General features: G+C 71.2%; 46 protein-coding genes. 26 read left to right on the top strand and 20 right to left on the bottom strand.

The features are described 5' to 3' along the window. Positions 1-982 (top strand): MBL fold metallo-hydrolase (locus CA983_RS03680; RefSeq protein ID WP_086599430.1); only part of this gene is annotated, 982 nt, incomplete at its 5' end. Between the two features lie 80 nt (positions 983-1,062). Here CA983_RS03680 and CA983_RS03675 read toward each other — a convergent pair. Next, positions 1,063-1,686 carry a DedA family protein gene (locus CA983_RS03675; RefSeq protein ID WP_425276411.1) on the bottom strand — a complete coding sequence of 208 codons (624 nt, stop codon included), beginning with the start codon at positions 1,684-1,686 and terminating at the stop codon, positions 1,063-1,065. 35 nt (positions 1,687-1,721) lie between these two features. Beyond that, on the bottom strand, positions 1,722-2,495 hold the full coding sequence (locus CA983_RS03670; RefSeq protein ID WP_086599426.1) for an MBL fold metallo-hydrolase: 774 nt from the start codon (positions 2,493-2,495) through the stop codon (positions 1,722-1,724). Between the two features lie 83 nt (positions 2,496-2,578). Between CA983_RS03670 and CA983_RS03665 the strand changes: the two genes are divergently transcribed. The 6 genes from CA983_RS03665 (at position 2,579) to dnaK (ending at position 9,949) form a co-directional block, all read left to right on the top strand. Further along, positions 2,579-2,980 carry a hypothetical protein gene (locus CA983_RS03665; RefSeq protein WP_086599425.1) on the top strand — a complete coding sequence of 134 codons (402 nt, stop codon included), beginning with the start codon at positions 2,579-2,581 and terminating at the stop codon, positions 2,978-2,980. Positions 2,981-3,113: 133 nt separating this feature from the next. Then, positions 3,114-5,150 carry a phage holin family protein gene (locus CA983_RS03660; RefSeq protein ID WP_086599428.1) on the top strand — a complete coding sequence of 679 codons (2,037 nt, stop codon included), beginning with the start codon at positions 3,114-3,116 and terminating at the stop codon, positions 5,148-5,150. Positions 5,151-5,345: 195 nt separating this feature from the next. Further along, complete coding sequence (locus CA983_RS03655) at positions 5,346-5,774, top strand: OsmC family peroxiredoxin (protein ID WP_086599424.1); 429 nt, start codon at positions 5,346-5,348, stop codon at positions 5,772-5,774. A 123-nt stretch (positions 5,775-5,897) separates the two neighbouring features. Then, a complete protein-coding gene (locus CA983_RS03650; RefSeq protein WP_086599423.1) occupies positions 5,898-7,283 on the top strand; it encodes a hypothetical protein in 1,386 nt (461 codons plus the stop codon). Continuing rightward, complete coding sequence (locus CA983_RS03645) at positions 7,280-8,020, top strand: glycerophosphodiester phosphodiesterase family protein (protein ID WP_086599422.1); 741 nt, start codon at positions 7,280-7,282, stop codon at positions 8,018-8,020. The genes CA983_RS03650 and CA983_RS03645 overlap by 4 nt, the downstream gene beginning before the upstream one ends. 60 nt (positions 8,021-8,080) lie before the next feature. Beyond that, positions 8,081-9,949 (top strand): molecular chaperone DnaK, encoded by a 1,869-nt coding sequence (dnaK, locus tag CA983_RS03640; protein WP_086599421.1) that lies wholly within the window; start codon positions 8,081-8,083, stop codon positions 9,947-9,949. On the opposite strand, the gene CA983_RS03635 is transcribed toward dnaK, so the two are convergent. Together CA983_RS03635 and CA983_RS03630 are read right to left on the bottom strand one after the other, a co-directional pair. Then, positions 9,946-10,428, bottom strand: coding sequence for a nitrate reductase molybdenum cofactor assembly chaperone (locus CA983_RS03635; RefSeq protein ID WP_086599420.1), 483 nt, complete (start codon positions 10,426-10,428; stop codon positions 9,946-9,948). The genes dnaK and CA983_RS03635 overlap by 4 nt on opposite strands. Before the next feature lie 119 nt (positions 10,429-10,547). Further along, positions 10,548-11,411, bottom strand: coding sequence for a helix-turn-helix domain-containing protein (locus tag CA983_RS03630; protein ID WP_086599419.1), 864 nt, complete (start codon positions 11,409-11,411; stop codon positions 10,548-10,550). A gap of 241 nt (positions 11,412-11,652) precedes the next feature. On the opposite strand from CA983_RS03630, the gene CA983_RS03625 reads away from it, so the two are divergent. Beyond that, positions 11,653-12,078, top strand: a complete 426-nt coding sequence (locus CA983_RS03625) for a hypothetical protein (protein ID WP_086599418.1) — start codon at positions 11,653-11,655, stop codon at positions 12,076-12,078. Here the strand turns inward: CA983_RS03625 and CA983_RS03620 are convergent. Then, positions 12,060-12,866, bottom strand: a complete 807-nt coding sequence (locus tag CA983_RS03620; RefSeq protein WP_086599417.1) for a helix-turn-helix domain-containing protein — start codon at positions 12,864-12,866, stop codon at positions 12,060-12,062. The genes CA983_RS03625 and CA983_RS03620 overlap by 19 nt on opposite strands. A gap of 128 nt (positions 12,867-12,994) precedes the next feature. Here CA983_RS03620 and CA983_RS03615 point away from each other — a divergent pair, with 128 nt between their 5' ends. Both CA983_RS03615 and CA983_RS03610 read left to right on the top strand, forming a co-directional pair. Further along, a complete protein-coding gene (locus CA983_RS03615; RefSeq protein WP_020272365.1) occupies positions 12,995-13,300 on the top strand; it encodes a 4a-hydroxytetrahydrobiopterin dehydratase in 306 nt (101 codons plus the stop codon). Positions 13,301-13,304: 4 nt separating this feature from the next. Continuing rightward, complete coding sequence (locus CA983_RS03610) at positions 13,305-14,045, top strand: class I SAM-dependent methyltransferase (RefSeq protein ID WP_086599416.1); 741 nt, start codon at positions 13,305-13,307, stop codon at positions 14,043-14,045. Here CA983_RS03610 and CA983_RS03605 read toward each other — a convergent pair. Then, on the bottom strand, positions 14,017-14,550 hold the full coding sequence (locus tag CA983_RS03605; protein ID WP_086599415.1) for a hypothetical protein: 534 nt from the start codon (positions 14,548-14,550) through the stop codon (positions 14,017-14,019). The genes CA983_RS03610 and CA983_RS03605 overlap by 29 nt on opposite strands. Further along, positions 14,547-15,026, bottom strand: a complete 480-nt coding sequence (locus CA983_RS03600) for a hypothetical protein (RefSeq protein WP_086599414.1) — start codon at positions 15,024-15,026, stop codon at positions 14,547-14,549. Before CA983_RS03600 ends, CA983_RS03605 begins: the two co-directional genes overlap by 4 nt. Before the next feature lie 39 nt (positions 15,027-15,065). Between CA983_RS03600 and CA983_RS03595 the strand changes: the two genes are divergently transcribed. Then, positions 15,066-16,034 (top strand): helix-turn-helix transcriptional regulator, encoded by a 969-nt coding sequence (locus CA983_RS03595; RefSeq protein ID WP_086599413.1) that lies wholly within the window; start codon positions 15,066-15,068, stop codon positions 16,032-16,034. 94 nt (positions 16,035-16,128) lie between these two features. On the opposite strand, the gene CA983_RS03590 is transcribed toward CA983_RS03595, so the two are convergent. Beyond that, a complete protein-coding gene (locus CA983_RS03590) occupies positions 16,129-18,777 on the bottom strand; it encodes a cellulose binding domain-containing protein (protein ID WP_086599412.1) in 2,649 nt (882 codons plus the stop codon). Positions 18,778-18,929: 152 nt separating this feature from the next. Continuing rightward, on the bottom strand, positions 18,930-21,848 hold the full coding sequence (locus CA983_RS03585; protein ID WP_086599411.1) for a glycoside hydrolase family 48 protein: 2,919 nt from the start codon (positions 21,846-21,848) through the stop codon (positions 18,930-18,932). Positions 21,849-22,249: 401 nt separating this feature from the next. Between CA983_RS03585 and CA983_RS03580 the strand changes: the two genes are divergently transcribed. Both CA983_RS03580 and CA983_RS03575 read left to right on the top strand, forming a co-directional pair. Then, positions 22,250-23,971 carry a glycoside hydrolase family 6 protein gene (locus CA983_RS03580; RefSeq protein WP_086599410.1) on the top strand — a complete coding sequence of 574 codons (1,722 nt, stop codon included), beginning with the start codon at positions 22,250-22,252 and terminating at the stop codon, positions 23,969-23,971. 138 nt (positions 23,972-24,109) lie between these two features. Further along, positions 24,110-25,021: a class I SAM-dependent methyltransferase gene (locus tag CA983_RS03575; protein WP_086599409.1), complete on the top strand. Its 912-nt coding sequence runs from the start codon at positions 24,110-24,112 to the stop codon at positions 25,019-25,021. Between the two features lie 110 nt (positions 25,022-25,131). Here the strand turns inward: CA983_RS03575 and CA983_RS03570 are convergent, their stop codons facing one another. The 3 genes from CA983_RS03570 to CA983_RS03560 form a co-directional block, all read right to left on the bottom strand. Then, positions 25,132-26,007: an aldo/keto reductase gene (locus CA983_RS03570; protein WP_086599408.1), complete on the bottom strand. Its 876-nt coding sequence runs from the start codon at positions 26,005-26,007 to the stop codon at positions 25,132-25,134. Between the two features lie 74 nt (positions 26,008-26,081). Then, positions 26,082-27,908, bottom strand: a complete 1,827-nt coding sequence (locus CA983_RS03565; RefSeq protein ID WP_086599407.1) for an AMP-dependent synthetase/ligase — start codon at positions 27,906-27,908, stop codon at positions 26,082-26,084. A 225-nt stretch (positions 27,909-28,133) separates the two neighbouring features. Then, positions 28,134-29,066, bottom strand: coding sequence for a LysR substrate-binding domain-containing protein (locus CA983_RS03560; protein WP_086599406.1), 933 nt, complete (start codon positions 29,064-29,066; stop codon positions 28,134-28,136). A gap of 174 nt (positions 29,067-29,240) precedes the next feature. Between CA983_RS03560 and CA983_RS03555 the strand changes: the two genes are divergently transcribed. Then, positions 29,241-30,254, top strand: a complete 1,014-nt coding sequence (locus tag CA983_RS03555; protein ID WP_167407318.1) for a bile acid:sodium symporter family protein — start codon at positions 29,241-29,243, stop codon at positions 30,252-30,254. Here CA983_RS03555 and CA983_RS03550 read toward each other — a convergent pair. From CA983_RS03550 to CA983_RS03540, 3 genes are all read right to left on the bottom strand, one after another. Next, on the bottom strand, positions 30,190-31,428 hold the full coding sequence (locus CA983_RS03550; RefSeq protein ID WP_086599404.1) for a DUF4185 domain-containing protein: 1,239 nt from the start codon (positions 31,426-31,428) through the stop codon (positions 30,190-30,192). The genes CA983_RS03555 and CA983_RS03550 overlap by 65 nt on opposite strands. 11 nt (positions 31,429-31,439) lie before the next feature. Then, the gene (locus CA983_RS03545) at positions 31,440-33,311 is read right to left on the bottom strand and encodes an exo-alpha-sialidase (protein WP_086599403.1); all 1,872 of its coding nucleotides are present in this window, start codon (positions 33,309-33,311) and stop codon (positions 31,440-31,442) included. Positions 33,312-33,466: 155 nt separating this feature from the next. Further along, positions 33,467-34,384 (bottom strand): quinone oxidoreductase family protein, encoded by a 918-nt coding sequence (locus CA983_RS03540; protein ID WP_086599402.1) that lies wholly within the window; start codon positions 34,382-34,384, stop codon positions 33,467-33,469. A gap of 103 nt (positions 34,385-34,487) precedes the next feature. Between CA983_RS03540 and CA983_RS03535 the strand changes: the two genes are divergently transcribed. Further along, positions 34,488-34,931 carry a MarR family winged helix-turn-helix transcriptional regulator gene (locus tag CA983_RS03535; RefSeq protein ID WP_086599401.1) on the top strand — a complete coding sequence of 148 codons (444 nt, stop codon included), beginning with the start codon at positions 34,488-34,490 and terminating at the stop codon, positions 34,929-34,931. A gap of 88 nt (positions 34,932-35,019) precedes the next feature. Here the strand turns inward: CA983_RS03535 and fdhD are convergent, their stop codons facing one another. Genes fdhD through CA983_RS03510 form a run of 5 tightly spaced genes read right to left on the bottom strand, consistent with a single transcriptional unit; the run spans position 35,020 to position 41,455 of the window. Continuing rightward, positions 35,020-35,868 (bottom strand): formate dehydrogenase accessory sulfurtransferase FdhD, encoded by an 849-nt coding sequence (gene fdhD / locus CA983_RS03530; protein WP_086599400.1) that lies wholly within the window; start codon positions 35,866-35,868, stop codon positions 35,020-35,022. 7 nt (positions 35,869-35,875) lie between these two features. Continuing rightward, positions 35,876-36,736: a 2Fe-2S iron-sulfur cluster-binding protein gene (locus tag CA983_RS03525; RefSeq protein ID WP_086599399.1), complete on the bottom strand. Its 861-nt coding sequence runs from the start codon at positions 36,734-36,736 to the stop codon at positions 35,876-35,878. Further along, positions 36,733-38,556 (bottom strand): NADH-ubiquinone oxidoreductase-F iron-sulfur binding region domain-containing protein, encoded by a 1,824-nt coding sequence (locus tag CA983_RS03520; protein ID WP_086599398.1) that lies wholly within the window; start codon positions 38,554-38,556, stop codon positions 36,733-36,735. The genes CA983_RS03525 and CA983_RS03520 overlap by 4 nt, the downstream gene beginning before the upstream one ends. Positions 38,557-38,561: 5 nt before the next feature. Next, complete coding sequence (locus CA983_RS03515; protein WP_086599397.1) at positions 38,562-40,487, bottom strand: molybdopterin oxidoreductase family protein; 1,926 nt, start codon at positions 40,485-40,487, stop codon at positions 38,562-38,564. Next, positions 40,484-41,455: a 2-dehydropantoate 2-reductase gene (locus CA983_RS03510; protein WP_086599396.1), complete on the bottom strand. Its 972-nt coding sequence runs from the start codon at positions 41,453-41,455 to the stop codon at positions 40,484-40,486. Before CA983_RS03510 ends, CA983_RS03515 begins: the two co-directional genes overlap by 4 nt. Positions 41,456-41,678: 223 nt before the next feature. On the opposite strand from CA983_RS03510, the gene CA983_RS03505 reads away from it, so the two are divergent. The 11 genes from CA983_RS03505 (at position 41,679) to CA983_RS03460 (ending at position 56,412) form a co-directional block, all read left to right on the top strand. Then, the gene (locus tag CA983_RS03505) at positions 41,679-43,010 is read left to right on the top strand and encodes an OFA family MFS transporter (protein WP_086599395.1); all 1,332 of its coding nucleotides are present in this window, start codon (positions 41,679-41,681) and stop codon (positions 43,008-43,010) included. Further along, a complete protein-coding gene (locus CA983_RS46595) occupies positions 42,979-43,119 on the top strand; it encodes an MFS transporter small subunit (RefSeq protein ID WP_010045941.1) in 141 nt (46 codons plus the stop codon). Before CA983_RS03505 ends, CA983_RS46595 begins: the two co-directional genes overlap by 32 nt. Positions 43,120-43,271: 152 nt before the next feature. Further along, positions 43,272-44,210: a beta-ketoacyl-ACP synthase III gene (locus tag CA983_RS03500; RefSeq protein ID WP_086599394.1), complete on the top strand. Its 939-nt coding sequence runs from the start codon at positions 43,272-43,274 to the stop codon at positions 44,208-44,210. Between the two features lie 148 nt (positions 44,211-44,358). Beyond that, entirely contained in the window at positions 44,359-45,036 is a 678-nt protein-coding gene (locus CA983_RS03495; protein WP_086599393.1) for a GntR family transcriptional regulator, read from the top strand. Between the two features lie 213 nt (positions 45,037-45,249). Beyond that, entirely contained in the window at positions 45,250-46,431 is a 1,182-nt protein-coding gene (locus CA983_RS03490; protein WP_086599392.1) for an ROK family transcriptional regulator, read from the top strand. A gap of 113 nt (positions 46,432-46,544) precedes the next feature. Further along, a complete protein-coding gene (locus CA983_RS03485; RefSeq protein WP_086599391.1) occupies positions 46,545-48,062 on the top strand; it encodes a sugar ABC transporter ATP-binding protein in 1,518 nt (505 codons plus the stop codon). Further along, positions 48,059-49,078, top strand: a complete 1,020-nt coding sequence (locus tag CA983_RS03480) for an ABC transporter permease (protein ID WP_086599390.1) — start codon at positions 48,059-48,061, stop codon at positions 49,076-49,078. The genes CA983_RS03485 and CA983_RS03480 overlap by 4 nt, the downstream gene beginning before the upstream one ends. A 17-nt stretch (positions 49,079-49,095) precedes the next feature. Next, complete coding sequence (locus tag CA983_RS03475; RefSeq protein ID WP_086599389.1) at positions 49,096-50,142, top strand: substrate-binding domain-containing protein; 1,047 nt, start codon at positions 49,096-49,098, stop codon at positions 50,140-50,142. A gap of 59 nt (positions 50,143-50,201) precedes the next feature. Then, the gene (locus tag CA983_RS03470; RefSeq protein ID WP_086599427.1) at positions 50,202-51,413 is read left to right on the top strand and encodes a Gfo/Idh/MocA family protein; all 1,212 of its coding nucleotides are present in this window, start codon (positions 50,202-50,204) and stop codon (positions 51,411-51,413) included. A gap of 14 nt (positions 51,414-51,427) precedes the next feature. Next, entirely contained in the window at positions 51,428-52,426 is a 999-nt protein-coding gene (locus CA983_RS03465; protein ID WP_086599388.1) for a sugar phosphate isomerase/epimerase family protein, read from the top strand. A 263-nt stretch (positions 52,427-52,689) separates the two neighbouring features. Further along, positions 52,690-56,412 carry a ThuA domain-containing protein gene (locus CA983_RS03460; RefSeq protein WP_086599387.1) on the top strand — a complete coding sequence of 1,241 codons (3,723 nt, stop codon included), beginning with the start codon at positions 52,690-52,692 and terminating at the stop codon, positions 56,410-56,412. Positions 56,413-56,467 lie beyond the last annotated feature (55 nt).

Here is a 56,467-nt window from a genome sequence, read left to right as displayed (position 1 = left end):
CCCGTACCCGCCACCGGCCGAACCGAGACCACTGGCCGAACGCCGGGTGTGGCCGCGCACCTTCCACGACCGGCTGACCGCCCCGCTCCCCGGCCTGAGGGCCATGGCCCGCTTCGCCCGCGAGGGCGCCGTGAGACCAGACCCGGAAGGCCTCGCCGACATCCCCCGGCTCCCTTACGCACCCGGCCCGCTGCCCCGCGTCGACGCCCGCACGATCGCCGTGACCTGGGCGGGCCACGCCAGTTGGGTCCTGCGGATCGGCGGACTGACCGTCCTCACCGACCCGGTCTGGTCCCGCCGGATCCTCGGCACCCCGGCCCGCGTCACCCCCGTGGGCGTCCCCTGGGAGGAACTGCCGCGCGTCGACGCCGTCGTCATCAGCCACAACCACTACGACCACCTGGACGCCCCCACGCTGCGCAGGCTCCCGCGCGACACCCCCGTGTTCGTCCCGGCCGGCCTCGCCCGCTGGTTCCACCGCCGCCGCTTCACCCGCGTCACGGAGCTCGACTGGTGGGAGGCGGCCGAACTCGACGGCGTCCGCTTCGACTTCGTCCCCTCCCACCACTGGTCCAAGCGCACCCTCACCGACACCTGCCGCAGCCTGTGGGGCGGCTGGGTCCTGACCGACCGGGACGGGCAGCGCCTCTACTTCGCGGGCGACACCGGCTACGGCCACTGGTTCTCCCGCATCGGCCGCCGCTACCCGGGCATCGACCTCGCCCTCCTCCCCATCGGCGCCTACGACCCCCGCTGGTGGCTCAGCGACGTCCACTGCGACCCGGAGGAGGCGGTCCGAGCCGCCCAGGACCTCGGCGCCCGGCGGATGGCTCCCATGCACTGGGGCACCTTCGTGCTCTCCGCCGAACCGGTCCTGGAACCGCTCACCCGCGTCCGCGCGGCCTGGGAAAAGGCGGGCCTGCCCCGCGAGGATCTGTGGGACCTGCCCGTCGGTGGCTCACGAGTACTGCAGCCGGCCTAGGGGCGCGGGGCTGTGCCGATATGCGGCTCCGCCGCGTGGGCGCGCCCAGCCCCATGGGCCCCGCACCCCGCGAGGAGACATCACCTGTCCGATCGCACCCGCTTCCAGACACTCGGCGCCGCGCTGATCAGCACGGTCAGGGCGATCGCCGCGACGACGCCCTCCCACGGCTCGGCGAACAGCGACCCGCCCAGAATCCCGATCAACTGGTACGTCACCGCCCAGGCCAGGCAGGCCGGCAGGTTCCCGCGCCAGAAGCGTCGCATCGGCCACTTCGCCATCAGGCAGGCCAGCATCACCGGGATACGGCCCGCCGGCACCAGCCGGGACAGCACCAGCACCGCCACACCGTGCTCGGCGAGCTTCGTCTGCGCCTGCTCCAGCCGGTCCTCGGGGGCCCGCGCCCGGAGCGCCGCCAGCCAGCGGGAGCCGTTCTTCGACTTCATCCCGCGCCGCCCCAGCCAGTACAGCGCCGCGTCCCCGAGGAACGCCGCCAGCGACGCCGTCACGAACACCATCGCCAGCGAGAACGGCGCCGTCTGGTGGACGGCGACCACGGCCGCCGAACTCACCAGCGCGCCCGTCGGGATCACCGGTACCAGCGCCCCGATCAGCACCAGCAGGAAGAGCGAGGGATAGCCGATCGCCTGCTGTGTGGACTCCGGTACGACGGACGCCGGGGTGACGGCCGACGCCGCGAGCAGAGGTATCACGGCCTGCGCCACGGGCGCGGTCGGGATCACCGCGCGACCTCCAGGCGCACGCTCTCCCCGTGCCCGAGCCGGTGCACCGCCACGCCGGGCGCGTGCCGCGCCGCGAGCCGCACGAACTCGTCACCCGGCGCGTAGAACTCGTGGGGGCGCACGGCGTCCATCCCGATCGGCCAGTACGTGCCGTAGTGCACCGGCACCGCACTGCGCGGCGCCAGCCGCGCCAGCGCCTGCGCCGCCCGGCCCGCGTCCAGATGCCCCTCGCCCAGGTACGGCCCCCAGCCGCCCACCGGCAACAGCGTCACCTCGACCGGCCCGACCTCCTCGGCCATGTCCTCGAACAGCCCGGTGTCCCCGGCGAAGTAGGTCCGGGCCTCGCCCGCGATGACGTAGCCGAGCGCGGGGGAGCGGTGCGGTCCGAGCGGCAGCCGGCGTCCGTCGTGCCGCGCGGGCACGGCCCGTACGACGATGTCGCCGACCGGCGTCTCGTCCCCGGGCGCCACCTCGCTGACCCGCAGGTGAGCGAGCCGGCGCAGGCCCGGCACCGCCCGGCGCGCGCCCCGGGGCACGAGCAGGCGCGTGCCCGGAGCGAGCCGCATCAGCGACGGCACATGCAGGTGGTCGGCGTGCAGATGCGAGACCAGCGCGACATCCGCCTGGCGGGCGCCGGGAGGCGGCAGGTCCCCGCGCCGGCGGCGCAGGTGCGCGAGCCGGCGCGCGAACAGCGGATCGGTGAGCACGCGTACGTTCGAGTCCTCGACCGTGCAAGTGGCGTGACCCCACCAGGTGATCTCCACCGGCACTTCTTTGCCCCCTTCGCGCGACTCCCCGAAGCCTACGTGCAGGAGTAGGGTCGGCGACGAAAACCGGAGGTGAGGGGGACGCCATGGTGCCGGTCCGGGTCACGGCGATCGCGAGTCTGACGCCGCTGGAGGAGCTCGACGACGATCCGTTCCTGGTCGACTCCCGCAGCCAGCACGCGATGTGCGCCCGCTGGGCCGCAGAGCGGGGCTATGTGATCAGCCGGGAGTTACTGGTCCGGGGGCTGCGCCCCGACCACTGCGCGCTGTGGGACGGCGTCCGCCCCGGCCTCGACCTGTTCGTGGCACCCAGCCGGAGAGTGCTGGAGAGCGCGCTCGCTTCCGTCGAGGAGTTCACCGCGGAGTGCGCGCGGCGCGGGGTGCGCGTCGAGACGGTCGGGCATGCGGAGCCGGCGTACGACGCGGCGATGAAGGCGTGCGTGCACCGCAGGCTGTCGATGCCGACCGCCGGCTACGACGGGCGCTGACGCGACGGTCCGGGGGACACCAGGCGTCCGCGGAGCGTTGTGGCACTGTGGGTGAGGGTCCGTGGTCGCGACGGGCCGGGACGTGAGGTGGCGGGGCGTGCGGGGCGTGCGGTGGCGGCGGGTCGCCAGTCAGATGGGGCGGAGCGTCGCCGTGTGGGCGGTCTCCACCCTCACCCTGCTCGTGCTCGCCGGGATCCTGCCGGACTTCCGGCTCCGCTCGGCCGACGGTGACAGCGCGACCGACATCGCCGTCAAGGCGGCCTTCGGCGCCGGCGCCTTCGGTGTCCTGTCGGCCGTGGTCTGGCCGCTGCTCGTCCGGCTCCTGCTCCTCGTACCGGCGCTCGTGCTCGGGACGCTGGTGTTCTTCCTCAACGGCGCGCTGCTGCTGCTCGCCCTGCGCCTCGACCCCGGGGAGCGCGGCACCGCCGCACCGGAGACCGCCGTCGTGGTCGCCGCCGTGATGTCCGCCGTGGCGTCCGCCACCGGCGCCGCCCTGGCCGTGCGCGACGACGACGCCTACCGCCGCAGGCTGTACCGCCTCTCGGACCGCCGCCGCAGGTCCGGACCGCCCTGCCCGTCCAGCCCCGGCACGGTCTTCCTGCAACTCGACGGCGTCGGCCACGACGTCCTGCTGGACGCGGTCGGCAAGGGCCTGATGCCCACCGTCGCCCGTCGGCTCGGCATCGGCGACGGCGCTCGCGCCACCCACCGGCTCACCCCCTGGCGCACCGACTGGTCGAGCCAGACCGGCGCCAGCCAGCTCGGCATCCTGCACGGCAGCAACCACGACGTCCCCGCGTTCCGCTGGTACGAGAAGGACACCCGCGAGGTGGTCGTGTGCAACCGCCCGACCAGCGCCGCCGAACTCCAGCGCCGCGCCGTCGGATACGCGGGGCACGGCGGCCTGCTCGCCGTCGACGGCGCCAGCCGCGGCAACCTGTTCAGCGGCGGCGCCGGACAACAGGCCCTCGTGCTGTCCATCGCCGCCCGCCGCCGCAGCCGGGAGAACCGCTCCCGGGCGGGCTACTTCGCCTACTTCTCCGACCCGGCCAACGCCGTGCGCACGGCCCTGTCCTTCGTCGCCGAGGTGGGCCGGGAGATCGGCCAGTCCACCCGGGCCCGCCTCGGCAAGCAACGCCCGCGCGTCTCCCGCGGCGGCCTCTACCCGCTCGTGCGGGCCTTCGCGACCGTCGTCGAGCGGGACGTCGTCGTCGCCGCCGTGACGGGCGACATGCTCGCCGGCCGCACCGCCGTCTACGCCGACCTCGTGGCCTACGACGAGGTCGCCCACCACTCCGGCCCGGCGAGCCGCGACGCGCGGAAGGTCCTCGAACGCCTCGACCGCTCCCTCGCCCTGATCGAGAACGTCGCCGAGCACGCCCCGCGCCCGTACCGGATCGTCGTGCTGTCCGACCACGGCCAGAGCCCCGGCGAGACCTTCCGCTCGCGCTACGGCCTCACCCTCGGCGACCTGGTGCGGGCCGGCTGCGGACTGCCCGTGCCGCGCCGCGCGGAGCGCACCCGCAGCGGGGCGGAGGCCCGCGCCGCCGTGCGCGCCGCCCTGCGCATCCCGGTCGAGGAGAGCGGCGAGCGGCACCGCCCCACGCGCCGCTCGGAACCGATCGTGCTGGCCTCCGGCAACCTCGGCCTGGTCTCCTTCCCGGACGTCTCGCACCGCATGAGCAAGGAGGAGATCGACGCCCGCCACCCCGCGCTGCTGCCGACCCTCGCCAACCACCCCGGCATCGGCTTCCTGCTGGTGCGCAGCGAGGAGCACGGCGGGGTCGTCCTCGGCGCGTACGGCGCCGAGATACCGCTGGCCGACCTCGATGACAACCCGGGCCCGCTCGCCCCGTTCGGCCCGGGCGCCGCCGACGCGGTACGCCGTACGCACTCCTTCCCGCACACCGCCGACATCATGGTCAACTCCTTCCACGACCCGGCCGACGGCGAAGTCCTCGCCTTCGAGGAGCAGATCGGCTCCCACGGCGGCCTCGGCGGCGAACAGGGCAAGCCCTTCCTGCTGTCACCGCTCGGCTTCTCCCCGCCGGTCGACGAGGGGGAGGAACTCGTCGGCGCCGAACACGTCCACCGCGTGCTGCGCCGCTGGATGCGCGAGTCGGACGGCCCCCAGGTGCCGCTGGAGAGCAGCGGGGAACGCGCCGCCTGAACGGACCCGGAGGCCGGCGAGATCCACGTCGGTCCGCTGCGCCACGGCGCGAGCACGCGTACCTGATCCCGCAGGGAGCGCGGCTGCCGTTCGGCGCCAGAGGGCCGGTCCTCCGCGTGAGTTGAACCGGAGTGTGATCGGATGGTGCCCAGGAACCCGGTCACGGCTTCCGGATACTCATCGAAAGGATGCGACATGGCAGCCACGCGCTCCGCACACACCGTTTGGGAAGGCAGCCTCTTCAAGGGCAACGGCGTCGTCACCTTCGACTCCTCCGGCATCCTCGCCGAGCAGCCGGTCAGCTGGGCGGCCCGTACCGAGGAGCCGGGCGGGAAGACCAGCCCGGAGGAGCTGATCGCCGCCGCCCACTCCAGCTGCTTCTCGATGGCCTTCTCCAACATCCTCGACAAGGCCGGCACCCCGCCGACCAAGCTGGTGACCTCCGCCGACGTCACCTTCCAGCCCGGCGAGGGCATCACCGGCATCCACCTCACCGTCGAGGGCACCGTCCCCGGCATCGACGAGGAGGCCTTCCTCGCCGCCGCCGAGGAGGCCAAGGTCGGCTGCCCGGTCAGCCAGGCCCTCAAGGCCACCCCGATCACCCTGACCGCCAAGCTCGCCTGAACAGCCCCATCCCCGTCGCGCGGGCCCGCCCACCAGGGGCGGCCCGCGCGACGTCGTCGGTTCGCGATCCGCGCCCGGGGTATGAACCAGACGCTCTGACGCCGACGGGCCGGAAGGAACGCGATGCTGCCGGGAACGTCCACGAGCGCGACGGTGCTCGACTCCGCCACCCGTGACCGGACCCGCGTCCTGCTGCTGTTCAGCCTCTCCGGCCGGCTGCGCCCCCGGGACACCGCCCTCGGCGCGCTCGTCGACCGCTACGACTACGGCCGCTTCGCCTCCCACCTGATGACCAGCCAGGACGTGCTCCCCGTTCCGGTGCTGGACGAGCAGGTCGCGCCACGCCGGCTGCGGCTGCCGCACGGCGACCACGGCCTCGGCCTCGCGTCCCTGCGGATCCTCGTCGTCACCACCCCGCGCGGCGACGCCACCCTCGTCCTGGACTGCGCCTTCGCGGGCGAGACCACGGCCGGCGACCTCGCCGCCTGGCTGGCCACCACCTGCTTCGACCGGGAGCGGATCGAACTCGACGACCGCCCGCTCCTGACCGTGCTGACCGGGCACCTCGGCGGCCGGCCGCTCGCTCTCGGCCAGAACGTGCACCAACTCGTCTTCCCCGGCGGCCGGTTACAGCGCGAGCTGCTCAGCGCCGACGAGGCCCGCAAGGCGATCCTGCTGAACGAGATCGTCTACCGCGGGCGGATGCCCTGGAACCCCGCCACGCCCTACGACGTGAGCCTGGCGCCGCACGTCAGGAACCACGGCGTCACCCTGTCCGCCCTCGGCCGGGGCGTCTCCGTCCAGGCGGGCTGGGCCCCGCACGTCGAGAACGGCCTGATGCTCGTCGCCATCGGCATGATCTCCGCCCTGGCCGTGCTCCAGCGCACCCGCCTCGCGGCCTTCGCGACGATGAAGGCCAACGAGCAGGCCCTGACCGACTCGCCCACCGAGATCCGCGCCCTGATCACCCGCCTGTCCGCGGGCGTCAACGAACTCCAGCTGGACCTCGCCTTCGGCGTCGAGGCCTACGTCGACAGCCTGCTGATCCCCGAGATGATCATGGAGGCGTTCCAGACCTCGCTGGGCGACGCGCTCGGCATCCGCGACAGCCTGGAGAACTCGGCCCGCATGGTCGAACGCCTGACCTCGGTGATCAGCGCCCGCTCCGCCGCCCTGGACGCCGAACTCGCCGAGCGCGACGACCGCCGGGACCGCACCGTCTCCGGCCTGGTCGCCGCCGCCACACTGATCGCCCTGCCGCCCACCCTGCTGCTGGCCTTCTTCGGCGTGAACGGCACGAACGTCGACGAGCACCGCTCCATCCTCGACCTGCGCGCCTACGGCACGGCCTACGCGCTGGCCTGGCTCCCCTTCGCGACCCTGGTCCTGATCGGCTACGTCCTGCTCAGACGGATCAGCACCCGCTCCGGCTCGCTGCTGCCGGCGTCCGACGACGACGCCGTACCCGTCCCGCCGCCACGCTCGCCCTCCGGGAGCCGACGACCATGACGCCACGCCCCGCCGTCTCCGCCCACCGGGGTGGCTCCGAGCGCGCCGGACCCGCCACCTGGCAGGCGTACGAGGACGCACTGGAGTCCGGCGCGGAGTACGTCGAGTTCGACATCCGCCGCACGAAGGACGGCGTCCTCGTCGTCTACCACGACCCCCGGGCCGGGCACACCGGGCCGCCGCTGGCCGCGCTCACGCACGCCGAGCTGTGCGAGCGGGCCGGGTACGAGGTGCCGGTCGTGGACGAGGTCATGGCGCTGATCGCCGGGAAGGTCGTGGCGCACCTGGACCTGAAGGAGGTGGGCTACGAGCGGGAGGTGATCGACCGGGCGGTGGCCCTGCTCGGCGTGGACGGGCTCGTCGTGACGACGCTGGAGGACCGTTCCGTGGCCGCCGTCGCGCAGGCCTTCCCCGGGGTGCGCACCGCGCTGTCCCTGGGGCGCGACCGCAGGGAGCTGGCCCTGGCCCGGCTGCCCGGGACCCGGCTGAGCGAGCTGTTCCCGGCCCGCCGCATCCGGGCCTGCGGGGCCCACGGCGTCGCCGTGCACCAGCGGCTGGCCAGGACCACCGTGCTGCGCGAGGCGACCCGGCACGGCCTGTTCACCATGGTGTGGACCGTCAACGACGACACCCTGATGCGGGCTTTCCTCGCCCACCCGCGCGTGGACGTCCTCGTCACCGACCGGCCCCGGCGGGCCGTGGCGCTCCGCGGGCCCCTCACCCCCTCGCGCCATTGACAACAGCGCACTCAAGTTTTGTGCTGGAAAGTGAGAGCGCCCTGGCGGAAGGGGACAGCGATGGGACGTGCGGTCGGAATCGACCTCGGAACCACGAACTCGGTGGTCGCCGTGCTGGAAGGCGGCGAGCCCACCGTCATCGCCAACGCGGAAGGAGCCAGGACCACACCCTCGGTCGTGGCGTTCGCCAAGAACGGAGAGGTGCTGGTCGGGGAGGTGGCCAAGCGGCAGGCCGTGACGAACGTGGATCGCACCGCCCGCTCGGTCAAGCGCCACATGGGTGACGCGCACTGGCGCTTCCCCGAGCACGGCGACATCGACGGCACCCGCTACCGGGCGCAGGAGCTGTCCGCGCGCGTGCTCCAGAAACTGAAGCGGGACGCGGAGTCCTACCTCGGGGAGGACGTCACGGACGCGGTGATCACCGTCCCGGCGTACTTCGACGACTCCCAGCGGCAGGCCACGAAGGAGGCCGGGGAGATCGCGGGCCTGAAGGTGCTGCGGATCATCAACGAGCCGACGGCGGCGGCGCTGGCCTACGGGCTGGACAAGGAGAACGACCAGACGGTGCTGGTCTTCGACCTGGGCGGCGGCACCTTCGACGTGTCGCTGCTGGAGATGGGCGAGGGCGTCATCGAGGTGAAGGCCACCAACGGCGACACCCACCTGGGCGGCGACGACTGGGACCAGCGGGTCGTCGAGTACCTGGTCAAGCGCTTCAAGGGCCAGTACGGCGTCGACCTGGCGGGCGACAAGATGGCCGTGCAGCGGCTGCGCGAGGGCGCCGAGAAGGCCAAGATCGAGCTGTCCAGCTCCACCGAGACGACGATCAACCTGCCCTACATCACGGCCTCCGCCGAGGGGCCGCTGCACCTCGACGAGAAGCTGACCCGGGCCCAGTTCCAGGAGCTCACCGCCGACCTGCTCGATCGCTGCAAGGCGCCCTTCCACCAGGCGGTCAAGGACGCAGGGGTGAAGCTCTCCGCGATCAACCACGTCATCCTCGTCGGCGGTTCCACGCGTATGCCCGCCGTCACCGAACTGGTCAAGGAACTGACCGGAAAGGACCCGCACAAGGGCGTCAACCCCGACGAGGTCGTGGCGCTCGGCGCCGCGCTCCAGGCGGGTGTCCTCCGCGGCGACGTCAAGGACGTGCTGCTGCTCGACGTCACCCCGCTGTCCCTGGGCATCGAGACCAAGGGCGGCATCATGACCAAGCTCATCGAGCGCAACACCACGATTCCCACCCGGCGTTCGGAGATCTTCACCACCGCCGCCGACAACCAGCCCTCGGTCGGCATCCAGGTCTACCAGGGCGAGCGGGAGATCGCCGCGTACAACAAGAAGCTCGGCGTCTTCGACCTGACGGGCCTGCCGCCGGCGCCGCGCGGCGTGCCGCAGATCGAGGTGGCCTTCGACATCGACGCCAACGGCATCATGCACGTCTCCGCCAAGGACCTGGCGACCGGCCGCGAGCAGAAGATGACCGTCACCGGCGGCTCGGCCCTGCCCAAGGACGACATCGACCGCATGATGCGCGAGGCCGAGCAGTACGCCGAGGAGGACCGCCGGCGGCGCGAGGCCGCCGAGACCCGCAACCAGGCCGAGCAACTCGTCTACCAGACCGAGAAGTTCCTCCGCGACAACGGTGACAAGATCCCGGCCGACACCAAGAGCGAGGTCGAGTCGGCCATCACCGAAGTGAAGGGACAGCTCGAACAGCAGGCGGACACCGCCGCCCTGCGCGCCGGCGTCGAGAAACTCGCCTCGGTCAGCCAGAAGATGGGCCAGGCGATGTACGCCCAGGCCCAGCAGACACCCACCGAGGAATCCTCCGGCACGCCGCGCGAAGAAGAAGAGGGCGTCGTCGACGCGGAGATCGTGGACGAGGAGAAGGACCAGGGAGACCGGAAGGGCGGGGCGGCCTAGCCTCCCCCGGGAGCGGCCTGGCTCTCCGCGGGCGGCAGCGTCGCGTACACGGCGTCGACGACGGACGCGTACGGAGTGCCGGAGTCGGCCAGCCCGGAGCGCAGTCGCTCCAGTCCGGCCCGGTGCTCCGTCAGCAGGACGGTGTTGCCGGTGCGGGCCGTGAACTCCAATACCGCGGGCAGGAAGTCGGGCAGCTCCTCGCCGGCGAGCTCCAGGCCGTGGGAGCTGTAGAGCTCCTGGAAGCGGGCCGGTGAGAACCCGCGCCAGCGGCTCAGGTACAGACTGTGGCCGTTCGTGCTCTCGAAGACCTGGAGGTAGTGGGCGGCCAGCTCCCGCGGCTCGGTGACGGCCGCGTGGTCGGCGAACTCCCGTAGCTGCGGGGCGGCCTCGCGCAGCAGCGGCAGCCGGGCGTGGAAGTCGTCGCCGGGATACGTCAGGCACAGCGCGGCCGCCTGGTACAGCAGCTCGAAGCCGGGCATCTGACCTCCTTGGCGTGCGCTCTTCGCCGCGCCCCGTGCACACGACGCTACGGGCGGGCGGGGGAGCGCACCCGCCGGCGACGCCCGTACGGGTCACGGCCTGCGCACGAGGGCCTTGCTCAGTAGGTCTCGCGGTACTCCCGCAGGAGCTTTCCCGTGCGCTGCGTGGAGGCCGCGCCCGCCGTCATGTGGTCGAGGACCTCCAGATGCGCGGAGACCTCCTTGCGGGAGTCGAGGTAGAGCGCGCCGGTCAGGTACTCGGTGAAGACCATGTCGGGCAGTTCGGGCTCGGCGAAGCGGAACAGGGAGAACGGCGCGTACGTCCCCGGGTGCGGGCCGTCCTTGAACTCGGCGACCTGGAGCGTGACGCGGTCCCGCTCGGCGTACTCCAGCAGCTTGTCCAGCTGGTCCCGCATCACCTGGCCGTCGACGCTCACCGGGCGCCGCAGCACCGTCTCGTCCATGATCACCCACAGGTGCGGCGGGTTGGGGCGCTCCAGCAGCCGCTGCCGCTCCATGCGCAGCGACACATGCCGCTCCACGGCCTCCGGCCCGAAGTTCCCGATGGTGCCGGCCTGCAGGACCGCACGCGCGTACCCCTCGGTCTGCAACAGCCCCGGCACGAAGTGCGGCTCGTAGGACCGGATGATCCGGGCGGCGCCCTCCAGGCTCACGTACAGGCTGAACCACTCCGGCAGCACGTCGTGGAACCGCTGCCACCAGCCCGGCCGGTTCGCCTCCTCGGCGAGCTCGACGAACGCGGTCACCTCGTCCTCGGGCACGCCGTAGGCGGTCAGCAGGATCTGTACGTACGGGATCTTGAGCGCGACGTCGGCGGTCTCCATCCGCCGGACCGTCGCGGGGGCGACGCGCAGCACCCGGGCGGCTTCGTCACGACTGAGGCCCGCGGCCTCGCGCAGCTCCTGCAACCTCTTGCCCAGCACCACCTGGCCCACGGTCGGTGCGGCCCGCCGTTCACTCACGCCACGCCTCCCCAACGTGCCCAAGCCTGCGATCAGTCTGTCACGTACCGCCGACAGTCTCACAGGGCCGCGGGCGTGGAGATCGAGAGAAGGGACGTGTCACCGGGGCATTACCCCGCGGGTAATCGACCGGGCGCGCCCGGGACGGGATCGTGAACGCACCGGTTCCCGGGCCGGCGCACTCCGGCCCGGGAACCGGGTACCGGCCCGCGCACCACGACCCGACGGAGGGTGATGCACCATGTCCGCATCCCAGCTCGCCACGCTCGCCCGGACCAGTGCGCCGCAGTCGATGATGCGCCGCTTCCTCGCCCTGGACGCGGCGGTGACCGGCTCCAACGCGCTCGCCTACCTCGCGTTCTCCGGCCCGCTCGGCCGTTTCCTCGGCGTGGACTCCACGCTGCTGCTCGCACTGGGCGCGTTCCTCACCGCCTACGCGGCGGGCGTGGGCCTGCTGGCCGCCCGCCGGCAGCCGCCGGCGCTCGGCGTGCGGGCCGTCGTCGAGGCCAACCTCGCCTGGACGGCGGTGAGCCTCGTGGCCCTGGCGCTGTGGCTGACGCCGAGCACGGCGGGCGCCGTGTGGACGGTGCTCCAGTCCCTGGTCGTGGCCGCCTTCGCCGCCCTTCAGTACACGGCACTGAGGGCCCGTCAGGGCAGGAGCGACTGAAGGTACTTGACCGTCGCCGGGTCGGCCGGGAGGAGCGTCTCGATGGCAAGCTCGGCGACGGTCACGTCCATCGGTGTGTTGAACGTGGAGATCGAGGAGATGAACGACAGCGTCCGCCCCTCGTGCTCGATCCGCAGCGGCAGCGCGAAGTACGGCACCGCCTCCGCGGGCTCCTCCGCCGGATCCGCGTCGGGCACCGGATACGCCGCCACTTCCTCGTACAGGGCCCGCAGCGGCTCGGAGCGGTGCAGCGCGATCTGCCGCTCCATCTGCTCCAGCAGGTGCCCGCGCCAGGCGCGCAGGTTGCGGATGCGCGGCGCCAGGCCCTGCGGGTGCAGGGCGAGCCGCATCGCGTTCAGCGGCGGTTCGAGCAGGGTCTCGCAGACGCCGTCGATCAGCGTCATGATCCCCCGGTTGGCCGCCACGACGTTGTACCGCGCGTCCACCACCAGTGCCGGGTACGGCTCGTAGCCCCCGATCAGCCGTTCGATGCCCTCGCGCAGCGCGCCCAGCGCCGGGTCGTCCAGCGGCGTCTCGGGGTAGCGCGGGGCGTAACCGGCCGCCAGCAGCAGCGCGTTGCGCTCCCGCACCGGGACGTCCAGGTGCTCGGCCAGCCGCAGCACCATCTCCTCGCTGGGCCGGGAGCGGCCCGTCTCGACGAAGCTGATGTGCCGGGCCGAGGAGTCCGCGCGCAGGGCCAGCTCCAGCTGGCTGACCCGGCGCCGCTCCCGCCAGGCCCGCAGCAGCGGCCCCACGCCCTGGTCGGTCGTGGACGGATGAGTGGTCATGCCGGGACCGTAGTCGAGAACCGGTCGCGCCGGACAGGCACACCGCTGCGACCAGGGCCCCGGACGTCCCGCTGTGGCAGGCTGAGAAGCGAGAAGAGGACACCGGAGCCAGGGAAGGAGCGCTGCCCATGCCCGTCGAACCGCTGTCGCAGAAGGAGGTCGAGGACCGGCTGGCCGAGTTGCCGGGCTGGTCGCTCGACGGGGACCGCCTCACCCGCTCCTACCGGCTCGGCTCTCACTTCGCGGCGACGGCGATGGTCGTGCACATCGCCCAGGTCCAGGAGGAGCTCGACCACCACTCCGACCTCACGCTCGGCTACAACACGGTGTCCCTGTCCGTGCACACGCACAGCGCGGGCGGCGCCGTCACCGAGAAGGACTTCGAGCTCGCCCGCAGGGTGGAGGACCTGGCCCCCGGGCACGGGGCACACTGACCGCGTGCTCGACTACGACAAGGAAGCGGAGCGGTACGACGCCTCGCGCGGCGGCGAGCCCAGGGCGGCCGCCGCCGCGAGCGCGGTGCTGAGCCTCGTGCCGCCGGACGCGCGCAGCCTGCTCGACGTCGCCTGCGGCACCGGCATCGTGACCCGCCGGCTCGCGGCCGCGCGCGAGGGCATGCGGGTGACCGGCGTGGACCTCTCCCCGGCGATGGCCCGGCAGGCCACCGCACGGCTGCCCGGTGCCGTGGTGCTCGCCGACAGCCGCCGGCTGCCCTTCCGGGACGGCGAGTTCGACGCCGTGTGCAGCGTGTGGCTGCTGCACCTGGCCGCCGGGCCCGCCGACGTCCGGACCATCGTCGGCGAATGCGCCCGGGTGCTGCGGCCCGGCGGCGTCTACGTCACCACGGTCGACAAGGCCGCCTCCCACAACGTGGGCAGTGACATCGATGTCGTCCTGTCCTCCCGTCCGCCCAGCCCGGTCCGGGACGCGGCGGCGGACGTCGAGTCCCACGCCGCCGGGCACGGCCTGGTCCCGGCCGGGCAGGCCCGCTTCCGCGGCCACGGTCAGGGCCGCAGCCCGCGCCGAACGGTCGCCGATCTGCGCCGCGGCTGGTTCGTCACCCTGCCGCCCGGCCACCCCCTCGCCGACGGCTTCGCCACCCGGCTGGCGGAACTCCCCGACCAGGACAGACCCCGCCCCGACCCGTTCTTCACGCTCCGGGCGTTCCGGAAGCCGTGAGGGAGTCTCGAGCCCGGGTGAACTCCATGATCCAGTTGGTCAGCCAGGTCTCTCCGCCGTCCGTGGAGAACGCCTGTTCCCAGCGGGCGGTGCCCGGGGAGATTCCCGACCAGACGAACCGCACGCGCACGTCCTCGCCGATGGGGGTCCCCCCTGTTCGAGCGGAGCCGAGAACTTGGGGGAGGGTGTCGACGCCGTGGAACTCGCCCCTCGGGCCCTGAAAACGGCCGAAGACCGGCGGGAAGAGGGTCCCGCTGCGGCTGGACGCCCAGTTCAGCGACCACTCCTCACGGACCGGGTCGAACAGTCGCAGCGTCAGCCCCTTCGCGCCGAGGTGCGGCATGTCGATCTCGTCGATGTTGGCGGCCCCGTCGAACAGTGCCCGGCACTCGCTCCGGCCCGGGAACTCCTCCCAGTCACTGCCGGGATCGAGGAAGCCGGTGCGGCGGCGGTGCAGGACGCTCCAGGTGCCGTGGAAGAAGTCGAAGTCGTGCGGGCTGCTCATGAGCGGTCTCCAGTGGTTCCTTCGGACAGACGGTCGGCCAGATAGGCGTCGAGGTCGGGGACGTCCGGGGCGAGCATGTGCCGTACCCAGGCGTCGCGTTCGTGCAGGATCGGCGGCAGCTCCCAGACGCAGCCGATCCACGGCAGGCCGGGCCTCACGAAGTGCGTGGGGTCGCGGTCCGGGCAGCCGAGGACCGGCTGGCCCGCCGCCGCGCCGCCGAAGTGCAGCACGTTGTCCCACACCCAGCTGTACGCGTTCAGATAGGCGCCGTCGTCGCCGCCCCGGTGCAGCACGACGAACGTCGCCGGCGGGGTGCCGTCCGGTTCCGGCAGCAGCTCGGGCAGGATCGCGTACGCCGCCTTCTCCACCTCGGGCGCGATGCCCCCCGGGTCGGCCGTGACGTGGTAGCGCTTGATCCACCGGCCGGCCACCTCGACGGGCGGCGGCACGGTCAGGAGTTTCTCCGTGAAGGGCATGGCGGCACGCTAGAGCCGCTTCCCTGACATCCTGTGTCAGTGAAGTCCAGCCGACTCGTCTCGATCCTCCTGCTGCTCCAGACGCGCGGCCGGATGACCGCCGCGCAGCTCGCCGAGGAACTGGAGGTCTCGGTCCGTACCGTCTACCGGGACGTCGAGGCCCTCGGTGCCGCGGGGGTCCCGGTGTACGGCGACGCGGGCCACGCCGGCGGATACCGCCTGCTGGACGGCTACCGCACGCGTCTGACGGGCCTCACCGCCGACGAGGCCGAGGCCCTCTTCCTCGCGGGCGCCCCCGGCCCCGCCGCCCAGCTCGGTCTCGGCTCCGTGCTCGCCGCCGCCCAGCTCAAGGTGCGCGCCGCCCTGCCGGCGGAGCTGCGCGCCCACGCCGACCGGATCAGCGGCCGCTTCCACCTGGACGCCCCCGGCTGGTACGCGGACGCCGACGACGCCCCATACCTCCCGGCCGTCGCGGACGCCGTATGGAGCAGCCGCGTCCTGCACGTCAGCTACCGCCGCTGGCGCGAGCCCACCGACGTGGAGCGCCGTCTGGAGCCGTACGGGCTGGTACTGAAGGCGGGCCGCTGGTACGTCGTCGCCGGACCCGGACCACGTACCTACCGGGTCGACCAGATCCTCGAACTCACCACCCATGACGAGGAGTTCACCCGGCCCGGGGGCTTCGACCTGGCCGCGTACTGGGCGGCGTACCAGCGCGGCTTCCACGACCGGCTCCACCGCGGCGAGGCGGTCGTGCGGCTGGCCCCGGGGACGACGCTCACCGGTCCGGCGGGGGAGGCGGTACGGCGCGACGGACGTACGGACGACGACGGCTGGACACGCGCGACGGTCCCCATCGAGTCCGTCGACCACGCCCACGCCGAGTTCCTGCGCCTGGGCACGGCCATCGAGGTGCTGGCCCCCGACGAACTGCGGTCGAGGATCGCCCGGACCGTGGCCGAACTGGCGGAGCGGTACGGCAACTCCCGTGCTCCCGGCGGCGACTGAGCACATGCCCACGGCTGCCCGCCCCCACCGTCTGCACACCCTGAGAAAAGCCGAGGGCGTATGCCGTCTCCGGCCTACGCCCTCGGAAGCACGGTCAGGCCACCGTGCAGCTCTGGTCACCCAGCTTGAACGCCGTCGGTTTCGCGTTCGTCCCCGACGAGTTCGCCGTGAACCCGAAGCTCACGGACGAGCCGGCCGCCACGTTGCCGTTCCAGCCGACGTTCTTCGCCGTCACCGTCGAACCCGACTGCGCGGCCTCGGCGTTCCACGCCTGGGTCAGCTTCTGGCCGTCGGTGAAGGACCAGGCCAGGGACCAGCCGTTCCAGGGGCTGGTGCCCGTGTTGGTGACCTGCACGTCCGCCTGGAAGCCGCCCGACCACTGGCTGGTGACCTTGTACGTCACCTTGCAGGCACCGGCCGGGTCGGGTCCGGGCCCGGGGCCCGTGGTGCCGCCGTCGGAGCTGTCGCCGTAGATGACGCCACGGCCGTTGGTCGCCACGTACACCCGGCCGTACACCCTCGGGTCACCGGTGATGGCCGCACCCGTCCAGCCCCACTGGTGGGCGTCGTCGTTGATCCGCGTCCAGCTCGCGCCCTTGTCCGTGGAGCGGAAGATGCCGCGTACGCCGCCGATCTTCGCGCTGGTGTAGAGCGTCTGGTAGGAGGCGCCGGGCGCCGCCTTGCCGAAGCCGATGGTGTCGGCCTGCTCGACGTTCGACAGCTTCGTGAAGCTCGTGCCGCCGTCCGTCGAGTGCCACAGGCCGTACGCCCCGTCGCTCGCGCCGCCCGCCAGCCAGACGTCGCCCTTCCCGCCGGGCAGCGCCTTGAAGCGGACGCTGTCACCGCCGGGCAGCCCCGTCGCCGGTGACTCCTTGAACGTCGCGCCGCCGTCCGTGCTGACGTAGAACTTCCCGGACTTGAAGCCGTAGAAAGTCTTCGGGTCGACGCGGTCCGACTCGACGATCGCCCCGGCGGGGATCCCGCCGGACGCCTGCCACGACGTGCCGAAGCCCGTCGTGTGGTGCACGCCGGCGCCCTCGGGGCTCCACACGAACCGGCTGCCGTCGGCCGCCGCCGCGACCGTGCCGCCGCCGCTCACGCCCGAGGGGTCGGTCCCCGCGAACCAGTTGGCGCCGTTGTCCGTCGAGAAGGCGATGTGCGGGCCCGAGTCGAGGTTGCCGACCCGGACGACCGTGTTCGGATTCGACTCGGCGAAGTCCAGACTCGTGGTCGTCGTGAAGTTCGGCTGGGTGAACATCATCGACGGGACCTTCGTCAGATCCGTGTGGCGGAAGCCGCCGATGTCACCCAGCGCGCTCAGCAGCGGGGCGCCCGACGGGGGAGAGGCGAGGTCGTTGACCGCCGTCTCCTCCAGGCCCTGGACCATCGGCTTGACGGTGAACTTGCCGCCGCTGTCCCAGTTAGCGAGGTTCTCCGTGCCGTAGATCGTCGCGCCCGTCCCGTACATCATGCGGTTGGAGTTGAACGGGTCGATCTCCAGGGCTTCCGTCATCCACCCGAGCTTCGGGGTCTGCTCGGGCGGCTGCGGGTTGGCGCCCCAGGTCAGCCACGGCGAGGACGAGACGTCCATCGTGTAGCGGTTCTCGCGGTTGGGGTACGACGTGTAGTCCCACGCCTTGGTCCAGGTCGCGCCGCTGTCCGTGGAGCGGAAGATCTGCGTGTCCGGCCACCAGGCGCTGTACGCGGTCGCCATCACCGTGCCGGGCTTCTGCCGGTCCACCGTCAGCCCGCTGAAGCCGTAGGACGTGTCGGCCTCCGCCACCGGGCTGATGTTCGTCCAGGTACCGGTCCCGGTCGCGTACCGCCACAGCTGGCCCTTGCCGCCGTCGTACGGGCCGCCCTTGTCGCTGTAGGCGAGGTAGAGGTAGCCGTTCTTCGCGTCCAGTACGCCCTTGTGGGCGAGGTAGCCGGTGGGCTGCCCGGCCAGCCGCTGCCAGGTCGCGCCCGCGTCCGTCGAGCGGTACACCGCGTTGTCCTTGTCGGCGACCCCCACGTAGATCGTCTTGGTGGCGCTGCCGGACGTGCCCGTGGACTCGTCGAAGGTGACCCAGACGATGCCCTGGTTGTCGGACGCGTAGCCGCTGCTGTCACTCGGGTCCTGCGCGTAGTCGCCGACGTTCGGGAAGTTCGCCACCTGCGACCAGGTCACGCCCGAGTCCGTCGACCGCCAGAGCCCCTTGCCGCTGGGCGCGCCCAGATACAGCACGCTGTTGCGGTTCGGGTCGACGGCCAGCCGCTCGCCCATGCCCCGCCCCGGCATGTTGCCGCCCAGCTTGAACGGCAGGTTCGCCTTCTGCCAGCTCGCGCCCCGGTTGGCGGAGCGCATGACCGCGCCGTTCCCCGGATCCCAGCTGTTGGTGTACGTACCGACCGCCGCGTACACCTTGTCCGGATCGACGGAGTCGGACGCGATGCTGACGACCCCCGTGTGCCCCCAGTCGTCCCACCCCACGGAGTCCAGCAGCGGCGTCCAGGTCTTCGAGGCCTCCTGCCAGCGGTAGGCACCGCCGATGTCGGTACGGGCGTAGGCGAGGTTCTTCTCGGTCCGGTTGAAGACGATGCCGGGGACGAATCCGCCCCCGTCGATCCGCGCGTTCTTCCAGGAGTAGGTATCAGCGGCGATCTTCACCGGCGTCGGACCGGCGGCCAGGGCGGTAGGCGCGCCCGACAACAACCCGGCCGCCAGCGCGAGCACGGCCGTGAGAATACGGGTTCTTCGCACGGTGGGGGTCCTTCCGTGAGGGGGAACGTGCGAGAGCCGGGCGGCCCCCAGTGCGGGTGGGGACCGCCCGGCCGTGGCCCCGCGTCAGGTGCAGGGCCATGTACGCAGAGCTTCGGACGCACCTTTTTGCTTGGGGGAGCGCCCGGCGGGGGCTATTCGAGAAGCTCCGCGTACGAGCCCATGGCCAGCGCGATATCCGCCTGAGCCCAGAACCGGTGATACGTGAACGACGGCACCGCACCGCCCGCGAGATAACTCTCGATCTTCGACCAGGCAGGGTCGTCCTCGTAGAAGGACCGGATCGAGTCGAACGTCGACGACGAGTTGATCGCGTCACCGTTCGGCATCGTGCCCGTCCAGCCACTCGGGATGTACACCGGGTCGTCGAACCGGTTGTAGTCCGCGCGGGTCTCCGGGACGGCGACCCCGAGGTCGTCCTGGTGGTTCGCCCACATACCGTCCAGCAGCTTCTTCGCCGCCGCCGCGGCCTCGGTGTCACCCGAGCGGTCGGCGTAGTACGTCAGCGTCTTGGCGTACGCGGCCGCAACACCGACGTCGTTCGTGTAGTCCACCACGCTGACGTGCAGCCCGCTGTTGGAGCCGGGGCTGGAGGCGTTCCAGGTGTCGGGCTGGCCCGACCACTGGAGCGTCGACGGGATACGGAACGTGCCGTCCGGGTTGAACGTGGTCTTGGACAGCGCCCAGTCGACCCACTTGTCGAGGACCGTCTTGGCCTGGTCGTTCCCCGTCTGCTGGTACAGCTCGGCGACCCGCTCCATGGACCACGCCTGGAAGCCGAACCACTGGTTGGACGGCGGGTCGTGGTACACGGGCTTCTCGTCGTAGTACATGCCGTAGAACGTCGACTTCCCGGCGGGCGGGGTCGCGTACCGGCCCGCCCAGCTGTTGGTCGCGCCGCCGGCGATGGCGCCCTCGTCCGACTGGAGCCAGCGGTAGAACTCCAGCTGCCGGTCCATGGACTTGGCCCAGTCGGCCGCGCCCGTCGCCGACTTGGGCTTCAGCGGGGCGTAGTTGCTGAGCGCGTAGGCGGCCAGCGGGTTCTGGTAGCCGCCGTGGGCGTGGCTGGAGCCGATGCGCCAGGCCCAGCCGGCGCTGGTGTCGGTGGCGCCGCCCCAGGCGTAGTACCAGGACATCAGGTACATCGAGGCGTCCTTGCCGGTGCCCGCCGGGCAGGTCGAGGGTCCGACGCAGTTGCCGATCTTCTTGAAGTACTTGTCGAACATGGAGTAGCGCAGGTAGTCGCCCATCTTGGCTGCCTTGGCGACGGTCCCGGAGACCTGCCCGCCCTTGCCCTGCTCCTTCGCCCACAGGTCCGCCCAGTAGGCGGCCTGCACGGCGCGCGCGTCGGCGTCCGGCGCGTTGGTGAACTTCCACTGCTTGGCGTAGGAGGCGTCACCGGTGAACAGGTCCAGATAGCCGTTCTTGCCGCCGTACTTGAAGGCGTCGCAGGTCGGCTGCGGCACCGTCTCCCACACCGACTCCTGCGAGCCGCGCTGGAAGGTGTTGATGTACGACGGGCCGGTGTCCGAGGGACCCGCCTCGCACTTGCCGGGCGAGTTGCCGTAGCCGTACACGTTGTCGACGTCCTGGAGCCAGTGCATGCCGTAGACGTCGTCCGTGCCGTACGCGCTCTTCAGCTCGGCCGCGATCGGGTCCGGGCCGACCGAGACGCCGGTGTCGAGCTTGGCCGGGTACTCGTTGGGCGTGTCCAGCTCGGGCGCGTAGGTCGCCGGCTTGGAGGGGTTGTAGAAGGAGTTGGTCGGCTGGTCGGCCTTGGTGGGGATCATGTACTTCTCCATGAGCTCCCACGCCCCGTTGAACTTGGACCAGTCACCGGTCACCTTGCCGTACATGGCCTGGAGCCACAGGAGGTAGCTGTACGCCTCCGAGGTGGTCTCGTGACCGTGGTCCGGCGCCTCGACGATCAGCGTCTCGACCGAGTGGTAGGGAATGCCCTCGGGGGAGAAGTAGCCGTTCGCCGGGTTGGTGATCTTCCCGTAGAGATCCAGGAAGCGGGCGTCGTACGTCTTGGTCGCCGCCAGCTGGGTGACGGTGACCGAGGCCTTGGCATGGCCCGTGGCCGTCGACTCGAACACGGCGGAGCCGGTACCGGAGCCGGCGGCCGTGACGGTCACCTTCTGCGCGGTGTTCCAGTTCTGCGGGGTGAAGGTGAGCGAGGCGCCGCCCGTGACCGACAGGCCCGAGTTGCCGCTCGCCCGGGCCGACGTCACCGTGACGTTGGACGCCGGCTGCTTGGACAGCTTCACCTCGTACGTGCCCGACTTGCCGGACTGCACGCCCAGTTGGAGCGGCGAGGCGACGACGGTGGGGCCGGAGGCGACGGTGATGCCGACCGGGGTGGAGTCGGCGGAGGCGCCCATGCTGTCGTAGGCCTTCGCCACCAGGGAGTGACTGCCCACGGCCAGATCCGAGACGGACAGCGCGTAGGGCGCGCTGGTGTCCGTGCCCAGCAGCTTGGTGTCGTCGTAGAACTCCACCTTGCTGATCGTGGCGTTGTCCGCGGCGGCCGCGGTGGCCGCCAGCGGGACCGCCTCGCCCTGGGTGTAGACGGCGCCGGCGGCCGGGCTGGTCAGCACGGCGATCGGCGGCTGGTGCGCGCCGGTGCAGGGGGTGCCGTTGACGGCGAAGGACGTGGGTGCGGTGTTGCTGCCGCTGTAGCTGAACTGGGCGCCGGTGGAGACGGCGGCGCCCGCGGCGACCCGCGCGTTGTGCGGGGCGTTCTTGACGGTGATGGTCTGGCCGGACTGCGACCAGGTGCCGTTCCAGCCGTTCCCCAGCTTCTGGTTGCCGGAGTAGGCGTAGGTCAGCGTCCAGCCGTCGATGGCGTCCGTGCCGCGGTTGGTGAGGGTCAGGTCCGCGGTGAAGCCGGAGCCCCAGTCGTTCGTCTTGTAATCGACACTGCACTGAAGTGCGGCCGCCTGAGCGGAAGTCGACCCTGAGGAGAGCATCGTCAACGGAAGCGCGAGAGCTGCGAGCGCGGCGGTCCACAGACGCCGCACGGCTCCCCGTCTCCGGGGTGGGGGATGCATGGTGCTGGTTCCTCCTTGCGGCTCGGAGAAGTCAAGGCTTGAACCAGTGGGAGCGCTCCCATAGTGAGGACGGGTGTGGTACCGGTCAAGGTGCTTGAAGAGTCGAAAAGATTCGACGCCGAGAGTTGAGCGAAAGTCAGTGACTCCCCTGTTCTTTGCCGACACTTGGCGCTACCTTCCTTGACACCAGTGGGAGCGGTTCCATCAGTCGACGCGTCCGTCACGACGGGCCCGACCTGCACGGAGTCGCTCATGCGACACCCCTCGCGTTCAGTACTTTTAGCCGCCGCCTTCGCGGTCGTCCCCGGCTGCGCGAGTGCCGGTGCCGGGTTCCTCATGTCCTTGTCGGAGCGCGCCCTGAACGGCTGACACCCCCACCACCGAAAGGGAAACCCGCACTCATGAGCCGTACGAGAACAGCGTTACTGGCCGCCATGGCCCTGGTCGCCGGAGCCACCGGCACCGCGTTCGCCGTCGACCCCGACGGCGTCGGCGCCGCCGCCGTCCCCTGCACCGTCGACTACAAGGTGCAGAACCAGTGGAACACCGGCTTCACCGCAGCCGTGACCATCACCAACAACAGCGCCGCGAAGTCGTCGTGGTCGCTGAAGTGGTCGTACGCCGGCAACCAGAAGGTCACCAGCGGCTGGAACGCCAAGATCAGCCAGAGCGGTGCCGATGTCACCGTGGCCAACGAGAGCTACAACGCCCAGCTCGCGACCGGCGGTTCGGTCAGCTTCGGCTTCCAGGGCAGCTACAGCGGAACCAACGCGATCCCGGCCACCTTCACCCTCGACGGCGTGACCTGCAACGTCGACAGCGGCGGCCCCGGCGGCCCCACGGATCCGCCGGACCCGGGCGGCCCCGCCAACCGGGTGAACAACCCCTATGACGGCGCCAAGGTGTACGTGAACCCGGAGTGGTCCGCGAAGGCCGCCGCCGAGCCGGGCGGCAGCCGGATCGCCAACCAGCCGACCGGTGTCTGGCTGGACCGGATCGCCGCGATCAACGGCGCCGGCGGCAAGATGGGCCTGCGCGCCCACCTCGACGAGGCGCTGCGCCAGAAGGGCTCCGGGGAGCTCGTCGTCCAGCTCGTCATCTACAACCTGCCCGGCCGTGACTGCGCCGCCCTCGCCTCCAACGGGGAGCTGAAGGCCGACGAGATCGGCCGGTACAAGACCGAGTACATCGACCCGATCAAGGCGATCCTCGCCGACTCGAAGTACTCCTCGCTGCGGATCGTCACCACCGTCGAGATCGACTCGCTGCCGAACCTCGTCACCAACACCGGCAGCCGCCCGACGGCCACCCCGCAGTGCGACGTGATGAAGGCCAACGGCAACTACATCAAGGGCGTCGGCTACGCGCTGAACAAGCTCGGCGACGTGCCGAACGTCTACAACTACGTCGACGCCGGCCACCACGGCTGGATCGGCTGGGACGACAACTTCGGTCCCTCCGCGACCCTGTTCAAGGAGGCGGCGTCCGCCGAGGGCGCGACCGTCAACGACGTCCACGGCTTCATCACCAACACGGCGAACTACAGCGCCCTGAAGGAGAACAACTTCTCCATCAACGACAACGTGGCCGGCAAGTCCGTCCGCGAGTCGAAGTGGGTCGACTGGAACCGCTACGTCGACGAGCTGTCCTTCGCCCAGGCCTTCCGCAACCAGCTGGTCTCGGCCGGCTTCAACTCCGGCATCGGCATGCTCATCGACACCTCCCGCAACGGCTGGGGCGGCACCGCCCGGCCCGCCGGCCCCGGCCCCCAGACCTCCGTCGACACCTACGTCGACGGCGGCCGCTACGACCGCCGCTTCAACCCCGGCAACTGGTGCAACCAGTCCGGAGCCGGCCTCGGCGAGCGCCCGCAGGCCAACCCGGCCTCCGGGATCGACGCGTACGTGTGGATGAAGCCGCCGGGCGAGTCCGACGGGGCGAGCAAGGCGATCCCGAACGACGRGGGCAAGGGCTTCGACCGGATGTGCGACCCGACGTACGAGGGCAACGCCCGCAACAACTACAACATGTCGGGTGCCCTGCCGGACGCCCCGCTGTCCGGGCACTGGTTCTCCGCCCAGTTCCAGCAGCTGATGCGGAACGCGTACCCGCCGCTGTCCTGACCGGCTGACACCCCGTCCCCACGGATCCGCCGGGGCTCCGGCCCCGGCGGATCCCTTTTTGCGGGAGCGGCAAGAGCAGTGGCCTTCTCCCGGTGCGTCTGCGCAGGCTGGCGGCATCCGAGGGAGAGGCTGACCACCATGGCGCACGACCACGACCACGACCATGAGCACAACCACCAGCACGGCCACGGCCACCACCACGGTCAGACGGACATCGACTGGGCCGAGATGGGCCCGAGGCTGGAGTCCCAGGCCGAGCTGTTCGCATCCCTGTACGAGCGGGCCATGGCCTGGCTGGCGCAGGAGGTGACCGAGCCGGGCCTGATCGTCGACGCGGGCAGCGGGCCGGGCGTCGTGTCGTGCCTGTTCGCCGAGACGTTCCCGGGCGCGCGGATCGTTGCGGTGGACGGCTCCGAGCCGCTGCTGGAACGGGCGCGGGCACGGGCCGAGCGGCTGGGGGTCGCCGACCGCTTCGGCACCATCGCCGGTGAACTCCCCGACGTACTGGACGAGTTGGACTACCCCGCCGATCTGCTCTGGGCGAGCCGCAGCCTGCACCACCTCGGCGACCAGCGGGCCGCGCTCACCGCCTTCGCGGCGCGGCTGGCGCCCGGCGGCACCCTCGCCCTCATGGAGGGCGGGCTGCCCCCGCGGTACCTGCCGCGCGACATCGGCATCGGCCGGCCCGGGCTTCAGGCGCGGATCGACGCGGTGGAGGCGGAGTGGTTCACGCGGATGCGCGCGGAGCTGCCGGGCCATGTCGCGGAGACGGAGGACTGGCCGGCCCTGCTGGCCGCCGCGGGCCTGAAGCACACCAGGACGCACACCTTCCTGCTCGACCTCCCCGCACCCGCCTCGGACCGGGCCCGTGCCTATGTCGTGGCGTCCCTGTCGCACATGAGGGAGCGGCTGACGGACGGGCTCGACGCGGAAGATCTCGCGACCCTCGACCGGCTCGTCGACCCCGACGACGAGGCGAGCCTGCACCGTCGCCCGGACGTGTTCGTCCTGGAGGCGCACACGGTGCACACGGCGGTCCGGGCGGGTTAGTACGGGCGCCGCCCTGGGGGTACCTCCCAGGCCCTTGAGGCACTGGGGGAGGCACGACTGCCCGCAGCTCTGCAAGCTGCGGGCAGTCGTAGGGGCGCGAGGCGAATTCCTCAGGCGCCGTCGAACGTCGCCGGGTCCGGGCCCAGGCGGCGGTCCTCGTTGAGGGCGCTGATGGCCGCCAGGTCCTCCGTGTCCAGGCTGAAGTCGAAGACCTCGATGTTCTCCTTGATCCGTGCCGGGGTCACGGACTTCGGGATGACCACGTTGCCCAGCTGGATGTGCCAGCGCAGGACGACCTGGGCAGGGGTGCGGTCGTGCTTCCGGGCGATGGCCACGATCGCCGGGACCTCCAGCAGGCCCTTGCCCTGGCCGAGCGGCGACCAGGCCTCCGTGGCGATGCCCTGCTCCGCGTGGTACTCACGGGCGGCGTTCTGCTGGAGGTGCGGGTGCAGCTCGATCTGGTTCACGGCCGGGACGACCGACGTCTCGCCGATCAGCCGCTCCAGGTGCTCGGGAAGGAAGTTGGAGACACCGATGGCCCGGATCCGGCCGTCGGCGTGCAGCTTCTCGAACGCCCTGTACGTGTCGACGTAGGTGTCCCGGGCCGGCAGCGGCCAGTGGATCAGGTACAGGTCGACGAAGTCCAGGCCGAGCTTCTCCAGCGACGTGTCGAAGGCGCGCAGCGTGGAGTCGTACCCCTGGTCGGCGTTCCAGAGCTTCGTGGTGACGAAGAGCTCCTCGCGGGGCAGACCGGACGCGGCGATGGCCTTGCCCGTGCCCTCCTCGTTGCCGTAGATCGCCGCGGTGTCGATGCTGCGGTACCCGGCCTCCAGCGCCGTCGCGACGGCCGACTCGGCCTCGTCGTCCGGCACCTGCCAGACGCCGAAGCCAAGCTGGGGCATCTCGACGCCGTTGTTCAGGATGATCGGGGGGACCTTGCTCACGAGCTCTCGATCCTTCGGTTTGTGGTCAGGTGTCCATCCCATCGTCAACGATCACGAGCCGTGATGCATTCCTGACGGGAGAATCCAGGTGTGGCATTCATCTGTCACCTGGCACTTCACGCCCGGTACAGCGCCTCGACCTCTTTCTCGTACGCCTTTTCGATCGCCTTGCGCTTCAGCTTCAGGGACGGGGTCAGCAACCCGTGTTCCTCGGTGAACGGCTGGGCCAGGATGCGGAAGGTGCGGATCGACTCGGCCTGCGAGACAAGGGTGTTGGCCGCGACCACCGCGCGCCGCACCTCCGTCTCCAGATCCGCGTCGCGCACCAGCTCCGCCGCGGACATCCGCGGCTTGCCCCGCATCGTCAGCCAGTGCTCCACGGCCTCCTGGTCGAGGGTCACGAGGGCGGCGATGTACGGGCGGTCGTTGCCGACGAGGATGCACTGGTTGACCAGTGGATGGTCACGGACGCGTTCCTCCAGCACGCCGGGCGAAACGCTCTTGCCGCCCGATGTGACCAGGATCTCCTTCTTGCGGCCGGTGATGGTGAGGTAGCCGTCCTCGTCGAGCGCGCCGAGGTCGCCGGTGGCCAGCCAGCCGTCGTGCAGGGTCTCGTCGGTGGCCTTGGGGTTGTTGAGGTACCCCTGGAAGACGTTGGGGCCGTGCAGCCAGATCTCGCCGTCGTCCGCGATGTGCACGGTCATGCCCGGGATGGGCTGCCCGACCGTGCCGAACCGGGTGCGTCCGGGCGGGTTGGCGGTCGCGGCGGCCGTGGACTCGGTCAGGCCGTACCCCTCGTAGATGTGCACGCCCGCCCCGGCGAAGAACAGGCCGAGCCGCCGGTCCATCGCCGAACCGCCCGACATGGCGTGCTTGATGCGGCCGCCCATCGCGGCGCGGATCTTGGCGTAGACGAGCTTGTCGAACAGCTGGTGCTGCATGCGCAGGCCGGCGGAGGGGCCGGGGCCGATGCCCCAGGCCTTGGCCTCGATGGCGTCCGCGTACTTGATGGCGACGTCGACGGCCTTCTCGAACGGGCCGGAGCGCCCTTCCTTCTCGGCCTTGCGGCGGGCCGCGTTGAACACCTTCTCGAAGATGTACGGCACGGCCAGGAAGAACGTCGGCTTGAACGCGGCCAGGTCGGGCAGCAGGGCCGCCGCGTTGAGCTGCGGCTGATGGCCGAACTTCACCTTGCCGCGGATCCCGGCGACCTGGACCATCCGCCCGAAGACGTGGGCGAGCGGCAGGAACAGCAGGGTGGCGGCCTCGTCGCCCCGCTTGGAGTGGAACACCGGCTCCCACCGCTCGATGACGGTGTCCGCCTCGTACATGAAGGCGCGGTGCGTGATGACGCAGCCCTTGGGGCGGCCCGTGGTGCCCGACGTGTAGATGATCGTGGCGACCGAGTCGGGGGTGACGGCCTGCCGGTGGCGGTGCACCACCTCGTCGTCGAGGCTCGCGCCGGCGTCGTACAGCTCGTGCACGGCGCCGGAATCGAGCTGCCACAGGCGGCGCAGCTGCGGCAGCCGGTCGATGACGGTGGCGATCGTCATCGCGTGGTCCTCGTGCTCCACGACCGCGGCCGTCACCTCGGCGTCGTACAGCATCCAGAAGCACTGCTCGGCGGAGGACGTCGGGTAGACGGGCACGACCTGGGCGCCGATCGTCCACAGGGCGTAGTCGAACAGCGTCCACTCGTAGCGCGTACGGGACATGATCGCGACCCGGTCGCCGAACCGGATGCCGCTCGCCAGCAGGCCCTTGGCCAGGGCGAGGACCTCGTCGCGGAACTCGGCGCTGGTGACGTCCCGCCACTGCCCGGACTCGTCCTTGCGGCCCAGCGCGATGTGCAGCGGGTCGTCCTGGGCATGCTCGAAGACCACGTCGGCCAGACCGCCCACCGGAGGTGCCAACGCCAACGGAGGGTTGGTGAACTCGCGCAAACCCCGCTCCCCGCTCCTCAGCGCTTTTGTTGAGTGACGCTCCGCACAGCGCGGTGAAAGCTACCCCAACCGGGCACGGGGCGGGAGGGGTGGCGAAGGCGGGCAGCGCTCTTGTCCGCGCTGGTCAGGGAGGGAAAATGCGCTCACATGGGGAAGGGTCGGACAGAATCCTGACGGTTGAGTAAGTTTCGGAGCCGTAATCTCCACCGAATCTGTACGACCGGGTCAGGGCCCGGGGCTCCTCGTGCGCGGTGCCCGGCCGTCTCTTCTGTCAGCGCCCCGGAGGCGCATTTCGTCACTGCGGTTCAGCCGGTCCCCGCCCGACAGGATCGCTGCCGCCAGGGCGTCCGCCGCGCCCCGGGCGGAGGGGCGGCGCCGGCCGTGGACCACGACGAAGTCGACCTGCCCCAGTTCCGGCAGCCCCGCCCGGTCCGGGACGCGGACCAGGCCCGGCGGGATGAGGCCGCGGGAGTGGGCCATCACGCCGAGCCCCGCCCGGGCCGCCGCGACGAGGCCGTTGAGGGAGCCGCTCGTGCACACCACGCGCCACTCGCGGCCCTGCCGCTCCAGCGCCTCCAGGGCGAGCGCGCGGGTGATGCCCGGCGGCGGATAGACGATGAGCGGCACGGGGCGGTCCGGGTCGAGCCGGAGGCGCTCCGCGCCGATCCACACCAGCCTGTCGTGCCGGACCAGCTCGCCGCGCGGGTCCTCGGGCCGGCGCTTGGCCAGGACGAGGTCCAGCTTCCCGGCGGCGAGCTGCTCGTGCAGCGTGCCCGACAGCTCGACCGTCAGCTCCAGATCGACCTCCGGGTGGTCGTGCCGGAAGCCCTCGAGGATCTCCGGCAGCCGGGTCAGCACGAAGTCCTCCGACGCGCCGAAGCGCAGTCGGCCGCGCAGCCGGGTGCCCGTGAAGAACGCCGTCGCCTGCTCGTGCACGTCCAGGATCCGGCGCGCGAACCCGAGCATGGCCTCGCCGTCCTCCGTGAGCTCCACCGAGTGCGTGTCCCGGGTGAACAGCGTCCGCCCGGTGGCGTCCTCCAGCCGCCGCACGTGCTGGCTGACGGTGGACTGCCGCAGTCCGAGTCGGCGGGCGGCCTGCGTGAAGCTCAGCGTCTGCGCCACCGACAGGAAGGTGCGCAGATGGGAGGGGTCGTACATGGCGCCAGGCTATCGCGGAACGTGATGACAGTGAGAGCGGTGTGCGGGGTTCCCGATCACGCGGCCGGGGAGCAGGATGGAAGGGGGCCGTACCGGCCCTGTACCGCACGCATGTACCGCCCGTAAGCACCGAGCAAGTGGAGCACCGTGAACCGCCTGCGCCGGCCGCGCCGGATGCCGATCGACCCGTACATCCTTCTCCTCCTCGCGACGGTGGGCGTCGCCGCCCTGTTCCCGGCTCGCGGGACGGTCGCCGATGTCGCGTCCGGTGCCTCCACGGCGGTGATCGCCCTGCTGTTCTTCCTCTACGGCGCCCGGCTGTCCACCCGTGAGGCCCTGGACGGACTGCGCCACTGGCGCCTCCACGTCACCGTCCTGGCCTGCACCTTCGTCGCCTTCCCCCTGCTCGGCCTGGCGGCCCGCGGGCTGGTGCCGGTGATCCTGACGGACCCGCTGTACCAGGGCCTGCTCTTCCTGACGCTCGTCCCGTCGACCGTGCAGTCCTCGATCGCGTTCACCTCGATGGCCCGCGGCAACGTGCCCGCCGCGATCTGCGCGGGCTCCTTCTCCTCCCTGGTCGGCATCATCGCCACCCCGCTGCTCGCGGCCTCGCTGCTCGGCGGCAGCGGCGGCGGGTTCTCCGCCGACTCGCTGCTGAAGATCGTGCTGCAACTGCTCGTGCCGTTCCTCGCGGGACAACTGCTGCGCCGCTGGATCGGCGAATTCATCACCCGTCACAAGAAGGTCCTCGCCCTGGTGGACCGCGGCTCGATCCTGCTCGTCGTCTACACCGCGTTCAGCCAGGGCATGGTCCAGGGCATCTGGCACCAGGTCAGCCCCCTCCGGCTGGGCGCACTGCTGGTCGTCGAGGCCGTGATCCTCGCCGTGATGCTGCTGCTGACCTGGTACGGCGGCAAGGCGCTGGGCTTCACCCGGGAGGACCGGATCACCCTCCAGTTCGCCGGGTCGAAGAAGTCCCTGGCCTCCGGACTGCCCATGGCGAGCGTCCTGTTCGGCGCGCACGCCTCGCTGGCCGTGCTGCCGCTGATGCTCTTCCACCAGATGCAGCTGATGGTCTGCGCGGTGATCGCCAAGCGCCGTTCGCACGACCCCCGCCCGGAGGTCACCGCGCCGGAGCCAGCCGCAGTGTCACGAACCGTGGTCGGTACAGGGACACGTTCCGGCTGAGCTGGGCTGCGGCGCCCGTCGTCTCCAGCCAGTTGACGTCGTAGCTCAGCACGAGACGCCCCCCGCCGCTGAGCACCGGGTGCGCCTGCGGGTTGTAGGCGGCCACCTGGCCCTGCGGCAGGGACGGGCTGAACTCCTTCGCGGGCCCGTGCCACGGCCCGGCCGGGGAGCACGCCCAGTACGAGGCCACGGTGGTCAGGCCCTTCGTGCCCGCGGCCATCGTGAACAGCACGTACGTCCCGCCGTCCCGGACGACCGAGAACGCGCTGCCCACCCCCCTGCGCTGCCCGTCCCCGAGCACGGGCCGGGGGCGGGCAGTGGCCGCCCAGGACGAGCCGGTCCAGTACCGCCAGGCCGCCGGATCCCCGAGCCTGCCCTCCGGCACCCGCGCCACGTACGCGTGCGAGGCCGGGCGGGAGGCGGCCTGGCCGTCGTCGCCGCCGAAGACGTACGTCCAGCCGTCCTCCTCGACCAGCGTCGTGCCGAACAGCACCCGCCGGGACGGGTCCGGGACCAGTTGCTGGTCGAGCACCTTGACGACCGACTCCAGGCGCAGATCGGGCAGCGACAGCGTGGCCACCTCGGTCGCGGTGGGCACGCCGTAGATCCACGGGGTCTGGCCGGCCGTGCGCACCCACAGCAGCACCCGGACGACCTGCTCCGAGGAGCCGGGGGAGCGGGGTTCGACGCGGGCCGCGACCGGCCAGCGCCACTGGTTCGGTGCCGGGTCGGCGAAGAGCGGGGCGGGGAGGGTGGTCTCCAGCCGGCCGTCGCGCATCAGCACGGCCGAGTTGCGCACCAGAGGCGCGGTGGTGTCCCGCCAGGCGTGGGACTCGCCGACCGGGTTGGGCGGGCCGTACACCCGGCCCAGGTAGGTGTCCGAGAACAGCCACAGCACCCGGCCGTCCGGCAGCCGCACCGAGTGGGTGCCGTCGCCGCCGGTCCAGTCGTCGGTGCGGGTCGCGTCGTCGCCGTAGCGGGCGAACTCGGCGGTGAGGCCGTCGTCCGCCCGCCAGGAGGCGACCGTGCGCGCCCGGCAGGCGGCGTCGTCGTCCGGACTCTCGTCCTCCGGGAGGGTGATGAGCAGCGCGGCCCCGAGAACCAGGACCAGCAGCAGGCCGATCCCGGTTCCCGTGCGCTGTCGTGCTCGTGTTGTTTCTGCGTCGTCGGGCACGTGGCGTGACGTTAGTTGCTGCCGCTCACCTGGTCCATGGGGAGCCACAGCACCGTGCCCTTGGTGGCCGCGCCCTTGGTGCCGGCGCCCAACTCCCTGTCGGTGAGGGCCCGGTTCCACACGCGGACGTCGTCGATCGCCCCCGTGAGGAACGCCCGGCTGTCCATGCGCTGGCCGATGTGCACGCCGAACGGGGAGTTACGGCTGACCGAGCCCGGCACGTCCGGGGTGCTGATCGGCGTACCGTCGAGGAAGAGGGTCAGTTGCCCGCCGCCCCGGCGCAGGGCGAGGTGGTGCCAGCGGCCGTCGTTGTGGGCGCCGGCGGTGAACACCGAGGCCGTCCTGACGGTTGTCGCGCCCGACCGGGTGGTGATGAGCGCCCGGACCCGGTCGCTCGCCGGTTCCCCGCGCAGCCAGACCTGCGGCTGGGTGCTGCCGATGCCGCCCATCCACAGGAAGGGCTGTTCGCCGGTCGTGGCCGTGTAGCGGAAGAACAGCGAGGCCGTGAAGTCCCCCTCGCCGAGCGGCAGTCGGGACCGGTACGGCAGGCGTACGGCGTCGTCGGTGCCGTCGAAGGACAGCGCGCCGCCGAGGACACCGGCCGTTCGCCCGGCACCGCCGAGCACGGCCGCGGGCCTCGCGCCCGGCGCGGCGTCGCGGGTGGTCGGGTCGGCGCCGCGGCGCGGTGTCAGCCAGTCCTCGGTGAAGCGGGCGAAGCGGATCTCGTCGCGGGCGTCGACCGCGCCGCCTTCGTACAGCAGGCCCACCGTCGAGGAGTTGATTGCCGCCATGTCGGAGTAGCCGGACCAGTCCGTGGTGACGACCGTGCCCCGGTCCACGCTGTCCCAGGTGCGCCCGCCGTCGTAGGAGGAGCGGACCATCATCGTCCGGCGGCGGTCGGGATCGGCCGGGGCGGACAGCAGCAGCCGGTCGCCGAGGCGCAGTGTCGCGCCCTGGACCTGTGGGGTGTAGAGGTCCGGGAGGGCGCGGAAGGGCGTGGCGAAGCTGTCGCCGCCGTCCAGGCTGAGGGTCTGGGAGCGGTGCCCCAGATCGGTGCCGTCCTGTTCGCGGCCGCTGACGAGGACGGCCCCGTCGGCCCGTTCGGTGAGCGTCACTTCCGAGGGCTTCTGCCGGAACATGCCGTCGGGCGCTATCGGCCAGGAGTCCGTGGCGCCGATCCGCCAGTGGTCGCCGCCGTCGTCGCTGACGATGAGCGCGGCGTGGTTGGCGGTGACCCGGCTGCCGTCCCACGTCTCGGTGTTGACGCCGAACGCCAGCCGCCCGGCGTGCTTGCCGCGAGTGAGCTGGATGCCGTGCACGGGCCCGGTGGCGTACCAGGAGTTCCAGTGTTCGGGCAGGATCTCGTCGCTCAGGTCGCGCGGCTCGGACCAGGTACGGCCGTCGTCGTCGCTGTACTGGAGGTGCGGGGTGCGGTCGCAGGGAACGGTGCAGTTGCCGGCGTCCGTACGGCCCGTGTTGTACGTCTCGGCCAGCAGGATCCGGCCGGTCCTGCGGTCCACGAGGGGCGCCGGGTTGCCGTGCGTGTCGCCCGCGCCCTCGTTGACGACCTGGAGCGGTCCCCAGGTGCGGCCGCCGTCGGTGGAGCGTTTGAGGACGATGTCGATGTCGGCCGCGTCACCGCAGTTGAGGACGCGGCCCTCGGCGAAGGCGAGCAGCGTGCCGGCCGTGGTCCGCACGATCGCCGGGATCCGGAAGCACGCGTAACCGGGGTCCTGGGAGGCCTTGAAGAGGACCTGTTGCTCGAACTCCGGTAAGGCCGCGATGGGTTGGGCTTGGGCCGGGCCTGCGGGCGCGAGCAGCGCCGCGGCGCTGAGAACGGCTGTCAGGGTGGATCTCAGACGTGCGCGAAGACTTGACGGCATGGTGCGACCTGCCCTTCATGCGTCTGTCGGCTGGACCACCGAGGCATGGGAACAGAAATCCGGGGAGCAGTCATTCGGACAAGCGGACATCCCACGTCCCATGTGTGGGCCACAGACGGTACTTGGCTGCACAGACCCCCCACAAGAAGCGTGCGTCAGGGGATCAGGACGACCTTGCCGAGGTTGGCCCTCGCCTCGATCTCCCTGTGCGCCTTCGCCGCGTCCTGAAGGGCGAACTCCCCGTGGACGACGGGCTTGACCTCTCCGGCCGCGAACAGCCGCCACAGTTCCTCGCGCCACTGTTCGTACAACTCCGGCTTCCCGCGCGCGACACGGGCCATCTGGAACCCGATCACCGACTTGGCGCCGGCCAGCAGGTCGTACGCCTGGATGGTGCCGCCTCCCGAGCTGTACGCCACCAGCCGTCCCTCCGGGGCGAGCGCGGCGAGGGCCGGGGTGAGCAGCTCGCCGCCGACCGCGTCCAGGGCGTAGTCGACCGGGGTACCCCAGGTGTCGTCGCCGTACGTGACGACGTGGTCGGCGCCGAGGCCGCGGACGAAGTCGGCCTTGGCCGGGTCGGATACGGCCCCCACGACCCGTCCGGCGCCCCGCGTCCTGGCCAGTTGCACGGCCAGGTGCCCGACACCGCTCGCCGCGGCGGTGACGAGGGCCGCCTCACCCGGCTCGGGCCGTGCGGCCTCCAGGGCGCCGAGGGCGATCAGGCCGCTGCGGACCAGGGCGACGGCCGTGACGGCGTCGGCGTCCGCCGGGACCGGGGAGGCCATGGCCTCGTGCAGGAGCGCGAAGTCGGCGTAACCATGGCCGAGGCAGAGTCCTGTTACACGGTCGCCGGTGCCGAAGCGGGTGGCGCCCTCGCCGACGGCCGTGACCTCCCCGGCGATCTCGCCGCCGAGCGGGACCGGCTCCGCCGCCTCGGTGACCTTGCGTACGACCGGGAGCGTGACGCCGATCGCCTCCGCGCGCACGAGCAGTTCTCCGGGGCCGGGCTCGGGGACCGGTGCCTCCTCCATGAACAGGGGGCCGCCTCGGGATTCGTAGCGGACGCGGCGCATCGCACCTCCGGGTGTCGTTGGTGGTCCCAACGAATTCGTCGGAGTGCCCAACGTATAAGACGATCATAGGGAGGACCAACGATTTCTTGGTTAGGCTGCGCCCATGTCGGAAGTCTCCCTCCCCGCGATCCGTTCCCTGCCCAGCTGGCTGCTCGGCCGTGCCGCCGCGCGCGGCCGGGCCCTGGTGGCCGCGGCGCTGGCCGAGCAGGACATGCGGATGTGGCACCACGTGGTGCTGTCCGCCGTCCGCGACCTGGCCCCCGTCGCCCAGGCCGACCTCGGGCGCGGGGTCGGGCTGGACCCCAAGGACCTGGTCGGCATCCTGAACGACCTCCAGGCGGCGAGCCTGGTGGTGCGCGAGCCGGACCCGAAGGACCGGCGGAAGAACGCGGTGTCCCTCACCGCCCGGGGAGCCCGGCTGCTGACACGCTGCGAGAAGGCGGCCCGCGCCGCCAACGACGAGCTGCTCGCCCCGCTGTCGGAGGCCGAACGCGAGCAGTTCACGGGCATGCTGCTCCGGATATCCGGCGCGGCGGACACCCCCTAGGGACGGCCGGGCCGAGACGGGGCCCCTGCGGCGCAGGGGGCGCTCCCCGCCGGTCGGGGCCCCGCCGCCGTGTCGCGGGAGAACCTGCTCAGCCCTGGGCGGCCGCGGCCCGCAGGGCGATCCGGTCCTCACCCGCGTACACGTTCATGGAGCTGCCCCGCAGGAAGCCCACCAGCGTCAGGCCCGTCTCGGCGGCCAGGTCCACCGCCAGCGAGGACGGCGCCGACACCGCCGCCAGGACCGGGATACCGGCCATCACGGCCTTCTGCGCCAGCTCGAAGGAAGCCCGGCCCGAGACGAGCAGGATCGTCCGCGACAGCGGCAGGTCCCCGTTCTGCAGGGCGCGGCCGACCAGCTTGTCGACCGCGTTGTGCCGGCCCACGTCCTCCCGGACGTCCAGCAGCTCGCCGTCCTCGGAGAAGAGGGCCGCCGCGTGCAGGCCCCCGGTCCGGTCGAAGACCCGCTGGGCCGCGCGCAGCCGGTCGGGCAGGCTCGCGAGCAGCTCGGGAGTGACCCGCACCGGGGGAGTGTCGGCGATGGGCCAGCGGGCCGTCGTGCGCACCGCGTCCAGCGACGCCTTGCCGCACAGGCCGCAGGAGGAGGTCGTGTAGACGTTCCGCTCCAGGGTGATCTCGGGGATCACCACGTCCGGGGCCGTCTGCACGTCGACCACGTTGTACGTGTTCGACCCGTCGGCTTTGGCCCCCGCGCAGTAGACGATGTTCCGCAGGTCCCGCTGCCCGCCCAGCACCCCCTCGCTCACCAGGAAGCCCGCCGCCAGCGCGAAGTCGTCGCCCGGGGTGCGCATGGTGATCGCCAGGGGCTTGCCGTTCAGCCGGATCTCCAGGGGCTCCTCCGCGACGAGCGTGTCCGGACGGCTGGAGACCGCCCCGTCCCGGATGCGGAGCACCTTGCGTCGTTCCGTGACTCGTCCCATGTCCTGATCAGCCCCGGTTCTGTACGTGCTGGTAGCCGAAGCGGCCCTTGATGCAGAGGTTGCCGTGTGTCACCGGGTTGTCGTGCGGTGAGGTGACCTTCACGATCTCATTGTCCTGCACGTGCAGCGTCAGGTTGCAGCCCACTCCGCAGTACGCGCACACCGTGGTCGTCTCCGTCTGCCGCGACTCGTCCCACGTACCCGCCGCGCGCATGTCGAACTCGGACTTGAAGGACAGCGCGCCCGTCGGGCACACCTCGATGCAGTTCCCGCAGTACACACACGCCGAGTCGGTCAGCGGCGCGTCGTGCTCCACGGCGATCCGGGCGTCGAAACCGCGCCCGGCGACCGAGATCGCGAAGGTGTTCTGCCACTGGTCGCCGCAGGCGTCCACGCACTTGTAGCAGAGGATGCACTTGTCGTAGTCGCGTACGTACAGGTCGTTGTCGACCTTCGGTTCCTCGTTGAGCCGGGCCGCGTCCGGGCCGAAGCGGTCCGGCTTCGCCTCGTACTCCTTGAGCCACTCGGCGATCCGGGGTGTCGTCGACAGGTCGACCGAGGACGCGAGCAGTTCGAGGACGATCTTCCGGCTGTGCCGGGCCCGCTCGGTGTCGGTGCGCACCTCCATGCCCGGCTCGGCCTTGCGGGAGCAGGCCGGGACGAGGGTGCGGGCCCCCTCGACCTCGACGACGCAGACCCGGCAGGCGTTCTTCGGCCGCAGGGTGTCGCCCTCGCACAGGGTCGGGATGTCCTTCCCGGCCGCCCGGCAGGCGTCCAGAAGGGTCGAGCCCTCGGGGACCCTGGCCTCCTCGCCGTCGATCGTGAACTCCAGCATGCGGCGCGGGATCCCCAGCGGTGTGACGGTCATTCGTACGCCCCCAGACGGTCGATGGCGGATTCGACGGCGTTCCACGCGGTCTGCCCAAGACCGCAGATCGAGGCGTCCCGCATCGCGCGGCCGACCTCCCTCAGCAGGGCGATGTCCCCGGCGGCGTCGGCGCCGGTGCGCTCGACGATCCGGTGCAGCGCCTCCTCCTGCCGCACGGTCCCGACCCGGCAGGGCACGCACTGGCCGCACGACTCGTCGCGGAAGAACTCCGCGATGCGCAGCAGGAGCCGGGGGAGGGGCACGCTGTCGTCGAAGGCCATGACGACCCCCGAGCCGAGCGTCGTCCCCGCCTCCCGAGTCCCTTCGAAGGTGAGGGGGATGTCGAGCTCGTCGGTCCGTACGAAGCCGCCCGCCGCCCCGCCGAGCAGTACCGCCCGCAGCCCGTCCCGCACCCCGGCGAGGGTGAGCAGGTCGCCCAGCGTCGCACCGAACGGCAGCTCGTAGACGCCGGGCCGCTCCACACTCCCCGACACGCAGAACAGCTTCGGCCCGGTGGACCTGCCCGTGCCGATCGCCGCGTACGCCGGGGCACCCATCGTCAGGATCGGCAGGACGTTGACCAGCGTCTCGACGTTGTTCTCGGCCGTCGGCTTGCCGAACAGGCCCTTCTCCACGGGGAACGGCGGCTTCGAGCGGGGCTCGCCCCGGTAGCCCTCGATGGAGTTGAACAGGGCCGTCTCCTCACCGCAGATGTAGGCGCCCGCACCGCGCCGGATCTCGATGTCGAAGGCGTAACCCTGGCCGAGGACGTCGTCGCCGAGCAGTCCACGCGCGCGTGCCTGCGCGATCGCGTGCTCGAGGAGGTGCAGGGCGCGCGGGTACTCGCCGCGCAGATAGAGGTAGCCCTCGTGGGCGCCCGTCGCGTACCCGGCGATCGTCATGGCCTCGACCAGCGCGTACGGGTCGCCCTCCATGAGCACGCGGTCCTTGAAGGTGCCCGGCTCGGACTCGTCGGCGTTGCAGACGAGGTAGTGCGGATGGTCCGGCTGGGACGCCGTGGCCTGCCACTTGCGGCCGGTCGGGAAGGCGGCGCCGCCGCGCCCGACCAGGCCCGAGTCGGTGACCTCGCGGATGACCCCTGCGGGGCCCAGCTCGAAGGCCCGGCGCAGGGCCGTGTAGCCGCCGTGGGCGCGGTAGTCGTCGAGGGACGCCGGGTCGACCACACCGACGCGGTGCAGCAGCATCAGGCCGTCCTGCCCGGCCTGGGGCACGGCGAGCGCGGCCGGGGGCTCTTCCGGCGCCGAATCGGGGGCGCTCGCGGCCAGGACGGCTCGTCCGACGGTCGCCGGTGCCGACACCGCCGTCCGCACCGGATCCCCGGACCTGATCGCGAGCGCGGCCGGGGCCCGCTCGCACAGGCCCAGACAAGGGCTGCGCTCCACCGCGACGCCGCTGCCGGGACCGAGCCGGGCCTCGATCCCCGCGCACAGCTCCGGCGCTCCGGCCGCCGCGCACGCCAGGTCGGTGCACACGTGGAGCACGGTCGCCGGACGCGGCTTCACCGAGAACATGGCGTAGAAGGTGGCGACCCCGTACGCCTCCGCCGGCGGCACCGTCAGCCGCCGGCACAGGTAGTCGAGGGCGCCGTCGCTGATCCAGCCGACCCGGTCGTTGATCGCGTGCAGCCCCGGCAGCAGCAGGTCGCGGCGGTCCCGGGCCGCGCGTCCGCCACGAGCCCACCGGAGATCGGCGTCGGTGCGGTCGGCGCCCTCCCAGGAGGACTCCGGAGGCCCGAGCAGGGCGTCGACGGCCGCCCGTTCGTCGTCGGTCGGCTTGCTGTCGCCGAAGTGCAGGTCCACTTACGTCACCTCACGATGGTCGCGACGGGCAGCTTCTCGATCCGGATCGCCGACGCCTTGAACTCCGCCGTCCCCGCGATCGGGCAGTTCGCCTCGATCGTCAGCGCGTTGGTGTCCACCTCGTCCGGGAAGTGCATGGTCATGAAGGCGAGCCCGGGCCGCAGCGCGGTGTCCACCCACACGGGCGCGGTCACCGACCCGCGCCGCGAGGTGACCTGGACCTGCTCGCCGACCACGACTCCGTAGCGCTCGGCGTCCTCCGGGCACAGCTCGATGTACTCCCCGCGCCGCAGTGGCGAGGCGTAACCGCCGCTCTGCACACCGGTGTTGTACGAGTCGAGCCGCCGACCGGTGGTGAGCCGGATCGGGTACTCCTCGTCGGTGAGGTCCACGGGCGGGTCGTGCTGCACGATCCCGAAGGGCGCGAGCGGACCGCGTCGCGCGGGGTCGGGCTCCCACAACCGGCCGTGCAGGTAGGTCGGTTCGAGCCCCTCGGTACTGGGGCACGGCCACTGGATGCCCTGGTGCTCCTCCAGACGCTCGTAGGTCATGCCGTAGTGGTCGGGCGAGACCGACCTGAGCTCGTTCCACACGGTCTCGGCGTCGGCGTACTTCCAGTCTTGGCCGAGGCGGGCCGCGAGGTCGCAGATGATGTCGATGTCCTCGCGGGCCTCGCCGGGCGGGGTGACGGCTTTGCGGACGCGCTGCACGCGCCGCTCGCTGTTGGTGGTCGTGCCGTCGGTCTCCGCCCAGCCGGCCGTGGCCGGCAGGACGACGTCCGCGAGCTCGGCCGTCTTCGTGAGGAAGATGTCCTGCACGATGAGAAAGTCGAGGGCCTTCAGACGCCGTACGGCCTGCTCGCTGTCCGCCTCCGACTGGGCCGGGTTCTCGCCGACGCAGTAGACGGCCTTGAGCGTGCCGTCCTCCATCGCCTCGAACATGTCCGTGAGGTTCAGCCCGTAGTGCGGCTGGATGACGGTGTCCCAGGCCGACTCGAACTTCAGCCGGACGTCCGGGTCGAGGATGTCCTGGAAGCCGGGCAGGCGGTTGGGGATCGCGCCCATGTCGCCGCCGCCCTGCACGTTGTTCTGCCCGCGCAGGGGTTGCAGCCCGGAGCCGTAGCGGCCGACGTGCCCGGTGAGCAGGGACAGGTTGATCAGGGCGCGGACGTTGTCGGTGCCGTTGTGGTGCTCGGTGATGCCGAGGGTCCAGCACAACTGGGCACGCTCGGCGCGGGCATAGGCGTGCGCCAGCTCGCGGATGGCGGCGGCCGGTACGCCCGTCACCTTCTCGGCGAGCGACAGCGTCCACGGCTCGACCAGCGCCTTGTACTCCTCGAAACCGCTGGTCGCCCGCGCGATGAACGCCTCGTTCGCGAGGCCCGCGTGGATGATCTCGCGGCCGATCGCGTGCGCCATCGCGATGTCGGTGCCGACGTTGAGGCCCAGCCAGCTCTCCGCCCACTCGGCGGTCGAGGTCCGGCGCGGATCGACCGCGTACATCCGGGCGCCGTTCCTGATCCCCCTCAGCACGTGCTGGAAGAAGATCGGGTGCGCGAAACGGGCGTTGGAGCCCCACATCACGATGACGTCGGTGTGCTCGATCTCCTCGTACGACGACGTCCCGCCGCCCGAGCCGAACGCCGCCGACAGGCCCGCCACGCTCGGAGCGTGGCAGGTGCGGTTGCAGGAGTCGACGTTGTTGGTGCCCATGACGACCCGGGCGAACTTCTGGGCGACGTAGTTCGTCTCGTTCGTCGCCCGGGCGCAGGAGAACATGCCGAACGCGCCGCGGTTGCGTGCCAGTCCCCGGGCGGCCCGGTCCAGGGCCTCCTCCCAGGTGGCCCGGCGGAAGGGCTCGTCGCGTGAGTCCCTGACCAGGGGGTGGGTGAGCCGGGTGTAGGTCTTCGGGCTTCGGTCGCGTGTGCTCATGCGGCGCTCCTCAGCGCGAGCAGGTCCGAGATGGCGTGCACGGTGCGCAGGGTGGGCACCTCCACGCCGGTGATGTCCGCCAGCTCGACGACCGCCGCGAGGAGTACGTCGAGTTCGAGCGGTTTGCCGCGCTCCAGGTCCTGGAGCGTGGAGGTCCGGTGGTCGCCGACCCGCTCGGCGCCCGCGAGCCGGCGCTCGATGGAGACGCCGACCTCGCAGCCGAGGGCGTTCGCGACCGCGAGCGTCTCGGTCATCATGATCTCGATGACCCTGCGGGTGCCGCCGTGCAGGCACATCTGCCGCATGGTCGCGCGGGCCAGCGCGCTGATCGGGTTGAAGGAGATGTTGCCGAGCAGCTTGAGCCAGATGTCGCCCCGCAGCTCCGGTTCGACCGGGCACTTCAGGCCGCCCGCCTGCATCGCCTCGCTGAACGCCACGCACCGCGTGGACACGCTGCGGTCGGGCTCGCCGATCGAGAAGCGCGTGCCCTCCAAGTGCCGGATCACGCCCGGCCCTTCGAGCTCGGTCGCCGCGTAGACGACACATCCGACGGCCCGTTCGGGCGCGAGCACCGCACTGACCGCGCCGTCCGGGTCCACGCTGTCGATCCGGTGGCCGTCGTACGGGCCGCCGTGCCGGTGGAAGTACCACCAGGGGATGCCGTTCTGGGCGGCCACGACCGCCGTCGTGTCGGCCAGCAACGGCGCGATCAGCGGCCCGCACGCCGCGTACGCGTTGGCCTTCAGGCCCAGGAAGACGTAGTCGACCGGGTTGACCTCGGCCGGGTCGTCGGTCGCGTGGGGGTGCGCGGTGAAGTCGCCGCGCGGGCTGCGCACCCGGACTCCGTGCTGCCTCATGGCCGCCAGATGCGGTCCACGGGCGATGAGATGCACCTCGGCACCCGCGCGGCGGAGCGCGGCGCCGACGTAGGCGCCGATGGCACCGGCGCCGAGAACTGCGACTTTCACGGGAACACTCCGTTCGGTTTGAGGGATACCGCGGAGGTGACTGCCGAGTGGCCGGCCCACGGCCGGTGCCAGATTTTGTCGACGAAATATTGTCTACAGTATGGACGCTGGGTCAGCAAGGGTCCGTGCGATGACCGTTCGGCGCATGCTGGATACCGCTCACCGCATACGGTTGACGTGCCGCCTTCTCAACTCCCCTGCGACTGCCTACCGTTCCGGGTTCATGAGTCCCCCAGTCGCGCCCCCGGGCTGGAGCCGCTGGCTCGTCCCGCCCGCCGCTCTGTCCGTACACCTCTCCATCGGCCAGGCCTACGCCTGGAGCGTGTTCAAGCCGCCCCTGGAGTCCGCGCTCGGCCTCAGCGGCACGCAGAGCGCGCTGCCCTTCCAGCTGGGCATCGTCATGCTGGGCCTGTCCGCCGCGTTCGGCGGCACGCTCGTGGAGCGCAACGGCCCGCGCTGGGCGATGACCGTCGCCCTGGTCTGCTTCTCGTCCGGTTTCCTGCTCTCCGCGCTGGGCGCCTTTCTGGAGCAGTACTGGCTGATCGTCCTCGGCTACGGCTTCGTCGGCGGCATCGGCCTCGGCATTGGTTACATCTCGCCGGTCTCCACCCTGATCAAGTGGTTCCCGGACCGGCCCGGCATGGCCACCGGCATCGCCATCATGGGCTTCGGCGGCGGCGCGCTCATCGCCTCGCCGTGGTCCGCGCAGATGCTGGAGTCGTTCGGCGGCGACAGCTCCGGCATCGCACTCGCCTTCCTGGTGCACGGCCTGTCGTACGCCGTCTTCATGCTGCTGGGTGTGCTCCTGGTCCGGGTTCCGAGCAGTGCCCCAGGAGCGCGGGGAACCGCGCGGCCCCTCACCGGCCCGCAGGTCTCCGCGAACCAGGCCGTCCGCACCCCGCAGTTCTGGTGCCTGTGGATCGTGCTCTGCATGAACGTCACCGCAGGCATCGGCATCCTGGAGAAGGCCGCCCCGATGATCACGGACTTCTTCGCGGACACCTCCACGCCCGTGTCGGTGACCGCCGCCGCCGGCTTCGTCGCCCTGCTGTCGGCGGCGAACATGGCGGGCCGCATCGGCTGGTCCTCGACGTCCGACCTGATCGGCCGCAAGAACATCTACCGCGTCTACCTGGGCGTCGGCGCGCTGATGTACGCGCTCATCGCCCTGTTCGGCGACACCTCCAAGCCGCTGTTCGTCCTGTGCGCACTGGTGATCCTGTCCTTCTACGGCGGTGGCTTCGCGACCGTTCCGGCGTATCTGAAGGACCTGTTCGGCACGTACCAGGTCGGCGCCATCCACGGACGGCTGCTCACCGCCTGGTCCACGGCCGGGGTGCTCGGACCGCTGATCGTGAACTGGATCGCCGACCGGCAGGAGGAGGCGGGCCGGCACGGCGCGTCCCTGTACGGAATGTCGTTCGTCATCATGATCGGGCTGCTCGTCGTGGGCTTCGTCGCCAACGAACTCGTCCGGCCCGTCGACCCCCGCCATCACATCCCGGCACAGAGGGAGGCCGCCCATGTCCAGCGACAGCAGTCAGAGTCCGCCTAGCCCGGACCGGCGGTGGCTGATCGCCTTCGCCTGGGTGTGGGTGGGCGTACCGCTCGCCTACGGGCTGTACGAACTCGTCCGGAAAGCGACGCAGCTCTTCACCGGCTAGGCGTCCGACAGGTGCTCGGTCGTCCGAGGTCCTGACCGAAGCTGACAACGCGGGCACCTGTTTCCTGTCGCCTTGGCTGCCGCCGTACCCGCGAGTCACTGACCAGACTGGTGGATCCTGTTACCCAAGTTTCCACGAGGGGGACCGCCCGCATGAACGGCTCGCGCATCACCGCCGTCGGCCACTACCAGCCCGCCAAGGTGCTCACCAACGAGGACCTGGCGGGCCTGGTCGACACCAGTGACGAGTGGATCAGGAGCCGGGTGGGCATCAACACGCGCCACATCGCCGGCCCCGACGAACCCGTCGACGAGCTGGCCGCCCACGCCGCCGCCAAGGCCCTCGCGGCGGCCGGGCTGGACCCGGCTGACATCGACCTGGTGCTGGTCGCCACCTCCACCGCCGTCGACCGCTCGCCCAACACGGCCGCCCGGGTCGCCTCCCGCATCGGCATTCCGCAGGCCGCCACGATGGACCTCAACGTGGTGTGTGCCGGCTTCACCCACGCCCTGGCCACCGCCGACCACGCCGTCCGCGCCGGGGGGTCGAGCCGGGCCCTGGTCATCGGGGCCGACAAGATGTCCGACGTGACCGACTGGACCGACCGCACGACGTGCGTGCTCGTCGGTGACGGGGCCGGAGCCGCCGTCGTGGAGGCCGCCGGCGAGCCCGGCATCGGGCCGGTGCTGTGGGGCTCGGTGCCCGAGATGGGGAACGCCGTGCGGATCGAGGGCACGCCGCCGCGTTTCGCGCAGGAGGGGCAGAGCGTCTACCGCTGGGCGACGACCCAGCTGCCGCCCATCGCGCGGCGGGCGTGCGAGCGGGCCGGGCTGAAGCCGGCCGACCTCGCGGCGGTCGTACTGCATCAGGCCAACCTGCGCATCATCGAACCCCTCGCGGAGAAGATCGGCGCCGTGAACGCGGTCGTCGCGCGCGACGTCACGGAGTCCGGCAACACGTCGGCCGCGAGCATCCCGCTCGCCCTGTCGAAGCTGGTCGAACAGGGTGCGGTCACCACGGGGGACCCGGTCCTGCTGTTCGGCTTCGGCGGGAACCTGTCCTACGCGGGGCAGGTCGTCCGCTGCCCGTGAGCCCGGTCGCGGTGTGACGCGGTCAACTCCCCAAAGCCCTGGCTCCTGTGCGCCGTAGACTGTAGACGAAGACAATCGATACTGGCTCTGCGGCGACACCGGCTTCCGCCGCGTCTTGTGCACGGCCCTGCCGAGGAGGGGGACCGCGATGCTGTCGACAGGGCTGCCCCAGGGGGCGGTACCCAAGCTGGAACGCCCGGGTCCGCTGCGCGACCGCGTCTACGAGGCACTGCTCGAACTCATCACCACCCGCGCCCTCCAGCCCGGCCAGCACCTCGTGGAGAGCGAACTCGCGGGGCATCTGGGGGTCTCCCGGCAGCCGGTGCGCGAGGCGTTGCAGCGGCTCAACACCGAGGGGTGGGTCGATCTGCGGCCCGCTCAGGGCGCGTTCGTGCACGAGCCGACGGAGGAGGAGGCCGACCAGCTCCTCACGGTCCGTACGCTCCTGGAGGCCGAGGCGGCCCGGCTCGCCGCGGCGGGCGCGGACAGTGCCGGCATCGCCGCGCTGGAAGCGCTGTGCGCGGAGGGCGAGAAGGCCGTCGAGGCGGACGACGTGGACGGGGCCGTCGCCATGAACGCCCGCTTCCACGCGAAGATCATGGAGCTCGCCGGCAACGCCGTTCTCGCCGAACTGGCCGCCCAGGTCGACCGCCGCGTCCGCTGGTACTACACGCCGGTCGCCCGTCAGCGCGGCCACCAGTCCTGGATCGAACACCGTGCGCTCATCGCCGCGATCACCGACCGCGACGAACAGCTGGCCACCCGCCTGATGCGCGAACACACGGAGCACACGAGGCGCTCGTACCACGCGCGGGCGCGTTCGTAGGTGCCACGGGCCGCACTGACGGCCGATCACCTGCGAGGCAGGGCCCGCACCCCTCGCCTTTGTCCTGTGAGTGGAAAAAGTAGAGGGCAATTCCTGCGCGACTTCTTCCCACCTTCGGCAGCCGCTGCTACGTTCCCTCCGAAAGCAAGCCATCGATGTGGCGGAAAACCGGCGCGCACAGGCCGATGAGGCGGGGAGGGGCTCGTGAGACGTATGACCGCACGACCCGCAAACGCCCATCAGGCCCGACTGCTCAAGCTGTTGCGCGACGGCGGTCCCAACTCCCGTGCCCAGCTCGGCGACCAGATCGACCTCTCGCGGTCCAAGCTCGCCGTGGAGGTGGACCGGCTGCTGGAGACGGGGCTGGTCGTGGCCGACGGACTCGCCGCCTCGCGCGGCGGCCGCCGCTCCCACAACATCCGGCTCAACCCCGGGCTGCGCTTCCTCGGCGTCGACATCGGCGCGACCTCGGTCGACGTCGCCGTCACCAACGCCGAACTGGAGACGCTCGGGCACATCAACCACCCCATGGACGTGCGCGAGGGCCCGGTCGCGGTCTTCGAGCAAGTCCTGGCCATGGCCGCCAAGTTGAAGGCCTCGGGGCTCGCGGAAGGGTTCGACGGCGCCGGCATCGGCGTCCCGGGCCCGGTCCGCTTCCCCGAGGGCATCCCGGTGGCCCCGCCGATCATGCCCGGCTGGGACGGCTTCCCCGTGCGGGAGGCGCTCAGCCAGGAACTCGGCTGCCCGGTCATGGTCGACAACGACGTGAACCTCATGGCGATGGGAGAGCAGCACGCGGGCGTCGCCCGCACCGTCGCCGACTTCCTCTGCGTCAAGATCGGCACGGGCATCGGCTGCGGCATCGTCGTCGGCGGTGAGGTCTACCGCGGTACGACGGGCAGCGCCGGCGACATCGGGCACATCCAGGCCGTGCCCGACGGCCGTCCCTGCGCCTGCGGCAACCGGGGCTGCCTGGAGGCCCACTTCAGCGGGGCGGCCCTCGCCCGTGACGCCACGGAGGCGGCCCAGCAGGGGCTCTCCGACGAACTGGCCTCGCGGTGGGAGACCAACGGCGGGCTCACCGCCGTCGACGTCGCCGCCGCGGCCGCCGCCGGCGACGCCACCGCACTGGACCTGATCCGTGAGGGCGGCAACCGCACCGGCCAGGTCATCGCCGGCCTGGTCAGCTTCTTCAACCCCGGCCTGGTGGTGATCGGCGGCGGGGTGACCGGCCTCGGCCACACCCTGCTCGCCGCGATCCGCACCCAGGTCTACCGCCAGTCGCTGCCGCTCGCGACCGGCAACCTGCCCATCGTCCTGGGCGAGTTGGGACCCGCCGCCGGAGTCATCGGCGCGGCCCGGCTCATCAGCGACCACCTGTTCTCACCCGCGTAGTCCTTCTCGACAGCACGGCTCACCAGCACAGCTCCCTGCTCCGCCCTGCCTCGAACACGCCTGCCCGACAAGCGCCCTGCAACCGGCCCGCACGCCCGCCAAGGGGAATCCGCATGGCACCAGAACCACCGCTGCTCAGCATGTCCGGCATCACCAAGTCGTTCCCCGGAGTCCGGGCCCTCGACGGCGTCGACCTCGACGTCCAGGCCGGAGAGGTGCACTGTCTGCTCGGCCAGAACGGCGCCGGGAAGTCGACCCTCATCAAGGTCCTGGCCGGGGCCCACCAGCCCGACACCGGCGAGATCCGCTGGCGCGGCGAGGCGGTCACGCTCCGCTCGCCGATCGCCGCCATGCGCCTCGGCATCGCCACCATCTATCAGGAACTCGACCTGGTGGAGCACCTGTCGGTCGCCGAGAACGTCCACCTGGGCCACGAGCCGACCACCGCCGGGTTCGTCGTCCGGGGAAAGGCCGCCAAGGAGTCAACAGCCGCCCTGCTCAAGCGACTCGGACACGCGGAGATCGATCCGGCCCGGCTCGTCGGGGAACTGTCCGCGGCGCAGCAGCAGATCGTGTCCATGGCCCGGGCGCTCTCCCACGACGTGCGGCTCATCGTGATGGACGAACCGTCCGCCGCCCTCGACCCGGACGAGGTCGACAACCTCTTCCGCATCGTCGGCGACCTCACCGCCGCCGGTGTCGCCGTCGTCTACATCTCGCACCGCCTGGAGGAGATCCGGCGCATCGGCGACCGGGTGACCGTGCTGAAGGACGGGCGGGCCGTGGCGAACGGACTGCCGGCGAAGACGACACCGACCCGCGAGGTCGTCGCCCTGATGACGGGCCGCAACGTCGAGTACGTCTTTCCCGACCGGCCCGTCTCCCCGCCGCCCGGCGACCCGGTGCTCACCGTCCGGGGCCTGTCCCGCGCCGGGGAGTTCGAACCTCTCGACCTGGAGGTACGGCCGGGCGAGATCGTCGGCCTGGCCGGACTCGTCGGCTCGGGCCGCTCCGAGATCCTGGAGACCGTCTACGGCGCGAGGAAACCGACGTCCGGTCAGGTGCTGGTCGACGGCAAGCTGTTGAAGCCGGGCAGCGTCCGGGCCGCCGTCCGGGCCGGACTCGGGCTCGCCCCCGAGGAACGCAAGGCGCAGGCCCTGCTGATGCTGGAGTCCGTCACCCGCAACGTGTCGGTCTCCTCCATGTCCCGCTTCTCACGCGGCGGCTGGATCGACCGGGGCGCCGAACTCGGCGCCGCCCGGGCCGCCACCCGCGAACTGTCGCTCAGGTCCGACAACCCCTCGGTGCCCGTGCGCACCCTGTCCGGCGGCAACCAGCAAAAAGCCGTGCTCGCCCGCTGGCTGCTGCGCGGCTGCCGGGTGCTGCTGCTGGACGAACCCACCCGCGGCGTCGACGTCGGCGCCCGCGCCGAACTGTACGCGGTCGTGCGCCGGCTGGCCGACGAAGGCCTGGCCGTGCTGCTGGTCTCCAGCGAAGTGCCCGAGGTGCTCGGCCTCGCCGACCGTGTCCTGGTGCTGCGCGAGGGCCGGGTCGTCCACACGGCACCCGCGCGCGAACTCGACGAACACCGCGTACTCGACCTGGTCATGGAAGGAAGCCCGGCGTCATGACGCAGCCCGTCTCCCCGCCGCGGGACAGCAGCACCGACAAAGTGCCCCAGGCCCAGCCCCCCGCCTGGCGCGGCCTGATGGCCCGCGCCGACGTCCGCACCCTCTCCCTGCTCGGCGTGCTAGCCGTGCTGATCCTCATCGGCGGCATCACCAAGCCCGACGAGTTCCTCGACACCCGCAACCTACAACTCGTCCTCACCCAGGCGTCCGTCATCGGCGTCGTCACCGTCGGCATGACCTTCGTCATCGTCTCCGGCGGCATCGACCTGTCGGTCGGCGCGATCGTCGCCCTCGCCTCCGTATGGGCGACCACGGTGGCCACCCAGGAGTACGGCTTCGCCGGCATCCTCTTCACGGCGGTCGTCGTCGGAGTCGGCTGCGGCCTGGTCAACGGGGTGCTCATCGCCTACGGCGCGATGGTGCCGTTCATCGCCACCCTCGCCATGCTGGCCTCCGCCCGCGGCCTCGCCCTGCAGATCACCGACGGCAAGACGCAGATCGTGACCGTGCCGTCCGTCCTCGACCTGGGCGAACGCGACGCCTACGTCCTCGGCATCCCGCCCTTGGTCCTGGTCTTCGCGGTCGTGACCGTCATCGGCTGGCTGGTGCTCAACCGCACCACCTTCGGCCGCCGCACGGTCGCCGTCGGCGGCAACCCGGAGGCCGCCCGGCTCGCCGGTATCGACGTCCGCCGCCAGCGGCTCTACCTCTACCTGCTGTCCGGGCTGTGCTGCGGCATCGCCGCCTTCCTGCTGATCGTCCTGTCCGGCTCCGGCCAGAACACCAACGGCAACCTGTACGAACTCGACGCCATCGCCGCCGCGATCATCGGCGGCACCCTGCTCACCGGCGGCCGCGGCACCATCACCGGCTCCGTGCTCGGCGTCCTGATCTTCACCACGATCACCAACATCTTCGCCCTGAACAACCTGCAGAGCGACGTCCAGCAGATCGCCAAGGGCGCGATCATCGTCGCCGCCGTGCTGGTCCAGCGCCGTACCGCGAGCACGACCTGAGGAAAGGGTTCACCGCCATGACCGAGATCACGAGCCGCAGAGGACTGCTCTTCGGAGCCGCCGCCGTCTCCGCCGGTGCCCTCCTCACGGGGTGCACCAGCAACGAGCCCTCCGACTCCAAGGACGAGCCGGCCGCGAACGACCAGCCGGCCGCCGACGACAAGCCCGGCAAGCAAGTCACCATCGGCTTCGCCGGACCGCAGGCCGACCACGGCTGGCTCAACGCCATCAACGACAACGCCAAGAAGCGGGCCGAGAAGTACTCCGACGTCACCCTGGAGATCACCGAGGGCTCCAACGACACCGCCCAGCAGATCGGCCAGATCGAGACCCTCATCAACAAGAAGGTCGACGTGCTGGTGGTGCTGCCCGCCGACGGCAAGGCCCTCACCCAGGTCGGGCTGAAGGCGATGCGCGCGGGCATCCCGGTCGTCAACCTCGACCGCATCTTCAACACCCCGCAGGCCTACCGCTGCTGGATCGGCGGCGACAACTACGGCATGGGCCTCAACGCCGGCCACTACATCGGCGAGAAACTCAAGGGCAAGTCGAACGCCCGCGTCATCGAACTGGCCGGCCTGGACAACCTGGAGCTGACCAAGCAGCGCACCCAGGGCTTCGACGACGCCCTGAAGAACTACCCCAACATCAAGAAGGTCGCCCGCCAGGCCGCCGAGTTCACGGTCGAGTCCGGACAGGCCAAGATGGCCCAACTGCTCCAGGCGCAGTCGAAGTTCGACGCGCTGTGGAACCACGACGACGACCAGGGCGTGGGCGCGCTGCGCGCCATCGAACAGGCCGGGCGCGACGACTTCCTGATGGTCGGCGGCGCCGGCGCGCTCTCCGCCTTCCAGGCCATCAAGCAGGACGACGGCGTGCTCAAGGCGACAGTCCTCTACCCGCCGACCATGGCCGCCTCCGCGATCGACCTCGCCCGCGCCCTCGGCCAGGGCAAGGGCATCGGCGGCATGGCCGAGTTCGAGATCCCGGCGTCCATCACCCTCTACTCGGCCGTCGTCGACAAGACCAACGTCGACCAGTACATGCCCACCGGCTTCCGGTGACCGGTTCCGCCCGCACCCCCCACGTGCGCCACCCCGACCAGGACGAGGAGGACACCCGTATGGGACAGCCGCAGCAGCAGTCAGATGGGACCGAGGCAGGCAAGCCACCCCTGCGCGTGGGGATGGTGGGCTACGCCTTCATGGGCGCCGCCCACTCCCAGGGCTGGCGCACCGCGGGCCGTGTCTTCGACCTGCCGCTGAACCCCGTGCAGGCCGTGATCTGCGGCCGGGACGCCACCGCCGTACGGGCGGCGGCCGACCGCCACGGCTGGGCGTCCACCGAGACCGACTGGCGCGCCCTCGTCGCACGCGACGACATCGACCTCGTCGACATCTGCACCCCCGGCGACAGCCACGCCGAGATCGCGCTGGCCGCCCTCGCCGCCGGCAAGCACGTCCTGTGCGAGAAGCCGCTGGCCAACACGGTCGAGGAAGCCACCACCATGGTGCGGGCCGCCGAAGAGGCCTACCGGCGCGGCCAGGTGGCGATGGTCGGCTTCAACTACCGCCGGGTGCCGGCCACCGCCCTGGCCCGCCGGATGGTTGCCGAGGGCCGCCTCGGCGCACTGCGGCACGTGCGCGTGACGTACCTCCAGGACTGGCTGGTCGACCCGCAGTTCCCGCTGACCTGGCGGCTGCGCAAGGAGCAGGCCGGCTCGGGCTCGCTCGGCGACCTGGGCGCGCACATCATCGACCTCGCGCAGTACCTCGTGGGGGAGCGGCTGGCGGGCGTCTCCGCGCTCACGGAGACCTTCGTACGTCAGCGGCCCCTGCCCGTCGGCGCCACGAGCGGGCTGTCCGCCGTCTCGTCCGCCGGCACGGGGGAGGTCACCGTGGACGATGCCGCCCTGTTCACCGCCCGCTTCCCCTCCGGCGCCCTCGCCTCCTTCGAGGCCACCCGCTACGCCACCGGCCGCAAGAACGCCCTGCGCATCGAACTCAACGGGGAGCGCGGGTCGCTCGCCTTCGACCTGGAGCGGCTCAACGAGCTGTCCTTCCACGACGGCACCGAACCCGGTGCGGAGGCGGGCTTCCGCCGGATCCTCGTGACCGAACCCGACCACCCCTACCTGGACGCCTGGTGGCCGCCGGGCCACGGCCTCGGCTACGAGCACACCTTCGTCCACCAGGCCCGCGACCTCGTCCACGCCATCGCCGAGGGCCGCCGCCCCGAACCCTCCTTCGCCGACGGGCTCCAGGTGCAGTGCGTGCTCGCGGCCGTGGAGGAGAGCGCCCAGAAGAACTCCGTCTACACACCGATCGCGGTCTGAGGAGGCTGACGCGCATGCCGCGCACGTTCACGCTGTTCACCGGCCAGTGGGCCGACCTGCCGCTGGAAGAGGTCTGCCGGCTCGCCCGCGACTTCGGCTACGACGGGCTCGAACTCGCCTGCTGGGGTGACCACTTCGAAGTCGACAAGGCACTCTCCGACCCCGGGTACCTCGACGGCCGCCGGGCGCTCCTCGACAAGTACGGCCTCAAGTGCTGGGCCATCTCCAACCACCTGGTCGGACAGGCCGTCTGCGACGCCATCATCGACGAACGCCACCAGGCGATCGTGCCGGGTGAGGTGTGGGGCGACGGAGACGCGGAGGGGGTCCGGCAGCGGGCCGCGGACCGTATGAAGGACACCGCGCGCGCCGCGGCCGCCTTCGGCGTCGACACCGTCATCGGTTTCACCGGCTCCGCCATCTGGCACCTGGTGGCCATGTTCCCGCCCGCGCCCGAGTCGATGATCGAACGCGGCTACCAGGACTTCGCCGACCGCTGGAACCCGATCCTGGACGTGTTCGACGCGGAGGGCGTGCGGTTCGCGCACGAGGTCCACCCCAGCGAGATCGCCTACGACTACTGGACCACGGTCCGGGCCCTGGAGGCCGTCGACCGGCGCCCCGCCTTCGGCCTCAACTTCGACCCGAGCCACTTCGTGTGGCAGGACCTCGACCCGGTCGGCTTCCTCTGGGACTTCCGCGACCGGATCTACCACGTCGACTGCAAGGAGGCCCGCAAGCGCCTCGACGGACGCAACGGCCGGCTCGGTTCCCACTTGCCCTGGGGCGACCCCCGGCGCGGCTGGGACTTCGTCTCCGCCGGGCACGGCGACGTCCCCTGGGAGGACGTCTTCCGGATGCTGCGCTCCATCGACTACCAGGGCCCGATCTCGGTCGAGTGGGAGGACGCCGGCATGGACCGGCTCCAGGGCGCGCCCGAGGCGCTGACCCGCCTCAAGGCCTTCGACTTCGAGCCGCCCAGCGCGTCCTTCGACGCCGCGTTCAACAGCTGAACCAGGCACCCGGCGCTGGTCGGGGACGGGGACCGGTCACACCGCCGGTCCCCCCTCCGACCTGCCCAGATCCTGCTCTGTCCTGTGCCGGGAGAAAGCTCAACCGATCCTGATACGAGGGGTGTTCGCCCCGGACGGACGCGGTTACCTTCCTTGAAGCGTTCAGGACACACGCACCTCCGGGGTGACGGCGCACCCCGGCGCCCGCACCGCACGTCTTCGCACCCATTCCGTACGGCCCACCCCGTTCCCGGAGGGACTTCGTGCACAGAACAAGACCAAGAAGCACCGTCAACCCCAGGCGTCCCAGGCTTCGCACCGCCGTCGCCCTCTTCACCGGCCTGCTCCTGGCCGTGGGCACCCCGGCCACCGTCGCCGGGGCCCACCCCGGCCAAGCGCGACAGGACGAACCGGCAGCCGCGGAGGGCCAGTTCCAGCAGGTGCCGCTCGCCAAGGGCGAACCCGAGACGGGCGAGCCGATGTCGCTCGCCGTGCTCCCGGACCGCAGCGTCCTGCACACCTCGCGCGACGGCACGCTGCGCCTCACCGACCAGGGCGGCGTCACCAGGATCGCCGGCAGGATCCCCGTCTACAGCCACGACGAGGAAGGCCTCCAGGGCGTCGGCATCGACCCGGACTTCAAGAACAACCGGGCGATCTACCTCTACTACGCCCCGCCGCTCGACACCCCCGCGGGCGACGCCCCGGAGACCGGCACCGCCGAGGACTTCAAGAAGTTCGACGGCGTCAACCGCCTCTCCCGCTTCGTCCTCAAGGCCAACGGCACGCTGGACATGGCCAGCGAGAAGAAGGTCCTCGATGTCGCGGCCTCCCGCGGCACCTGCTGCCACGTCGGCGGCGACATCGACTTCGACGCGGACGGCAACCTCTACCTGTCGACCGGCGACGACACCAACCCCTTCGCCTCCGACGGCTACACGCCGATCGACGACCGGCCGAACCGCAACCCGGCCTTCGACGCCCGCCGCAGCTCCGCCAACACCAACGACCTGCGCGGCAAGATCCTGCGCATCAAGGTCGCCGAGGACGGCTCGTACACCATCCCGGAGGGCAACCTCTTCGCCCCGGGCACCGAGAAGACCCGCCCCGAGATCTACGCGATGGGCTTCCGCAACCCGTTCCGGATGAGCGTCGACGACAAGACCGGCATCGTGTACGTCGGCGACTACGGCCCCGACGCGGGCGCCGCCGACCCCAAGCGCGGCCCGGCGGGCCAGGTCGAGTTCGCCAAGGTGACCAAGCCGGCCAACTTCGGCTGGCCCTTCTGCACCGGCGACAACGACGCCTACGTCGACTACGACTTCGCCACCAAGGAGTCCGGCGAGAAGTTCGACTGCGACGCCCCGAAGAACACCTCGCCGTACAACACGGGCCTGGTCGACCTGCCGCCCGCGCAGGCCGCCTGGATCCCGTACGACGGCGGCTCCCTGCCCGAGTTCGGCGACGGCTCCGAGTCCCCGATGGCCGGCCCGGTCTACCGCTACGACCCCGAGCTCGACTCCAGCGTGAAGTTCCCCGAGGCGTACGACGGCGACTTCTTCGCCGGTGAGTTCGGCCGCCGCTGGATCAAGCGGATCGAGCAGAACGACGACGGCTCCGTCGCGAAGATCAACGACTTCCCGTGGACCGGCACCCAGATCATGGACATGGAGTTCGGCCCCGACGGCGCGCTCTACGTCCTGGACTACGGCGTCTCCTGGTTCCAGGGCGACGAGCACTCCGCGCTGTACCGGATCGAGAACGCCGAGGACGGCTTCTCGCCGATCGCCGAGGTGAGCGCCGACAAGACGTCCGGAGCGGCCGGACTGAAGGTCAGGTTCACCGGCTCCGCCAAGGACGCCGACTCCTCGGACCTCACCTACAGCTGGGACTTCGGCGACGGCACCAAGGGCGAGGGCCTCAACCCCACCCACAGGTACAAGAAGGTCGGCACCTACAGCGCCACCTTCACCGCCAGGGACCCCGAGGGCAACACCGGCAACGCCAGCGTCCGGATCGTGGTCGGCAACACCGAGCCCAAGGTGAGGATCGACGTCCCCGGCAACGGCACCCTGGCCGAATTCGGCAAGCCCGTCCCGTTCAAGGTGACCGTCACCGACCCCGAGGAGACGGTCGACTGCTCCAAGGTCAAGGTCGTCTACAGCCTCGGCCACGACTCCCACGCCCACGAGCTGACCAGCGAGATGGGCTGCGAGGGCACCCTGAAGCCGCCCCCTGGTGACGGCGGCCACGACCCCAACGCCGACATCTACGGCGTCGTCGGCGCCGGCTACACCGACGGCGGGGCGAACGGCCAGGAGGCCCTGACCGGCACCGCCCGCACCGTGCTCCAGCCGCTGCACCGCCAGGGCGAGCACTTCACCACCCAGTCGGGTGTGTCGGTCATCGACAAGACCGGCGCCAACGGCGGCAAGACCGTCGGCGACATCAACGACGGCGACTGGATCTCCTTCACCCCCTACCGGTTCGACGGGCAGAAGAAGATGACCGTGCGGGCCTCCTCCGGCGGCGAGGGCGGCTTCATCGAGCTGCGCACCGGCTCGCCCGACGGTCCGCTGCACGGCTCGGCGTACATCCCCCCGACCGGCGGCTGGGAGACGTTCCAGAACGTCGACGTGCCGCTGCGGTCGCTGCCGAAGAAGACCACCGGCATCTACCTGGTCTTCAAGGGGGGCGCGGGCGCGCTGTTCGACATGGACGACTTCGAGTTCTCCAAGGAGCCGTTCAAGGGCGGCAAGAAGGTCCTGGTCTTCTCCAAGACCGCCGGCTTCCGCCACGACTCCATCCCGGCCGGCATCGCCGCGCTGAAGGAACTGGGCGCCCCGGCCGGCATCACGGTCGACGCCACCGAGGAGGCGAAGCAGTTCACCACGGCCAACCTCGCCAAGTACGACGCGGTGGCCTTCCTGTCCACCACCGGTGACGTGCTCAACGCCGAGCAGCAGAAGGCGTTCGAGAACTACGTGGCGGGCGGCGGCGGTTACATGGGTATCCACGCCGCGGCCGACACCGAGTACGACTGGGAGTTCTACGGCGGCCTCGTCGGCGCCTACTTCGACTCGCACCCGGCCATCCAGAAGGCCACCGTCCGCGTCGAGGACCACGACCACCCGTCGACCGCGCACCTGGACGACGCCTGGGAGCGCACCGACGAGTGGTACAACTACCGCACCAACCCGCGCGAGCAGGCCAAGGTCCTCGCCACCCTGGACGAAACGACGTACCAGGGCGGGAACATGAAGGGCGACCACCCGATCGCCTGGTGCCAGAGCTACGGCGGCGGCCGGTCCTTCTACACCGGCGGCGGCCACACCAAGGAGTCCTACTCCGACGAGGCATTCCGCGCCCATCTGCTCGGCGGCCTGCAGTACGCCACCGGCCAGGTGAAGGCGGACTGCAAGCCCGCCAAGGACTACCGGAAGATCTTCAACGGCCACACCCTGGACGGCTGGAAGCAGGCCGGCCCCGGCACGTTCAACGTCAAGGACGGCACCCTGGAGTCCGAGGGCGGCATGGGCCTGCTCTGGTACCAGGCCAAGGAGCTGAAGTCGTACTCCCTCAAGCTCGACTGGAAGATGCGGGGCGACGACAACTCCGGGATCTTCGTGGGCTTCCCCGCCTCCGACGACCCCTGGTCCGCGGTGAACAAGGGCTACGAGATCCAGATCGACGCCACGGACGCGGCCGACCGCACCACGGGCTCCGTCTACTCGTTCAAGTCGGCGAACATCAAGGCCCGTGACCAGGTTCTGCGGCCGCCCGGCCAGTGGAACTCCTACGAGATCAAGGTCCAGGGCGAACGCCTCCAGGTGTACCTCAACGGAGTCAAGATCAACGACTTCACCAACAAGGACCCCCAGCGGAGCCTGACCGACGGCTACATCGGCCTCCAGAACCATGGCGCCGGCGACCAGGTCTCCTTCCGCAACATCCAGTTGAAGGAACTGCCCGTCACGGGCGACTAGAACGGCGGCGGGCGGGGGACGCCGGACCCCCGCCCGCCGTCTCCCCCCTTCCTCC

Source organism: Streptomyces swartbergensis (genome assembly GCF_002148965.1).
GTDB lineage: Bacteria > Actinomycetota > Actinomycetes > Streptomycetales > Streptomycetaceae > Streptomyces > Streptomyces swartbergensis.
This window is presented reverse-complemented; position numbering and strand designations above follow the sequence as displayed.

Coding starts and splice junctions, on each gene's coding strand:
- CA983_RS03665 (WP_086599425.1), top strand. CDS start 2,579: ATGGTGCCGGTCCGGGTCACGGCGATCGCGAGTCTGACGCCGCTGGAG.
- CA983_RS03660 (WP_086599428.1), top strand. CDS start 3,114: ATGGGGCGGAGCGTCGCCGTGTGGGCGGTCTCCACCCTCACCCTGCTC.
- CA983_RS03655 (WP_086599424.1), top strand. CDS start 5,346: ATGGCAGCCACGCGCTCCGCACACACCGTTTGGGAAGGCAGCCTCTTC.
- CA983_RS03650 (WP_086599423.1), top strand. CDS start 5,898: ATGCTGCCGGGAACGTCCACGAGCGCGACGGTGCTCGACTCCGCCACC.
- CA983_RS03645 (WP_086599422.1), top strand. CDS start 7,280: ATGACGCCACGCCCCGCCGTCTCCGCCCACCGGGGTGGCTCCGAGCGC.
- dnaK (WP_086599421.1), top strand. CDS start 8,081: ATGGGACGTGCGGTCGGAATCGACCTCGGAACCACGAACTCGGTGGTC.
- CA983_RS03635 (WP_086599420.1), bottom strand. CDS start 10,428: ATGCCCGGCTTCGAGCTGCTGTACCAGGCGGCCGCGCTGTGCCTGACG.
- CA983_RS03625 (WP_086599418.1), top strand. CDS start 11,653: ATGTCCGCATCCCAGCTCGCCACGCTCGCCCGGACCAGTGCGCCGCAG.
- CA983_RS03620 (WP_086599417.1), bottom strand. CDS start 12,866: ATGACCACTCATCCGTCCACGACCGACCAGGGCGTGGGGCCGCTGCTG.
- CA983_RS03615 (WP_020272365.1), top strand. CDS start 12,995: ATGCCCGTCGAACCGCTGTCGCAGAAGGAGGTCGAGGACCGGCTGGCC.
- CA983_RS03605 (WP_086599415.1), bottom strand. CDS start 14,550: ATGAGCAGCCCGCACGACTTCGACTTCTTCCACGGCACCTGGAGCGTC.
- CA983_RS03600 (WP_086599414.1), bottom strand. CDS start 15,026: ATGCCCTTCACGGAGAAACTCCTGACCGTGCCGCCGCCCGTCGAGGTG.
- CA983_RS03585 (WP_086599411.1), bottom strand. CDS start 21,848: ATGCATCCCCCACCCCGGAGACGGGGAGCCGTGCGGCGTCTGTGGACC.
- CA983_RS03575 (WP_086599409.1), top strand. CDS start 24,110: ATGGCGCACGACCACGACCACGACCATGAGCACAACCACCAGCACGGC.
- CA983_RS03570 (WP_086599408.1), bottom strand. CDS start 26,007: ATGGGATGGACACCTGACCACAAACCGAAGGATCGAGAGCTCGTGAGC.
- CA983_RS03560 (WP_086599406.1), bottom strand. CDS start 29,066: ATGTACGACCCCTCCCATCTGCGCACCTTCCTGTCGGTGGCGCAGACG.
- CA983_RS03555 (WP_167407318.1), top strand. CDS start 29,241: ATGCCGATCGACCCGTACATCCTTCTCCTCCTCGCGACGGTGGGCGTC.
- CA983_RS03545 (WP_086599403.1), bottom strand. CDS start 33,311: ATGCCGTCAAGTCTTCGCGCACGTCTGAGATCCACCCTGACAGCCGTT.
- CA983_RS03540 (WP_086599402.1), bottom strand. CDS start 34,384: ATGCGCCGCGTCCGCTACGAATCCCGAGGCGGCCCCCTGTTCATGGAG.
- CA983_RS03535 (WP_086599401.1), top strand. CDS start 34,488: ATGTCGGAAGTCTCCCTCCCCGCGATCCGTTCCCTGCCCAGCTGGCTG.
- fdhD (WP_086599400.1), bottom strand. CDS start 35,868: ATGGGACGAGTCACGGAACGACGCAAGGTGCTCCGCATCCGGGACGGG.
- CA983_RS03525 (WP_086599399.1), bottom strand. CDS start 36,736: ATGACCGTCACACCGCTGGGGATCCCGCGCCGCATGCTGGAGTTCACG.
- CA983_RS03515 (WP_086599397.1), bottom strand. CDS start 40,487: ATGAGCACACGCGACCGAAGCCCGAAGACCTACACCCGGCTCACCCAC.
- CA983_RS03505 (WP_086599395.1), top strand. CDS start 41,679: ATGAGTCCCCCAGTCGCGCCCCCGGGCTGGAGCCGCTGGCTCGTCCCG.
- CA983_RS46595 (WP_010045941.1), top strand. CDS start 42,979: ATGTCCAGCGACAGCAGTCAGAGTCCGCCTAGCCCGGACCGGCGGTGG.
- CA983_RS03500 (WP_086599394.1), top strand. CDS start 43,272: ATGAACGGCTCGCGCATCACCGCCGTCGGCCACTACCAGCCCGCCAAG.
- CA983_RS03495 (WP_086599393.1), top strand. CDS start 44,359: ATGCTGTCGACAGGGCTGCCCCAGGGGGCGGTACCCAAGCTGGAACGC.
- CA983_RS03490 (WP_086599392.1), top strand. CDS start 45,250: ATGACCGCACGACCCGCAAACGCCCATCAGGCCCGACTGCTCAAGCTG.
- CA983_RS03485 (WP_086599391.1), top strand. CDS start 46,545: ATGGCACCAGAACCACCGCTGCTCAGCATGTCCGGCATCACCAAGTCG.
- CA983_RS03480 (WP_086599390.1), top strand. CDS start 48,059: ATGACGCAGCCCGTCTCCCCGCCGCGGGACAGCAGCACCGACAAAGTG.
- CA983_RS03475 (WP_086599389.1), top strand. CDS start 49,096: ATGACCGAGATCACGAGCCGCAGAGGACTGCTCTTCGGAGCCGCCGCC.
- CA983_RS03470 (WP_086599427.1), top strand. CDS start 50,202: ATGGGACAGCCGCAGCAGCAGTCAGATGGGACCGAGGCAGGCAAGCCA.
- CA983_RS03465 (WP_086599388.1), top strand. CDS start 51,428: ATGCCGCGCACGTTCACGCTGTTCACCGGCCAGTGGGCCGACCTGCCG.